We start from the raw sequence: 54,611 nt of genomic DNA, 5'->3' as shown, positions 1-54,611 counted from the left end.
CGGGCAGAAGCCGTCCGTGACGGCAACCTGCCCGCTACACTCCCACCGCTCGACGTTTCCCCAGGTCAAGCCACAAAGTACTGCTGGAGTACTAGTACTCCAGCCGGACTTCGGTATTTGGGCTGGTCAGCGGCCTGGTGGCGGGGAGTTTAGCCGGGGCGTCACAGGCGTGCGAGGGCTTTGGCCATCTGGTGCCGACGAACAGGTAGCCGCGTCGCATGTAGTGGCAGTGGCGGGCGCGCGCCTGGTGGCGTCGTCTCCACCGTGACCAGTTCACGGCGTGGTCGCGGTGTTCTCGGGGTGGGGGGCCAGCTGCCAGGAGACGGCGGATCTCGGCTGGTGTGAGGTCCACGAGGTCGGGCGTGTCGTCGTCCCGGCCCCCTTTTCGCGTTCCAGAGCGGCCATGGCCGCGAGGAAGGCGTGGGCGAGCAGGGCGAGGGTGATGTGCCGGTACCAGCTGGTGTAGCGGCGGACCTCGTACTCGTCGAGGCCGCATTCGTTCTTGGCGCTCTGGAAGCACTCCTCGATCTTCCAGCGGCATCCGGCGATCCGGGCGAGGTCCGCGAGAGTGGCGTCGAGCGGGGTGCTGGCCAGGAAGTAGGCGATGTCGTCGGGGTTGGAGATGCTGCGGCGGGCGAGTATCCACCGTCGCCGGGTGGGCTCGTCGCCGTCGCGTTCCTGGACGACGGGCAGGAGGGCGCCGGCCCAGTCGTAGACGCGTTCGCCCTTCGCTCCGGGGCCGGCGGACAGGCGTTGCCAGGCTTGCGGCGGTGCCTCGCGGCGGAAGCGGTCCTCAATGCGAGGTCCGTGGACCTGCTGGGACTTGGGCACGGCCACGACGTAGTGGAGGTGGAGGTCTTCGATGAAGCGGCGGAAGCGGCTGTCCTGTCCGTAGGCGGCGTCTGCGGTGACCCAGTTGAAGCGGAGCGGGGAGTCATGGGCCCGGCGGATCATGTCGCGGGCGAGGTCTCCCTTGGTGGCGAAGACGCGGTGGTCAGGAACGTGCGCGGCCCGGCAACGGTCCACACGGTCGGTCCAGGACCTGGGCAGGTAGAGCTCGCGGTCGACCAGGGCGTGTCCCCGGCCGGTGGCATAGGCGGCGAACAGTCGGGTAGGACCGCCGCATTGCTGCGGCGGTCCCCCCTCAGAACCGGCCGTGCGGGCTTTCCCCGCAGCTCGGCTCAAGCAAGTCCCTGGAGCTCGCAGGCGTGCAGTGCCGCAGGATCCTTGCCGGCGGCGAGCCGTCATCGACCTTCGCCGCAACGGTCTGGATGCACTCGCCACCCCCGGCCGTGCCAGCCGGGTTCAACCCGCCCGCGGAAGCGGGCAGGCCGACAGACTCGTATGTCGAGGCGAACGGCACCTCGTCACAGTTCACCTTGTCCGGTGTCGGGACGGGGATCTGCGGACGGAACTCCGGGTGCAGGAAGGTCTTCGAATGAGGCACGAATCCCTTGGTCGGAACGTACCCGTCCGCCCGGTTGCCGCCGTAGTAGCCGCAGGCCCGGTTACGGATCTTCTTCTTCGTCCACGTGGAGTCCACACGGCCGTTGTCCGCGTCGGGGCGGTAGTGGAGCGGCTTGGCGATGGTCCCCAGGCTCTGGACCCCGGACTTGTTCTGCACCATCCACAGGTGGGCCGCAGCGGCCGGGTAGCGGGCAGCATCCATCTGGTACTCAGGAACGTACTGCGTCAGCACACATCCCGGCACGCCGTAGGAATCGACCTTGTCGCAGCGCACATCGATGCCGGGTGAGCGGGCATCGCCACCGTCAGTGTCTTGGTCCTTGCCCTCGAGCGGCTCGTACTCGCTCTCTGGGTTGAAGATGAACCAGACCGGCAGCTCCCTGGACAGGCTGGCGTCGGCGGGGCCGACGCCGTTGGTGGAGCCGTCCCACTCGTGCGTGGCGGTACCGGTGGCCATGTGGGAGTCGACAGGCGTGCCGTCGCCGCCGCCCTTCCAGCTGAGGTCGCCGTAGAAGTCGAAGTTCTTCACGTCTCGGCCGTCAGAGGCACCTTCGCAGGCACTGCTATAGCACATCGAATCGATGTGGGCGATGGGGTTGCCGTCGCCGAACAGCACGGATCTGTCATGCCCGGGGAAGTCGTTGTAGACCGGGTTCATCTGGATCCATGTCTTGATCGTTCCGTCGTGTGGGTCGGTCTTGACCTGGAAGGCGATCTCGAACTTGGCGTGGTGTTCTTCGGTCTTGATGCCGTTGAGGTAGTACTCCTTCGCGTAGTTCAGGTCGTAGAAGACGCAGGCTTCGTTACGGGTGATCAGAGACTTCTGGGCCTCCCCGAACAGCGACGGCTGGCACCAGGAGCCGGTGACGATCGGATCAGGGTAGGACGAGGCCCGCGTCTTGTTCTGCTCGGCAAGTTCCCTCGCGGCCTTACGGGTTCCTTCCAGCGACCGCTCGTCCTTCGGCGTGATGGTGACCGTCTCACCGCCCTTGCTCACGGTGCGCGACGAGCTGCCCTGCTTCTAGTCGGCAATATGCTGTGGGGCGTTGACGTATGCCGCGACGTCGGAGCTCAGGTCCGGTTGCGGCAGCTTGATGTCGATCTTCTGGGCGCGGTTGTAGTCCCGGTTCCCGGCGGTGAACCCGTAGTCCTTGATCGGGCCCACGTTGCCCGCCCGGTCCACGGTGCGCGTCTGCGTCACGTGGTTGCCGTCGGTGGCCGGGGTCGCGGCGTAGGAGGCTTCGGGCGCTACGGCCCTGGTCGGTGTGGTGGTGCGTACCGATGCCCAGCCGTAGTTCTCAGCGTCGTCCTCGTACGGGTCGAAGCGGTACTGCACCTCGTATGGAGACGCATCGCCGGTCGTGACGTCGAAGCGGCCCTCACCGTCACCGTGACCGGAGTCCTCTGCCTGATCGGTGCGGTGGCCGCCGTCGTCGGCATCAAGAGCCGAGCTGAGGAGGCGGAGGACGGCAAGGAGGATGTGGTGATCGCCGCTGCTCACTGAGCACCGGCGCATGCGTGAGAGCGGCGCCTGCCGAGGGTGCGTCCGGCCCCCGGCAGGCGCCGCTCTGTAGCGGTGGATGGTGTTCTCCTCCTCTTCGCCGGGCTTGTTACTTCGCCGCGGCTTCCGACGCGCCGCCCCGCTCGGTGGCGGAGGGCTCGGCCGGGGACTGAGCGGGGGAGCGGTGAGGGCGGACGCCGATCATGCCGACGGCGGTAAGGACCGCGGCCAGGGCGGCCGCGATGCCACAGATGAGGAAGGCGGTGCTGAAGCCGCTGCCCAGCGCGTCGAGGGCGAGGTCGTGCGCCGCCGATCCCGGAACGCCGGGCGGCAGGCTGTTCACGGCGATGGGTCCCCCCTCCGCGGCGATCGCGCGCGCGGCTCCCAACTGGTCCGCCGGCAGGTCCGCGACGTTCAGTTTCGACGTGAACGCCGTTCCCGCGTTGCTGAGGGCGACCGCGGTGACGACGACCGGGCCGAGCGCGAAGCCCAGATCGCGAAGCATGTTGGTCGTGGCGCTCGCCATGCCCGCCAGTCGCGGGGGCACGCTGTCCAGCGCCACGGCCGTCACTGAACTCACGCACAGGGCGAAGCCGACGCCGATCAGCAGTGCGGGCACGACGAGCGCGGTCAGGTCGGGGTCGGTGACATCGAGCCGGGTGCACAGGAGGCAGCCGACGGCCATCAGGACGAAGCCCGAGGTCAGCAGCCAGGTCGGGGCGACCCGGTGCAACAGCCGGGAGACGACCGGTATGAGGACGAACGCGGGCCCTTGCAGCAGCAGGAACGGGACGGCGACGCGAAGCGGGTCCTGGTGCTGCACCGGTCCGAGCCACATGGCCGTCGCGAAGCATGCGCCGAGAAAGGCAAGCATGCCGATGACCGCGACGACGGACGCCACCGTGAAGGCCCGGTTCCGGAACAGGGTCAGGTCGAAGATCGGGGACTTGGCACCCAGCTCGACCACCACGAAACCGGTGAGGAAGCAGAGTCCGAGGAGGAAGGACAGGATGACGGGAAGGGTTGTCCAGCCCGACTCGGGCCCCTCCACGGCGGCGTACAGCACCAGGACCAGACCGACGGCGAAGGCGATCTGACCGGGTATGTCGAGCTCTCGGCCCTCAGGTGATTTGGACTCCGAGGTCAGCGCAAGGGTGAGCACCACGCTCACGGCGGCGAGCACCACGAGCACCCAGAAGGAGCCGCGCCAGGAGCCGACCTTGGCGAACGCCCCGCCGAGGAAGGGCGAGACGGCCGCGCCGGCGGAGAGGAACCCGCTCCACAGGGCGACGGCGTGGGCCCGTTCCCGGGCGTTGCGGGTGACCGACGCGAGCATGGTGAGCGAGCCGGGGAACAGGGCGCCGGCGCCGAGACCGTTGAGCGCGGCACCGACCCAGAGGACCTGCACGTTGGGCGCGACCGCGGCCACGGTGCTGCCGGTGGCAACGAGGCCAGCTCCCACGGTGATCAGCTTCTTGCGGCCGAACAGGTCGCCGAGCACGCCGAAGGTGAATTCGAAGCAGACCACCGCGATCATGAAAGCCGCGGTGATCCAGGTCAGTTGGGAGCCGTGGGTGTTCAGGTCCTGCTGGAAGAGTCCGAGGAGGGATGCCGGCAGTGCGTTGGCGACCTGCGCCACGAACACCGCACAGCAGGTGGCAGCCAGCGTCCCCGCGTAGCCCGGCTTCCGGGCCGCCCCCGCGGTGGGGCCGTGGGACGTCGCCGTCCCGTTGTTGAGCGTCATTGCTTCTCCCTGGCTGGGAAGGTGAAGTGCCCCGCCGTCGGGCGGGACTGGCTTCGGCCGACTGCCGAAGCCAGGAGAGGGTGAGCGTTGCGGTCGCTCACCGTTCTCGCCGGGACCCTGGACCCGGGTACGCCGACGGGCTTCTCGTCGAGCGCTGCGGGTCTGTCCTGTAGGGACAGGTGTGGCGAGCCGCTGCCGTACTCGAGGTGGAGGGGGGAGGGCACAGTAAGACAGGCGCGGTGCCCTGGAGAATGGCATCTCGCTTTACGTCACGTCAATGAAATGTTCGTCGTTTAAGTGAAATTTCCTCGGCGTAAGGGTCGGACTGCCTCGGCGGGGCGACACCCTTTGCGGGCGGCGGTGCGGGCAGGACTCAGTGCGCCGCGGCCAGGTCCGCCTCCAGCGCGCGTGCCGCGACGCTGAGTGTGGCGATCAGCGACCGGAGACCGTGGGGGTCGTAGCGCACGCTGGGCATCGACACCGACAATCCCGCCTGTGCCGTCCCGTCCCGGTCGCGCACCGGCACCCCTACGGCGACGAGTCCGCGCTCGGAGCGCTCCTGGTTCACGGCGAATCCGTTGCGGCCGATGAGCTCCAGCTCGCTCCGCAGCTGCGCGATGTTCTTCCTGCGTGCCCACCGACGGGCCGGTGTGGAGCTGCTGACCGACCAGATGGTCATCGACTACGAGCACACCGACGGCGGCGCCCGGATCCTCCTGGAGAACGGGCGGACCGAGGAGGCGCCGGTGATCATCGCCGCCGACGGCCTGCACTCGGTGGCCCGGCGCAAACTCGTCGGCGACGACGTCGTCAGCTCCGACTACGTCGCCTATCGCGCGGCCGTCCCGATCGACAAGGTGCGCGACAACGGCACCGCGGAGAAGGACGTCACCGTGTACGTCGGCCCGCGCTGCCACTTCGTGCAGTACGCCCTGCGCGGCGGCGAGATGTTCAACCAGGTCGCCGTGTTCGAGTCGCCGAAGGCGCTGGCAGGGAAGGGCGACTGGGGCACGCCGGACGAGCTGGACACGGCCTTCGCGGCCACCTGCGACACCGTGCGCAAGGGCATCCCGCTGATGTGGCGGGACCGCTGGTGGCAGATGCTCGACCGGGACCCGATCGAGACGTGGGTGCACGGCCGGATCGCCCTGCTCGGCGACGCCGCTCACCCTCCGCTGCAGTACATGGCGCAGGGCGCGATCATGGCGATCGAGGACGGCTGGGTCTTCGCCCAGCACGTCGCCCGCCAGTCCATCGGGAACCCCGGAGTTCCGGACTGGGACGCCCTACTCGCCTCCTACGAGGCCGTCCGCGTCGAGCACTGTCGCCGGGTGCAGTCCACCGCCCGTGCGTGGGGCGACCTGTGGCACCTGGGCGGCGAGAAGCGGCTGCAGCGCAACGCGATCATGCGCCGGCGGGACGCCCACGACTACGGCTTCACCGACTGGGTGTACGGTCCCACCGCGCTGGCCCCGGACGAGGAACCCGCGATGTTCACCCCGATCCCGCTGTCCTCCGCCCGGCTCGAGGAGATGGGCGTCGAGGGTGCGCTCGCACAGACGGATGTCGAGGACGCGGACGCCCCCGCGTTCGTGGGAGGCATCGCCAAGTGACCGACGCCTTTCCGTGCACGGCGGCACAGGCACCGTTCGGCCGGCTCAGCGGCGCGCTGGGCCGGCGTCCGCCCCGATGATCTGGGCGCCACCGCGCTGAGGGGCGTACTGGCCAAGGCTTCGGACCTCGACCCGGCCGCGGTCGACGACGCGGTGTGGGGGCAGCGCCAACAGCGCCGGCGATCCACGGCACCGGGAATCGCGCGAACGGTGACATGTCGGCTTACAGTGCGTCAGGGTTGAGTGCAACGCGTATTGCGTGAAGCCGGTATGTGCGCTCGACGTACAGTGGCGCGTTAGGATCCAGTCATGGCGAACCTTCGTGAGGCGCAGAAGCAGATGACGCGCCGTCTGCTGCTGGAGTCAGGACTCGAGCTGTTCAAGACGAAGGGGTACGCCGCCACCACGGTCGACGACATCGCGACTGCGGCGGGCACCACGCGAGTGACCTTCTACGCCTACTTTTCTTCCCGCAGTGAACTGATGAAGGCACTCATCGACGAGCAGCTCAACGAGACGTTGCAGCGTGTCGGCTCCCCTGAGCACGGCTCGACGGCGCAGGACCTCGTCGCCACCGTCGTCGACGGGACGCCGGAGGCGATCATGGCGTGGCTTCGGCGAACCGCCGACAGCTGGCCGGCCATCCGGCCCATCATCCGGGCCGGCCGCGACGCCGCGGTGGTCGATCCAGAACTCACCGACCTGGTCGAGCGATGGTTGGAGGAGGCCATCAGCGACATCGAGGACGGACTGACGACGGCTGGGCGCCTCGAGCCCCATCAACGCCACTTTCGGGGCGTTCTTGCGATGGCTCAGCTCGATTTCGTCGCCCAGAACTGGGATCGTGCCGACTGGAAGCTGACGCGTGACCAGATGCTCGATGAGCTCGGCGCCAGTTGGGTACAGCTACTGACCTGACCACGCCCGCGGGACTGGGCGTGCGAGGGAGGGCGGGGCCGCGCTGTTCAAGCGGTTCGGGAACATCGACGCGCGGTCGATGCGCCACGATTCTCGGGACACCAATGAGATCGTCCGCGCGATCGAACTTATCGCTCCCGGCTTTGAAGGAGCCAGGCCATGCGCGTCGTGATCGGCGTCGCTGCGCCCAGCGACTCAGCCATCTCGAGCACCGCGACGAAGAGCTCTGCGACTTCCTTTTCAAAGATCATTCGAGTGGTGGATCATGGTGTGATGCTACGTCGGCATGAACTCACGGACCAGGAACGGGAGTTACTGGCTCCCCTCGTACCCCGGGCCGTGACCGGAAGACCTCGGGTTGACGACCTTCAGGTCATCAACGGAATGGTCTACAAGATCCGCACCGGCATCACCTGGCGTGACCTGCCCGAACGCTAAGGCCGTGGAAAACGGTCTACACCCGCTTCCGCCGATCCGCCCTGGAGGGCGTCTTCACCCACGCCCTCCAGCAAGTCCAGGCCCAGGCCGATGCGGCCGGTGACGTCGATTGGCTGGTCCAGATCGACTCCACTGTCGTCCGCGCACACCAGCACGCCGCCGCCGGCCGACAAGGGGGCCCGCGGATTCCGCGCCTACCTGCGACGACGCGGCATCGGCCACACCATCCTGGACGAGTTCAGGCCCCACCTCCACCAGCGGTGGAACGAAGGCTGCCGCTCCAGCTCCCAGCTGCTGCAAGAGAACCGAACCTTGGGCTACCAGGGCAGCATCCAGACCATCCAGCGATACCTTCGCCCGTTCAAGTCCTCCACCATCCCACCGCCAGCGCCCCGTCCAGCTCCGAGGCCACGCCGCATCGTCCGCTGGATCATGACCGACCCTGGACACCTCCAACCGAAGGACGCCACCGACCTCAAGGAGATCCGCACCGCCTGCCCGGAACTGGACGCCGTCACCACGTCCGCGACTTCGCCGCCATGATGCGCGACCTGCGTGGGGACCAGCTCCCCCCGTGGATGGACCGAGTCCTCAGCGACGACCTGTCCTCCCTGCACTCGCTCGTGTCCGGCCTGCGCCGCGACCAGGACGCCGTCACCGCCGGCCTGTCCACACCCTGGAGTTCCGGCCAGGTCGAGGGTCAGGTGACGAGAGTGAAGCTCCTCAACCGCCAGGGCTACGGCCGCGCGAACCTCGACCTCCTCCGCAAACGCGTACTCCTCACGGCCTGACCCACCCGATCACAAGATCAGCGACAGAGCCGAATATCGCGATCGTCCACAGTCACATGCGCACGTACTGCTCGGTGTCCTCGGCGAAGTCCTTCAGCGCTTGGTCGGTCAGTGTCGGGCGGGTCTGCGCAATAGCCTGGAGGTAGTCCTCTGTGCTGGGCGGTGTGCCTTTCCCGTGGGTGACTTCGCGTTCGAAGGCGGTCTGCGCTCCCTTGCGTGCCGCGAACTCGATGTCGGCCGGTGTGAACATCTCGCTGGCTTCCGCCAGGCGTTGCAGGTCGACATCGGCCGCGGCGGGGCCGACATAGCGCTGCCAGACCGCCGTCCGGGCCACCGGATCCGGAGGGCCGACGGGGATGACGTAGTCGAAGCGGCCCGGCCGTAGGAACGCGGGGTCGAGGGAGCGGACGGAGTTCGTGGCGCAGATCAGGAGCCGGTCATCGTGGTCGCGGAAGCCGGGTATCAGCTTGAGGAGTTCGTTGGTGACTCCGTGAGCGGGGTCGACGGCCGTGCCGGACCGGACGGAGGCGATCTCCTCGACCTCGTCGATGAAGAGGATCACCGTCTCCAGCTCGGCCAAATCGGTGAACGCCTCGCGCAGCGAGGTCGCTAGTCCTCCCTCCCCCGATGATGCGAGCCGGGAGGGGAAGAGTTCCACGAAGGGCCACTCCAGCCGGGAGGCGACCCCTTTGGCGAAACTGGTCTTGCCAGTGCCCGGCGGCCCGAAGAGGATGACCGCTTTCGGCGGCATCACTCCGTACTGCTCGGCGAGCGTGGGCCGGGCCAGCGGCAGCACGATCCGCCGCTCGATGGTCTCCTTCACCCGCTCCATTCCCGCGAGGCTGTCCCACAGGCCCGCAGGCACCATCCTTCCCCCGAGTTCCGCAAGGAGCCCGGCGTCGCTCGCGCCGAGGTGCTCGACCTTCTCGTAGAAGACGAGCCCGCCGCGGGACCGGTAGCCGGAGTGCTCCAAAGCAACGGATCCGGTCGCCCCCGGTGTGAGGAGCGCACCGATCCGGCGGACCCCCTGTGACCGCAGGCGCCGCTCGATCTCGGCGATCAAGGCGCTTCCGATCCCGCGGTTACGCCACCCCACGCCCAGGGCCACCAGGGTGATCCAGCCCCGTCCGCCGTGAGCCTGCGCCACGGCGATGCCCACCAGCTCGTCACCGACCACCGCCACGACGGCCGGCCCGCCTGCCCTGGCCGCGGTCACGACCTCCGATACGGGGAAAACGGCAGGTGCCTCGTCCGCCTGCTGATTCTGGTCCCAGATCTGGATGGCGCGGTCCAGATCGTCGTCGTGGAAATCCCGCAATCGCCACGTCGGCATCGTCCCCACCTTCCTGAGGAGGTCACCGCCGCTGTCCCGGGGCATGGCGGTCCTCCCGGCACCGGATCCTTGCTTCATTCTCCGCGCCATCGTCACGCAGGCGCACGTCGAACGATCTGCCGATGACGGCAGGGCCGTCAGATGCGACTCTCCCCGGGCTGCATCGGGCCCGTGGCCCGCTTCCTTGCCCTCGCCCGGCTCCCGGCCGCGCGTGCTGGAGGAGCGGGACGAGCTCGCGTGTCAGAAAGCCGGCGGAAGGCCGCTGGATGTACGCGCGGGCGGCGGCGAGGTTCTCGGTGAACTGCGCGTCAGCGGTGTCCCACACCATGCCGAGCTCTTCCAGCTCATCCGCCCGGGTGCTGGACATGGTCCCGGCCCGGTACGCCCTTTTCTGGTCGGACAGCCACCGGCCCAGTGGGTAGGCGCCCTTCCTGGTGTTCGTAGGGGACGTCCAGCGCCCTCCCGCTCGAAGTACCGTCGGGCGGTGTCGTAGCTGCGGGCCCAGTCCTGGCGTTCGGTGTCGAGGATCTGGAACTTGACCCACTTCGCGACCATCATCGGATCCCTGGGGGCCGCGAACCGGAGCAGCAGCCGAGACTCCTCCTCACCATCCTCCGGCTCCGGACCGATGTACTGCGACGGATCAACGACTTGCTTCTGGTTCTCTTGCGGAATAGCGAGCATTTCCACCGCACGCTCATCATGCGCCCGCAGCCCCCAAGAACCTTCACCAAGGGGCGATACGAAGGGGAAGTGAACATGTCTTCCGGCCGCTCACTCCGCGCCAGAAACACGGGCACAATCAGCGTCGCAACCTTGCCCTGCCCGGGTTTCTGACGCAGCGCCCGGCCAATAGCCTGCACGATATCCACGGCCGACCCCTTCGGGTCCAAAAGCGCCACCGCCCGGATATCAACGCCCCCACCCGGGCAGGGCTGATGCGTTCTCAGTGAGTGATCTTGAGGAGTGCGGTGGCGTGATCCGGGCGTGACCGGTAGTGGTCGGCTGCGGCGGCGATGTTGTTCCAGCCGGCCTGGCGCATCAGACCAATGGCAAGGTTGCGTAGCGTGGCCATGAGGCGGGGTGCGGTGCCGGTGCGGATCCGGGAGGCGCCTTCGCCGTAGGTCACGTCGCGCACGTGGTGCAGGGCTTCCACTGAAGTTCCCCCAAGGCCGAGTAGCTACTTGCCCCTGAAAAAGGGTTCGGGCTGGTGGCGGGGCCGTCGCTGAGGTGCGGTGACACGGCGTCCGTGGGCATTGGACCGTACTTCACCGGCTGAGGACGGCCATCCGCTGGAGGTTGTAGGCGAAGACCCCGAGCCCGGCCCAGGTCTGGGCACCGGTCAGGCGACGGAGACGGGTGCGGCGGAAACCGAAGTTGCGCTTGAGGTGGCTGATGCGGGCATCGATGCCGACTCTCCAGTTGCGCATGCGCCGGAAGGACCGGGTGCGTTCGTATTCGCGGCGAGCCTTGCCCGGTTTCCCCGCGCGCTGCAGGCCGATGTGCTTCACGCCGAGTTCGGCCAGGGCCACGTCGTTGGCCGCGGTGCCGAAGCCCCGGTCGGCGACGACTGTGCCAGGCGTGTGGCCGGTCAGCGTGGTCACCCGCTCGACTGCGGGCACCAACTGCGGCGCGTCGGCAGGGATCCCGCAGTGGAGCAGGTGATCGACGACGAAGCCGCGTTCGTCCTCGGCCACCAGCGCGGTGTAGCCGAACTGGGTCGGACGCTGAGGCTTGCCCTTGCGGATCGGCCGGGCATCGGGGTCAGCCAGGGAGACCATCCGGTCCGGGATCGAGCGGATGCCTGCCAGCCGCTGCGCGGTCTCCTCCAGCAGTCGGCGGGTGCCCGCCACGGTCTCAGCCAACTCGGCCACCACTCGCGCGAGGCGTCCCGAAGGCCGCTCGCGCAGTGCCCGGCGGGCATTGCGCTCCACCGCGGCCACTTCCCTCACGGTGGCCCGGGCCACCGCGGCGATCTCGCCGGTGAGCCGGTCAATCTCGCCCATGGCCTGGCCGGTCCGGCGCCGTAGTGTGCGTGAGATCTCCTTCAGACGGCGTCCTGCCGATCGGCTGCGATCACGGAACCGGGTGCGTTTGGCGGCGCCCGCGGCTTTGATCCGCCGCACCAGCCGGAACACCGTCGGCGCGCCGCGGGCCAGCGAGGACGTCTACCGAGGGAGGCGGCGAGGTCGTGGGCGAGCGCGTCGTCGAGATCTCCCGCCCGGCGGTGCTTCGGCCGCTGCGCCAGGGTGGCAAGCGGACATGGCCTACCGATCGGCCGCCGCAGCGGCCCGTAGATCCTCGGCCGTCAGTAGCGACAGAAGCTCGATGTTCTGGACTGCGAGAGCATCGGCGCCTCCTTGCTCCCGGTCGATCACGCACAGAGCTTCGCCCACCTGGGCGCCCAGGCCCCGCAGGTCCGCGGTCGACAGCACGATCTGACCGCCGCTGGTGACCACGTCTTCGACGATCGACACCCGGCGGCCCTCGACCTCGGCGAGACGGCAAGTGCCATACGGTTTGGCCCGCTTGCGCACGAACGCGCAGGGCAGCCCCGTGTGCCGACCGAGCGCAGTCACCACGGGGATGCCGCCCATCTCCAGGCCGGCCAGCACCTCCGTGCCGGACGGCACCAGCAGGGCCATTTGCCGGGCAATCTCGTCCAGCAGAACCGGATCTGCCTCGAACCGGTACTTATCGAAGTACTCCGTGGCCGTGCGTCCAGACCGGAGTGTGAACTGGCCGGTCAGGTGAGAGGCTGTATGGATACGGAGAGCAACATCGGAATCCGTCACAGGCAACCATTCTCCCAGGCTCCCCGCCCAGTCAGGACACCGTCTCCCTGCACTGGGGCATTACAAGATCGCCCGGACAGGTTATCGACAGGTCAACATCGGTGAGCCTGACCTCGTCGCTCATGGCGATACCGAGCAGCGGCAGCTGAGCCATGCGCGACACCTCACCATGTGCGCTCGCCAGTCTCAATCGCCGTGCGGAACCGGGCTTGTGGCACTCGGGCGAGCCTGCCGCCAGGTTGCTAGGAGCTCGGGGTCCGCGGGGTGACGATGCCCGTGCCGGGAGCGGACAGTTCCCGGTGTTGTGGCCACCAGGCAGGGAGCAAGTCATGCATGCACGGCGAAGGACGGTCCTCACGGCAGGCGCGGCGGGCGCCGTGGGGCTGGTGACCGCTTGCGGCTCGTCCGGGGACGGGGACGGGGACAGGAGTACGGCCGCGGCACCGGAGACCTCCCGGGCCGCGAAGCCGAGCACCAGGGCAGGTGCGGCGAGCGCCGATGGTTCCGTGCCGGGAGGCGAGGTTCTCGGCAAGGCTTCAGACATTCCGGTCGGCGGCGGCAAGGTCTTCGAGGAGCAGGAGGTCGTGGTGACCCAGCCCAAGGAGGGCGAGTTCAAGGGTTTCTCCGCCGTCTGCACACATAAGGGGTGCATCGTCGTCGCGGTCAGCGATGGCACCATCAACTGCCCCTGCCACGGCAGTCGGTACAGCATCGCGGACGCGGCGGTCGTGGCCGGCCCCGCGCCGCAGCCGCTGGCTGTCGAACGGATCACCGTCACCGGTGGCACCATTCGGCTCGGATGACGGGTCTTGGGACTGACGAGCTCGCATGTCTCCGTATCGCGTACTGCTTCGTTGATGCTGCCCGATATCACGATGAGTGACGCCCGCAGAGGTCCGTGCAGTGGTCTGTCTCAGTAGAGCCATCGGTCGAGAAGCTCCGGCCAGATGAATCACGCGCAGCCGGCGAAGGCTGCTGGATCGATCTTCCTCCTGCAACACGCTCTAGTCGAGCACCACGCTGTCGTCTTGGAGAGACGGCTGCCGGGTACGGCTGTCAATGCTGAGGTGTCCGCGCGTGTGCCCGTTTCGGGTCCACGCCGTTGCCCGCTTCGGCGCTGAGGGTGGTGCGTATCGCGCTCAACCCGGTGGATCAGCGGCTTTTTGAGTGTCGCCGCAGGCCCGACCGCCAAAAGGTTGTGCGTGTTAACCACCCGCTAACTCGCCAGGCCCTTGGCGCTGGCCGCCGGGTTCATAGCGTCGTGGACGAGGCGGCATTCCGGTCGGCTCCTTCGCGAGCGCAGAGGTGTTCTCCATGCGTCGTACGTTGTCAGCCCTGGTGTCTGGCCTCGTGGTCGTCACCGGGGCAGTGGCCTGCTCTTCCTCACCCGGATCCTCCGGCTCGTCGTCCTCCGGGTCTTCGACCACCGCCGCGCCCCCCAAAGAGGTGAATCCGGCCGGCGACATCCCCGACGACCAGGTGTTCGTGGCCTGGTCACCGTCCGGCGGCGGATACATGGTGAAAATTCCCGAGGGCTGGTCCCGCCAGCAGGCTGGCAAGGCCACCGTGTTCAGTGACAAGTTCAACAGCGTCCGGATCGACCGGGGGTCGGTCAACACCGCGCCCACCGTCGCCTCCGTACGCTCGGTCGACCTCCCGGCTATCCAGCAAAGAGCCAAGAACGTCACGGCGGGCAAGGTCAGCACCGTGCAGCGCAACGGTGGCAAGGCCGTGCTCGCCCTGTATCAGGCGGATTCGGCCACCGACCCCGTGACTGGCAAGAGCGTGCGCCAGGACGTGGAGCGGTATGCCTTCTGGAAGAACGGCACCCAGGTCGTGATCACTCTGTCCGGCGCCGTCGGCGCCGACAACGTGGATCCGTGGCGCATCGTGACGGACTCCTTCCGGTGGACGCCATGACTACGCCGCTCACCGCCGACTCGCTGTACCGGTTTTTCCGCACGGGCGAGGAGGAGACCTTCGCGCTCCAAGGAGTGGGACTGTCCGTGGAGCGCGGCGAGATTGTCGCCGTGACTGGTCCTTCCGGTTCCGGCAAGACGACCTTGTTGAGCTGTCTGGCCGGGCTCGACGAACCCGATGGAGGTACCGTCCGCATAGCCGACGAGCGCATGTCTCACCGCAGTGAACAGCTGCGCAGCCGACTGCGGGCCCGGCACATCGGCGTACTGTTCCAGTCCGGCAATCTGCTGGACCACCTTACGGTCGACGACAACATCCGGCTCGTGCAGCGGTTCTCGGCGACGCCAGACCGGCCCACCGCGCACGACCTGTTGCGGGACGTCGGGATCACCTCACGGGCGGGCGCGCTGCCAAGGCAGCTGTCCGGCGGTGAAGCTGCCCGGGCCGGGCTGGCCGTGGCTCTGGCCAACCGCCCCGCGGTTCTGCTGGCGGACGAGCCGACCGGCGAGATCGACGGGGAGACTGAGCGCCGCATCCTGGCTCTGCTGCGGGAACGGGCGCGGGCCGGGACCGCGATGGTGCTGGTCACCCACTCCCGGGCGGTGGCCGCCGTCGCCGACCGGGTGCTGAGACTGCGTGACGGGAGGTGGGTGCGGTGACCGGCACCCACAGCGCACCGGCCGGAGTGTCAGCCGAGGCCGGTGTACCGCTGGTGCAGTGCCTGGATGCGGCCCGTACCTACGGGACGGGTCCCAGTGCCGTGGTGGCCGTGCACGGGGCGAACTGCGCGGTTCACGCCGGTGCGAGGATCGCCGTGGTCGGCCCCTCGGGCTCCGGCAAGTCCACCCTGATCCACCTGATGGCCGCCCTTGACCGGCCCACCGCGGGCCGCGTCATCCACCCCGGACTTGCCCTCGGCAACCGGACCAACGCCACCTGGAACGGCGATACTCGGGCCGGCGGCGCCGGGAAGCGTCAGTCCGGGAAAGACTCGGACATTCTGCCCGCCCGCGAGATCGGCGTCGTCTTCCAGGGCCCGAGCCTTCTGCCCCCGCTCACCGCGGTGGAGAACGTCGCCCTGCCCCTGCTCATCGACGGCGTCGGCGGGACCGAGGCCACCGAGCGGGCATTTGAGGCCCTGTACGGACTGGGTCTCGGCCCGCTCGCCATGAAACTCCCCGACGAGATGTCAGCGGGCCAGGCCCAACGTGTCGCCGTCGCACGGATGCTGGCTCGCGGCCCCCGGCTGATCCTCGCTGACGAGCCGACCGGCCGGCTTGACCGGGAGACCGCCCGCCAGGTCCTGAACGCACTGCTCGACGCCGCCGAATCGCTGGGCGCTGCCGTTCTCGTCGCCACCCATGACGCCCGGATCGCCGGCGCTCTCGAAGAGCGTTGGTACATGGCCGACGGTCGGCTCATATCACCTGAACAACCTTCCCGTGAACGTGAGTTGCGATGATCAAAATCTGGCTCTCCGGTCTGCTAAGAACCCGCAGCGGACGTCTGACGGGAACCGCGCTCGGCGTGATGGTGGCCGTCGCCCTGCTCGCTGTGCTCGGCGGCTTCCTGTCCACCACCCGCACCACCATGACCTCGCAGTCGGTGCGTTCTGTGGCCGTGGACTGGCAGGTGCAGGTGGCCACAGGCGCACAGCCGCAGAACGTCTTGGCCGCCATCCGGGACCTGCCCGGCACCAGGGCTGCTCTGCCGGTCGACTATGCACAGGCCGACGGGCTGACCGCGCACACCGGTGGTACGACGCAGAACACCGGGACGGGCATGGTCCTCGGTCTTCCCACCGGTTACGCCTCCGCGTTCCCCGGCGAGGTACGGCTGCTGGCCGGCCGGGCGCAGGGCGTGCTCCTCGCCCAGCAGACGGCCGCCAATCTGCACGCGGCCCCCGGGGACACGATCCGCATACAGCGGGCGGGCGGGCTGCCGTCGGTAGCGGTACGGGTGTCCGGTGTCGTTGACCTGCCGCTGGCGGACTCGCTGTTCCAGAAGGTCGGTGCCCCGTCCCAGTCGCAGCCGTCCGCACCGCCGGACAACGTCGTGCTGATGCCCGCGCGGAGCTGGCACACTGCCTTCGGTCCGCTCGCCTCCGCCCGGCCGGACCTTGTGAAGACGCAGATCCATACCCTGCGTAGCCACGCCCTGCCCGCCGACCCGGCTGCGGCGTACACGACCGCGACCGGCAGCGCCCACAACGCTGAAGTCCGGCTCGCCGGCACTGGTCTGGTCGGCGACAACCTCGGCTCGGTCCTGGACGCGGCCCGGTCCGACGCCCTCTACGCCCAGTTGCTCTTCCTCTTCCTCGGGGTACCCGGCGCGGTCCTGGCCGCGTCCCTGGCCTGGGCGGTCGCTCAGTCGGGGGCAGGCCGCCGCCGCAAGGAACAGGCGCTGCTTCGGACCCGCGGGGCGACTGTCGGCCGGCTGGTGGGTCTGGCGGGCGTGGAGGCCGGTGTCGTCGCCGTACTGGGTGCGGCCGGTGGTCTGGCACTGGCCGTGCTGGTGGACCGGCTTGCGTTCCATGGCGGCGGCATTCCCGCGGCCTGGGCGCTGGCCGCCTCGGGCGTCGGGTTTCTCGTCGCGGCGGCGACGGTGCTGCTGCCTGCCCGGTTCGATGCCCGCCGCGCCACGGTTGCCTCGGGCCGTACCGCCGTCGCCCGCAGGTCCGTTCCGCGCGCCGCGTGGTGGGTGCTGGGCGGCTCGCTGCTCGCCGGTTCGCTCGCGGTGTTCCGTGCGACAAGCGGAACAAACTACGCCCTGGTCCTGGCGCCGGAGGGCACGCCGACCCTTTCGGTCGACTACTGGGCGTTTGCTGGTCCCGCACTGCTGTGGGCCGGGGGCACCGTGCTGGCGTGGCTGCTGGTGGACCTGACTCTGCGCCGGGGCCGGCCGGTGCTCGCATGGCTATTCCGACCGGTGGCGGGCTCCCTGTCCGGCACGGTCACCGCGGCCCTGTCACGGCAGCGCGGCACCGTGGTCCGCTCCGTGGTGCTGCTGGCGTTGGCCTGTGCGTTCGCTGTGTCGACCGGGGTCTTCAACTCCACCTACCAGCAACAGGCCAAGGTTGATGCCGTGCTGACCAACGGGGCCGATGTCACCGTGACCCGGCCGGTGCTCACGGCGTCGGACACGGCGAAGCTGGCGGCCGTGCCGGGGGTGCGGCATGTGGAGCCGCTTCAGCACCGGTTCGCCTATGTGGGCGCGGATCTGCAGGACCTCTACGGGGTGCGGCCCACGAGCATCGTGGGGGCGGGCCGGCTCCAGAACGGCTACTTCTCCGGTGGTACGGCCCGGTCGCTGATGGACCGCCTCAGTGCGCGCCCGGACGGGCTGTTGGTCAGCGCCGAGACCGCGCACGACTTCGTGCTGCACCCGGGAGACCAGGTGCGGCTACGGCTGACCGATGCCCGGACGGGGCAGTTGCGTACGGTTCCGTTCCGCTTCGAGGGCGTCGTCAAGGAGTTCCCGACCGCTCCGAAGGACAGCTTCCTGGTCGCGAACGCCTCGTACATCGCGCGTATGACGGGCAGCGATGCCGCCGGAACGCTGCTGGTTGACACCGGGGGCACCGGCCAGCGCCAGGCCGCCGCGAAGGCGAAGCGAGTGCTGGGCCCGAGCGCCCACGTCACAGACCTGCCCTCGTCGCAGACGGTGGTCGGCTCCAGCCTGACCGCAGTCGATCTCGCCGGCCTCACCCGGGTCGAGCTGGGCTTCGCCCTGGTAATCGGCGCGGCGGCGGGCGGTCTCGTCCTCGCGCTCGGCCTGGCCGAGCGCCGTCGCACCCTTGCCCTGGCCTCCGTGCTGGGTGCCCGGGGGCGCAGACTGGCCGGGTTCGTGTGGAGCGAGGCGGCATTGGTCGCGGTGGCGGGTGGCGCCTGCGGTGCTGTGCTCGGGTGGGCGCTGTCGCAGATGCTGGTGAAGGTTCTCTCCGGGGTCTTCGACCCGCCCCCGGACCATGTGGCCGTGCCGTGGGCCTACCTCGCCTCACTCGCCGGTGTCACAGTGGCCGCCCTGGCCGCGGCGGCCTGGGCGGCGGCACGGCACGCGAAGCGGCCTCCGCTGACGGAGCTGCGGGAACTGTGACCGGGATGGGGCCCAGGCCGGTTCGGATCAGAGCGACGGCGGGGCCGCCAGCAGCCAGGTGAAGCGGGGACGGGGCCGGGGCCGGGAGACGAAGAGTCTGCCGCCCTCGGCCTCGGCCAGTGAACGAGCCAGGGCGAGGCCGATCCCGTGCCGCCCCGCATCGTCCCCGTCCCGACGGGCGAACACATCGCCCCCGGGTTCCGCCCCGCGCTCCGGCAGTCCCTCTCCCTCGTCCTCGACCTCGACGGCGACCACCCCGGCGGTCTCCTTCACCCGTACGGTCACCGTTCCCCCGCCGTGCGTCGCCGCGTTGGAGAGCAGCACGTCGAGGATCTGCCGGGCGGCCCGCTGCGAACCGAGCGCCTCGGGCAGCGATTCGGCTACCTCGATCTCCAGCCGCCGTCCCCGGGCGGCGAGTGGACCGTGCCAGCTCTCCTCGGCCCGGTCGAGCAGCGCCGCAATGTCGAGCGGTGCGCCTTCGGGTACATCCCTGGCGAGGGTCAGCAAGTCATCGAGGGTGATTTCCATCCGGTCGAGCTGACGCAGCGCCGAGTGGGCGGCCGCCCGCCGGTCCGCCTGAGGTCCGGCCCCGAGGGACAGCTCCAGTTCCAGTCGTACGCCGGTCAGCGCGGTGCGCAGTTGGTGCGAGGCATCCGCGCTGAAGGCCCTTTCCCGCCGCAGGAGTTCACCGATCCGAGTGGCAGCGCGAGCCAGGGCGTGGCCGACGGCGTCAGGTTCGGCGAGGCCTGACGGGTTTGCCCTGGCCGTCAGGTCGCCGCCCTCCATCTCCGCAGCAACATGCGCCAGTTCCTCCAGCGGGCGGGCCAGCCGCCTGCTGGAGCGGACGGCGAGGAGCGCACTCACCCCCACCGCGGCCGCGCCGAGTGCCAGCATCCCGGCCCAGGTCAGCGCGGCCCTTCGGAGCGGCTGGGCGGACGGGGAGCTGACCCGGACGACCGCCCGAACCTGCTCGGAGCCGCCCGCCGGCACAGCCGCAACCAGGCTGCCGCCGATCCGCCGGGTGTCGGCACGGCCCGTTGCAGCCTTCTGCACGGGGGCATCGCCGCTCGGCGGACCGGCCCCGAGCACGCGGCGTGCATCTGGCCCGTACACGGCGATGTGGGTGCCGCTTTCGCTCCGGGGCAGCTCGACGGGGTCACGATCCGTACCGGTGAGCCGGCTCGGCAGGCTGAGCGCGACCTGCGCGGCCAGCTGCTGCAACTCCTGCTCCTCGTCCTGCTGGTAGAGCCGCAGGGCGGCGACACCGAGCGGCAGAGCGAACAGCAGCACCGCGCAGGCGACGGCGAGCACAGTCGCCTTCAGGATGCTCCGACGCACAGCAGCCCCTTCCTAGACCGTGCCTGGGCGGCCCTCGGGCCCCGACGGCGCCTCAGGGTTCTCCAGCCGGTACCCGAACTGCCTCAGCGTCGTGATACGTACCAGCGAGCCCAGTTTCCGGCGCAGCGCAGCGACATGGACGTCGAGTGTTTTCGTGGGACCGAACCAGTTCTCGTCCCACACCTCGCTCATCAGGACCTCTCGGCTCACCGCTTCCCCCGGGCGCGCGGCGAGCCGTACGAGCAGGTCAAATTCGCGCGGCCGGAGCGCCACCTCGCCCTTTGCCGTGAGGCAGCGCCGGGCCGCTCGGTCGATCACGAGGGAGCCGATCCGGATTTCCGGCGCCGCACCCGGCGTGTGGGGCGCGGCCCGGCGCAGATGCGCGGTGACACGCGCCTGGAGTTCAGCGAGCCGGAACGGCTTGGTCAGGTAGTCGTCGGCACCGCACTCCAGGGCCTGGATGACATCCATCTCACCGGTCCGGGCGGTCAGCACGACCAGGACCGCGTCCGGCGCCTGATCCCGTAGCGTGCGGCAGAGGACGAAGCCGTCGATGTCCGGCAGCCCCAAGTCGACGAGGACCAGATCGGCGGGTGCCTCCTCGATGCACTTGAGCGCTGCGGCGCCGTCACCACACCACCGGCTGTCGTGACCCAGCACCCGAAGCGCCGACGCAAGCCCGCCGCCGATCGTCGGATCGTCCTCGATGACCACGATGCGTGCCACCGGATCACGCTACCGCGACCGGTACAGATGGGTTTATACGCACACGCTGTTCGCTCCTGGACACCCCTCGATGATCGCTCCCGCCACCTGAACACAACCTGAACACCGCCGTCCGCCGTACCGTGCACACCGGGGCACGCGCACGAACCGGTCCATACTGGGCTGATGACCGCTGCCCGCATTCTCGTCGTCGAGGACGACCCCGGCCTGCGCGATGTCCTGGCCCGAGGCCTGCGCGACGAGGACTTCGATGTCGTGACCGCCGCCGATGGCGCCTCGGCCCTCAAAGCCGCCGACAGGACCGTCCACGCGGTCGTCCTCGACATCGGGCTGCCGGACTCGGACGGGCGCGACGTGTGCCAGGCAATGCGCGGAGCGGGCATCGCCGTACCGGTGATCTTCCTAACCGCACACGGCAACCTCACCGACCGGCTCTCGGGCTTCGCTTCCGGCGGCGACGACTATCTTGTCAAGCCCTTCCACCTGAGCGAGCTGGCCGCCCGCGTACGCGCGGTGCCGCACCGCACCGGCCACACCCACGCCCTCGCCGACAGCGCCGACACGGTACGGCTGGACCCTGTACGCCACAGAGTGACTGTGCAGGACTGGCCCATCGCGCTCACGCCCACCGAGTTCCGGCTGCTGGCCCGACTGATGGCCGCCCCCGGAGAGGTGGTGCGGCGCCGCGCGCTGCTGCGGGCCGCCTGGCCGGAGGGCGCCCATGTCAGCGACAACACCCTGGACCAGTACCTGACCCGGCCGCGGCGCAAGCTGCGCGAGGCGGACAGCCCGCAAATCATCAGCACGGTCCGCGGCGTCGGCTACCGCTTCGGATGAAGGCCGACCGTACTACCTTGGCTACCCGACGCCCCCACACCCTGCGCGGACGCCTCGCCCTGATGGTCCTCGCCACCAGCGCGCTGTGGATTGCAGTCCTGACCACTGTGTTCAACTTGGCCCTGGACCAGCGGCTGCACGAACAGGCTGCCGACGTCCTGCGCACCCGGGCCGAGGCAGTGGCGGCCACGGTGGACGTACGCCCCGACGGCCAACTCGTCGTCCGCGAGCCCACCGAGGACAGCGCCCTGGACGCCGGGGTGTGGATCTTCCAGGGCGACCGGGTCATCGAGAAGCCTCCGGCTGCACCGGCCGCCCTCGACGCGCAGGCGCAACAGCTGGCGGACAGCCGCGAGGCGTTCACTGACGCCCGAGGCCCCGATTCCTGGCGGCTGTACTCCTTCCCCCTCGACTCCCCGGCCGTCCGAGGCCACGTACCCACGCAGGCCGGCACCGTGGTCAGCGCCCTGAGCCTCGATCCGTACCGCAACACTGCCGAGACCGCGCTGGTCGGCTCCATCGCACTGGCTGTGCTGCTGCTGGCGACGTTCTACCTGCTCACCCGTCTCGCCGTGCGGCGGGCGCTACGTCCCGTCGCCGCAATGAGCGAACAGGCCACACGGTGGAGCGCGGCGGGCGCACCCGAACGCTTCGGCTCCGAGGGCAGGCCCACCGAACTCGCCGCATTCGCCACCAGCCTCGACGCACTCCTCGACCGACTGGCCGCGGTGCTGCGCCACGAACAGCAGCAGGCTGCCGAGCTCTCCCACGAGCTGCGTACCCCGCTGTCCAGGATCACCGCCGAGACAGACTGGCTTACCGCCCGGCCGCGCAGCGAGCAGGAAACGGCTGATTCGCTGGAGGCCATAGCGGATGCCGCTGCGAGGATGCAGCAGATCTGCGACTCACTGCTCTCCGAGGTCAGGACCCGCAACGCACAGACGCCCGGACGCTGCCGCTTCCCGGAACTCGGCCACCACCTAGCCCGGCTCAGCGCCGCACAGGACCCCGGCGGGGCCCCCGTGGTGACAGTTGTGACGGACCGAACCCTCGCCGGCGGTACGGGCCCGGGCATCGACATCGGCGTCTCGCAGGAGGTCGCCGAACGCATCCTGATACCACTGCTGGACAACGCCCGCCGCTACGCAGTCCGGTCGATCACCCTCGGCTGCATCCAGCGCGCCGGCGCGGTCACGATGTACGTCGCCGACGACGGACCCGGCGTACCCGAGGCGTTTGCCGCCTCGCTCTTCGAACCGGGCCGCCGCGCCAACCCCCGGGACGGGCACGACGGCGCGGGCCTGGGCTTGGCCCTGGCCCGCCGCATGGCCCGCGCCGCGGGCGGCGATATCACGCTGGACACCGCAGCGCCCGGCGCCCGCTTCGAGGTCACCCTTCCTGCGGGCTGACTGCAACCTCCTCCGTCACATCGCGCCGGGTTCGGGTGAGGAAGACGACGAGCCCGAGGATGACCACCAGGAACAGTGCACTGGTCCCCACCGTGCCCAGCCCCAGCCCGCCGTCCGCCACCGGTTGAGACAGATAGTCGCCCAGCGAGGCGCCGAGCGGCCGGGTCAGGACGTATGCGATCCAGAACGACCACACAGCGTTGAAGTCCAGGGTGCGGTGCGCGAGGGCCACGGCGGCGATCAGAGCCGCGAACAACACTGCGGAGAGCCAGTAGCCCAGGTTCAGCTTCTCAGCGGTGAGGTCCCCCGCCGCCGTGCCCAGCGCGAACGTGAACAGGATCGCCAGCCAGTAGAACGCTTCCCGGCGCGTGCTCCGGATGGAGTGGATCGACAGGGTCCGCTCACTCGCGTACCAAGCGATGAAGGTGACGGCGAGGGCCACACCGAAGACCGCCGTCGTGGTCTCCAGCGGAACTCCGAGATTGTCGGTGAGATTGTCACTGATCAGCGTGCCGACCACGCTGATCAGGACCACGGACAGCCAGTACAGGCCCGGCACGTAGACGCGCGCCCTGAACTGGAAGATCAGCGTCACCACCAGCAGCGCGCTCATCAGGTACGAGGTGTTGGTCAGCCCCATGCCCAGGTTGTCGTTGAGTAGATCTGCCGCGGTCTCTCCGACGGTGGTGCACAGCACCTTGATCACCCAGAAGTAGAGCGTCACTTCCGGGACCTTGTTCAGCATCTGCCGCTGCCCGGAGTGCCTACCGGACGCATACGTGTTGGTTGTCATGGAACGGCACGCTGTCAGGGCCGGCCTGAACTTTTCCTGACCGCTCCGAAGGATTCCTTGACGGAGATGTCGGGATTGGCGCGGCGGGACCGGTAGAGGTCGACGTGGGTGCCCAGGTAGCGCAGTGTGTCGTCGATGGCCTTGCGCATGTGGCGATCACAGGTCGACGACCGGACGGGAAGCACCGACCGGCGCCTCCGGATTAGCCAAGACCACGCTGCTGGGCGCCCCTATCGGCCACCTCTCGCAGACCGCCGCGGTCACCCTCGACATCCTTGAGCAGTAGCCCCGTGCCCGGTCCGCCGGAGTGATGGTGGTGGGGGCTACTCGGCTGCCGGCGCCGCGGCCGCCTTCGGGGGCTGGGGTGCCGGTCGGGTGCGTTCGGGGGCGAGGAAGAAGGCCATGACGGGGAGCAGGTACAGGACCCAGACGATCACCTGCAGGAGGGTCGGGTCGGGTTGGAAGTTGAAGACGCCCTTGAGGAGGGTGCCGTACCAGGAGTCCGGGGGGATGGTGGTGCTGATGTCGAAGGCGAGGTGGTTCAGGCCGGGCAGGAAGTTGGCTTCCTGGAGGTCGTGGACGCCGTAGGCGAGGACGCCGGCTGCGACGATGACGAGCATGGCGCCCGTCCAGCGGAAGAACTTGGCCAGGTTGATGCGCAGGGCGCCCTTGTAGAAGAGCCAGCCCAGTACTACGGAGGTGGCAAGTCCCAGGAGGGCGCCGATGAGGGGGCGGATGCCGTCGCCTGTGGCCTGTACCGCGGTCCAGATGAACAGGGAGGTCTCCAGGCCCTCGCGACCGACGGCGAAGAACGAGGTCACCACCAGCGCGCCGGTGCCGACGGCCAGGGCGGCGTCGAGTTTGTCCTGGAGTTCGCTCTTGAGGTGGCGGGCGGTGCGCCGCATCCAGAAGACCATCCAGGTGACCAGAGCGACGGACAGGATGGACAGGGTGCCGCCGAGGGTTTCTTTGGCCCGGAAGGTGAGAGTGGAGGAGCCGAACTGCAGCAGAGCGCCGAAGGCGAGGCTGAGGGCGACGGCAAGGGCTACGCCCGCCCACAGGGGCGGAAGTTGGCGGCGGTTGCCGGTCTTGACGAGGTAGGCGATGAGGATGCAGACGACGAGGCTGGCCTCCAGGCCCTCGCGCAGTCCGATCAGGAAGTTGCCGAACATGAGTGACTGTCTCCTTCGGGCTACTTGACGACCGCGACGGCGAGCTTGGACAGCGGTTCGGCCAGCGCATTCACGTCGTCGGAGAGTTCCTTGCGCTGCGGTTCGGTGACCTTGTCGTAGGAGGTGTACTCGTATCCGCTGCTGCCGGTGCGGTACTTGTCCAGCAGTGTGGTCACGGTGCCGGCGCCGACCAGCAGGTGACGGGGTTTCGCGGACATGGGGGTGCCTCGTTTCACGCGGGGGTCGCAAGTGCCGGGCAAGGGTGCCCGGCCGCCGCGGAGTCTACTTACATGTAGACGGTTAAGAAAGGCTGCCCTTACCTTGTGATGGGCGGTGGGTGCAGGAGGCAGGAGGCGCCGCGAAGGGTGAGGGCCTGGTCGGCGTGTCAGTCGGCGGGGTGCTCGCCCTGGGCGATCTCGACGCCGCGGTGCAAAATGATGGCCCCGGCCAGCGAAGAAGTGGCGGCTGTGGTGCACAGCAGGGCCATGGCCAGCAGTGCGGGGGCGATCCGCCGGGCGGGGCCTGGGTGAGCAGGGCCTTGACCCGGGCGGGGACAGGCCCGGTGACGGCGCCGGCGGCGAGCAAGGACAGTCCGGCCCGCTCGCGGCTCCGGGTAGCGGCCAGTGCCGCGCGCCCGACCGCCTGTGCGGTGAGTGTCCGGTCGCCGGAGGCACGGGCGGCGGCCTCGTCCGCGGCGCGTTCGGCGGCGAACGACACCTGGGGGACGACGGCGGCCAGCGCCGGGTGGACCCATCGATCCGCTCGTGCGGTGCGCCTCGTCCACGACCACCAGGTCGAAGACGTCCATGGGAAGCCCGTACGCGCCCTCGTGCGCCTCGGCCAGCACGGGCAGCGAAGCACAAAAGGTGGCGTAGACGGTCGCCGGCCCTCGGCCGTGCCACAGTGCCACCAGGCGCGGTTCACGGCGCGGGAAGCAGTCGGCGATGTGGGCGGGCGTCGACCGGCGGTCGGCGCCCGCCTGACGAATGGCGTCAGCGGCGCCAGATGACGGCAGAGGTGTTGTTCGCGTCGAGGACCACGTCGCCGCTCCAGGTCAGGAACGACTGCTGGGGGCGGTAGTCCTGGCCGAGGAAGAAGCCCCGGTTGATGCCGGTGACGTGCACAGTGGCGCCGGTGTCGGTGCCGACGACCACACGGTGGGCGCTCACCTCGGCGACGTCGTCGGCCTTGGTGCCGGCGGGCAGCTCGACCGTCGTGGCCGCCGGGAGGTCACGACTGATCGACCAGGTCGGATCGACGTGATTCGACAGGTAGATGGTCTGGCCGGAGACGAGGCGCACACTGAGGGAGACTCCGACCCAGGACGAACCCGTGTTGGCGGGCTGCGTGGTCTTCTTGACCACCGCGTACAGGTAGTTGCGCTGGTTGCTCATTTCCGGTGTGAACGGCGTGGACGCCGAGGGGGCCTCGACCTTGTGCTCGCGGAGCATCTCCTTGGCCATGATCTCGTAGGTCCAAGGGTTGGTGTCCATGAGGTACTCGCGAGGCTGGTCGGCCGGCAGCGTCTGCAGCGTCGACAGGAAGAAGCGCATCGGGTCGTCGACGACGTCGCACATGTTGTTGTTCGACGTGCAGGTCTCCAGCAAGGCGTGGTCGCCTTCGTACTTGCCGCTGAAGTGCAGCGTCTGGTGGCTGGGGGCTTGGTAGGTGTCGCTGCCCGCAACCCGGTTGCCGTGCTCGTCGACCTCGACCGAGTAGATCCATTCGATGTCGGTCGTACGACCCCAACGCGCCATCAGCGCAGGGGTGTTCGTCCCGCCGTCCTCGTTGCTCCACACCACCGAGTAGGTGAGGATCTGGTGGCCTGGAGTGGCTGCCGGGGCGACCTCGTGCCACGCGATGAGCGGCGTGTCAGTGGTCGCGTTCTGGTACGGGCTGCCGAGGTCGGCGAGGTTGCGCCCGTAGACGACGGGGGCATACCGCAGCACCAGGTACTCCGGGCTGTCCGGCGCGTACGTCGTGACTTGCAGTGAGTTCACGAGGGCAGAGGTGGCGGCCGTCGGAGAGCCCTCGTCGGAGAAGTGCATGCGCAGCATGTGTGGGCCTGCGCTGAGGTGACCCAGCGCAAGCTGCCGGTGAAGGGACTGCTCGCCGGAGACGACAAGGTCGGTGGCGTAGTGGCCGTCGACCGAGATCGACACGACCGCCGATTCGGCACCAGCCACGGCCCAGTCCGTGCCCGGCGCCGCAGCGTTCAGGTCGATGACGGCCTCGCCGGTCCTCGGCACGACGACCGGCACCCGCACGTCCGGGTGGTCCCGGCGGACCTCGATGTGCCTCGAGGGGGAACTCCCGCCTGGCAGCGTCTCTGCCGTGGCCGGCGCAGCCAGTCCCGCCACGGCCATGACTGCGGCAATCTGCGCGGTCACCAGTTGGACAAGTCTCATCAATTTCCCTTGATCGCAGGTACTTTCTCGCGAGCCGACAGAGTGGATCGACGTAGACATGCGACGCACGCCCGCGAGCAACACTGACCAGCGACAGGTCTAGTGGCCGAAATTGACTGGCCGATGACGATCTGGGAGCAATCCACTGAACAGCCCGACCAGTTCCCCCTTGGTTTGTGAAGTGGCGAGGCCGCGAAGGCCCGTGATGTGCGCGCGTGATCTCTTCTGTGTGGCCCCTGGACACGGCAGCCTTGCCCTCGAGCTGGATGTACTGCCCCGCCCGCGTCACGCCCACTCGATGCCGAGGTTAGCGAGGGCGGTGAGCTGGTCTTCGGTGAGCTGGTCGCGGCGGCCTTTCTGGTTGCTGCGGAAGACGCCCAGCCGCACCGATGTGCCGTCTGGGAGTTCTTCGACGTGGCCTCTTCCGACCACGGCTTTCCCCTCGCGTTGGATGTACTGCGTGAGGGCTGCCACGCCCCGTTGGAAGGCTTCTGTACCGCGTGCTGCGCCCTTTCCTGCCCCCTGTCTTCGCGTTGGTTCGCGCCGATGCCCTCTGGGGCTGTGCACCAGGTTTCACACCCAACTCACCACGGCGTCGTTGCTGCTCGGGGTTCAGCCGTGCCCAGTCCCGGGTCTGGCTCGCGGTCCAGCGTCCGATGTCGTCGCCGCGGTGGGTGACGCCGGGCTGGATGTCGTCGATGCCGGCACCGCTCTCGAGGAGGGCGGTCAGGCCGGTGTAGTGGCGTTGCCAATCGACGGTCCACCCCAACTGTCCCGGGTTCCAGTCCGGATCGATCGCGACTAGCTGCTCAGCACGCCAGGCCGCACGGCGGACTCGGAGGGGGCACCGTCGAGGCGCGCCGCTTGGTGCTGTTGTCGCGGGCGCTCCAGATCCGCGTGAACGGGGAGGCCAACGGTAGCTGTCGATATGGGGGTGCTGCTGGCTGGTTACTTGTCGGGGCGGGCGCCGTGTGCATAGTGAGGTCGGCACCCGACCGTGGGGAGGTGGGTGCGGAGGGGGGAGCGTGGACAGGTATGCCCACAATGAGTTGACGGTCGTCATCGAAGCGGTGTGCGCCGTGGCCATCAACGCGTCCGTGGTGTTCGGCGTGCGCGGCGTTCCTAGGATCGATGCCGGCGCTGGGTGGCTTCTCGTTTTCTTCATTGCGCTCGACGGTGTGTTCGGGGTGCTCGCCTGTACCCGGTTGAAGTGGCTGGGTGGCGAGAAGCGGGACTTCGAGAGTGCGGTTCCCCTGGCGAACCCCGACACGGTGTTGCCTACGCGGGGCGAGTCTTTCCGCCGCAGCTTCGACTGGGGTTTCTTCGCCTTCCTGGTGGTGCCGTGCCTGGTCCTTGCCCTGGTGTGGGAGCCTCTGGTGGCCCTCTGGCCGCTGGTGTTGGTGCCGGATCGGCTCGCCAAGGGGGCATACGCGACTTACTGGGAGCGGCGCCACGGCGTATTGCTGTGGCGGGGGCAAGTTCCGGATCAGCCCTGGGGAAGGGCCAGTACCTCTATTCATCCGTACGGCAGCCCATGTCCTAGCGGTATTGATCACGAGCATTATTGACACGAGGGTCTTGATCAAAGGCGAAGACCTCCGGTGTGGTGGAGCTGTCTAGTGCCGAATCAGGCAACGTTCGCCCTGTTGGTGATCCGGCGGGGGTCGGGATCGGTGGTGTGACGTTCCTGGATCTTGGGGAGAAAAAACCGGAGCCCTCAAGGGCGGAACCTGTCAGTATCCCCGCATGGAGATCCGTCGGATCACTCAGATCGAGGCCGTCAAGGCGGCCGGGCACCTGTTCGATGATTCCCCTCGGCAGGGGGCGACTGAGCGTTTCCTGGCGGACGAGCGCCACCACCTGCTGATCGCCTACGTCGACAACGTCCCGGCAGGCATGGTCACCGGTGTCGAGATGACGCATCCGGACAAGGGGACCGAGATGTTCCTGTACGAGCTTGGCGTGGACGAGTCGTTCCGCGGGCATGGCGTCGGCCGGACTCTGGTGTCGGCGCTTGCGGACCTGGCGCGCGAACGCGACTGCTACGGCATGTGGGGGATCACGGACGAGGACAACGCGGCGGCACTGGCGACGTACAGACGCGCCGGAGGCATACCGGAAGAGGAGCAAGTGGTGCTCGTCTGGACATTCGATCGGACGTAGATCCACAGGTCGGACCCGCTAGCCGCATCAGGCAGTTGGGACGCGCGGCCCGGGTCCTGCACCCGGCGCGCTTCCCCGCCAAACTGTCTGGGTGGCAGAACGAGTACGCGTCCGTGGGTTCGACGATGACGAGGGCAGACGACTGTTGCGGATCATCCGCCGCGGCTCCAGCTCGGTGGTGACCTGGCGACGCGCACGGATGGTGTTGCTGTCCGCCCAGGGCATGGCCGTAACGAAGATCGCCGAGATGACCTTCACCAGCGCGCACCGGGTCCGGGACGTGATCCACAACTTCAACACCGACGGCTTCGACTCCCTCTACCCGAAGTACCGGGGCGGCCGCCCGAAGACCTTCACCCTGCCCGCGCGACGCGAGATCAAGAAGATCGCCAAGTCCAAGCCGCCGAGCACGGCCTGCCGTTCCCGACCTGGAGCCTGACCAAGTTGGCAGACTTTCTGGTTGCCGAGGGGGTGGTCGACGACATCAGCCACGAGGGCCTGCGCATCCTGCTCCGCGAGGCAGGCGTCTCCTTTCTTTCAACGCATAAAGACCTGGAAGACCTCCCGCGACCCGGACTACGTGGCCAAGAAGGCGCGCGTCGAGCACCTGTACGCGATCGCCGACGGCGAGGTCATGTCCGAGGAAGACGAGCCGGAAGTCGTTTTCTGCCTGGACGAGTTCGGCCCGCTGAACCTCCAGCCGCACCCGGGCCGCCAGTGGGCCGAACGCGGTGGCAAGGGCAAGGACCCCGACCGCGAGCCCAGGCCCAGACGGCGGGCGACCTACACCTGCCCGCACGGGGTCCGGCACCTGTTCGCCGCCTACGACCTGGCCAAGGACAAGCTCTACGGACACATCAAGCCGATCAAGAAGCGGACGTAGTTCCTGGAGTTCTGCCGCTACCTGCGCACCCTCTACCCGGCCGAGATTCGCATCGCGATCGTCTGCGACAGCTTCTCTCCGCACCTGACGACGAAGAAGTGCCAAACTCGCCCAGACCTGGACCATCGCCCGCGACGACCCGCCTGCAGGCATCGGGGATCTCGGCACCTTCGTCCTCACCCACGCCGACCTTCTGTTCACAGAGAAGGCCAACGTCTTCGAGCTCGCGCTCTTCACCGCCGATGGTGCCAAGGAGGACCTGCTGCAGGGCTGGGCCGCCGACCGGCACCGGGTGGGTCGTGTGCGGACGGTGGTGGCGAACGGCTCGTCGGCGGTCGGGCTACCGCCCGCTCACGGCGAATGGTCGGGTGGCCGCGCGGGCCGATCCCTGGCCCGGCCGGTGCAGTGCGCGTAGCCGGCGTCAGAGATCCGTTGCGACGTCGAACAGCAGCGCCCGAAGCCATTCGATGAAGTACTGATCAGCCAGTCGGGGGTTCCAGACCATGTCGATCCCCAGCCCGGGAAGCGGGAACGGGAACTCCTCGATCCGCAGGTCGGCGAGCGTCCTCATGGCGGCGGCCACTTGGTAGCGAAGGAGAGCGACGCCGCCCGCGCGTGCGACCAGGAACGGTACCAGCAGAAAGTCGGAGATCAACTGGCCGACGCGGTAGGTGACACCCTTTTCCTCGAGCACCGAATACGGGAAGACTCGCCGATCGGTGTCGACGACGATGTGCCGCTGTGTGGTCAGGAGGTCGAGCGGGCTTGCTTCCGGTGGCGTGTCCGGTGAGGCCACCACCACACAGCGGTCGTTGTACAGTCGCTCGCGCGGGTACGGCGAGAAGTGCCCCTCGGAGAGCAGCACCACGTCGACGCCCTTGTCGGTGAAGGTGGCCTCGGTCGGCACCGTGATCGTACGCAGACGCAACGTGGCGTGCGGAGCACGCTCGGCAATGAGCCGCGTCAGTTGAGGGCCGACGACGAACGCTGTGCTGTTCGTCATGGCGATGGTGATGACGCGCCGATCCGTGGCGGGGTCGAAGCAGGGCAAGTTCACGACGTGTGCCGTCTGTTGCAGGGCACTACGTAGCGGCGCGATCAGCTCCAGCGCGCGCGGGGTCAGCGTGATGCCTGTCCCTTGTCGGACGACGAGGTCGTCACCCAGCAGACGCCGCATTCTTGTGAGGGCGTGACTCATCGCCGGTTGTGACAGACCGACTCGCTCCGCCGCCTTGGTCACCGAACACTCCTCGAGGAGTGCGAGGAGGGGCACCAACAGATTGAGGTTGACCGATGCCAGTCGATCCAACCCCGAACCCGTGGTGCCCTCTTCGTCGTCGCCCATGGAGCAGACCTTATGCGGCCGCCCGGGTCATACGACGCAGCCGGGGGATCGGGATCCGGTAGTTGAGCGCCGCGGCCACACCGGTTCCGCCATCGTGCGACCAGCGCATCAACGCCGGTCCACCACCGGGCCCTCCGTCGACGTACGCCGGTTCCCCTTCCAGCGGTAGACAGCCCACCGCCTTGAGGCGCAGTCCGAACTGCTCGGTCCAGAAGTACGGCTGAAACTGGAGCGGCGGCGCATCGTCGCCGCGAACAAGTGCTCTTGCGGCGACCTTCGCCTGCTCGATCGCGCTACTCCAGAGGGGGAGGCGGCGCAGGCCGTACGGAGTAGGGAAGGCTGCGAGGTCTCCGACGGCCGCGACGTCGGGGCGGACAAGCCCACGCGAGTCGACCGGGATGGCGCCCTTCGCCGCAAGTCCTGTGCGCGCGAGCCACTCCGTGTTGGGGACGTCGCCGACGGCGGTGATGAGAGTCTCCGCCTCGAGGACCGCGCCATCGTCAAGTACGACCCGAGCGCTGCCCTCACGCCGTTCGAGCCGTGCCGATCCGGTCTCGACGATGGTGAGACCTAGGTCCAGCGCAGCCTTGACGAAGACGCCGGCGAGGTACGCACCGAGCTGGACAATCAGTGGCACCCCTTGGGAGACGAGGGTGACCTGACAGCCGGCGGCCAAGCACCCCGAGGCGATCTCCATTCCGAGCGGGCCTCCGCCGACCACGATGACCGACGGCCGACCCGCCAGCCGGCTACGCAGGGACAGCGCGTCATCGAGTCCACGCAAGGTGAGCTCCTCGGGAAGGTCGGACAACCGTCGCGCCCGGGAGCCAGTGGCAAGGACGACGCGGTCGTACGGCACAGCCGTACCGTCGTCGAGAGTGACGAGCCGACGATCGAGGTGGAGTCCGGTCGCACGTACGCCCAGAAGTTCCGTCGCCCCGTGGCCGGTCGGCGGCAGCTCGTGCGACGACATGTCATCGCCGTCGAGCAGGAGCGCCTTCGACAGAGCCGGGCGGCTGTACGCCGGGTGCGGTTCGTCGCCGACGATGGTCAGCTCGCCATCGAAGCCGGCCTCCCGGAGCGTATCGGCCGCGGTGAGCCCGGCAATCCCGTTGCCGACAACAACGACGCGGTCCATCGTGCCTGCGCTCATGCGATCCTCAGCGCTGCGACAGGACACACTCGGACAGCGGCGTTCGCCAGGGCGGCGTCGGCTTCGTCGACCTGCTCGCGGTCGAGCACGAGCTCGCCATCGTCGTCGAGGTGCATGAGTTGTGGGGCAGTCTCTTCACACAGGCCGTGGCCCTCACAGCGGGGGCGGTCAAGAACGATCTTCATGCGGGAACCACTTCCAGGACGGGGAGCTCCTCGATGCTCCGGGTGATGTTGCTGGGAACACGGACCTCGGGTCCGAGGACGAGGCGCTTTACGCGCCGGGAAAGCGCTTCGATCACAGCGTGAGCCTCCAGGCGGGCGAGTCCTTGGCCCGCGCAGCCGTGAGGGCCGTAGCCGAACGAGAGATGGTCGATCGGATTGCGTTCAACGAGGAAGGCATTCGGGTTCTCGTAGCGCCGGGCGTCGCGGTTGCCGGCGCCGAACAGGATCGCGATCTGCGCACCTGCTGGGATGACGGCCCCGTCGATGTCGACGTCCTTGGTGGCGCGGCGGCCCCAGGCGTGGACGGGAGCCCAGAAGCGCAGCACCTCGTTGAATGCCGCCGGCACCAGCGAGGGGTCCTTGCGGATCAGGTCGAGCTGCTCGGGGTGCGAGCCGAAGAGGGCGACGATGTTGCCGATCGCCGCCACGGTGGTGTCGACGCCGGCACCGAGGTACTGGTGGATGATGTGGCCGGCCGTGTTCGGCGGAATGGTGCCACGCGCCTCGGCGTCAAAGATGCCGCGACCCACGGACCCTTCCGTCAGGTCAGTGGCCCTGACCTGGGAGCACCAGCTGTAGAGCTCGCCGGCGATCGGGAAGCTCTCGGCCGTGCGCTGGTTCAGCGGACCGAGGACCTGCATGGCGGCCTGCCCCCAGCGCAACATGTTGTCGCGCACGTGGCCCGTGAAACCGATCAGGTCCGCTACGACCTCCAGCGGGAATGCTCGAGCGAGGGCGTCGATCGCCTCGAAGGTGCCCTTCTCGACAAGCTCTGCGACGAGAGCGTCCGCCTTCACCTCGATTCGCCCCTTCACGCCACGCAGCGCACGCGGCGAGAGGTTCTCGGTGAGCGTGGCGCGCAGTTGGGTGTGCATCGGCGGATCGGACGCGAGCGAGGTACCGGTGAGCGCCTCGTTGGCCATCGGGTTGAACCCGATCGAGGCCGAGGAGAACGACTCCCAGTCCGCGAGTGCGCCACGGATGGCGTCGTACCGCGTCAGCACATGGACATCATTCTTCCGGAGGTGGACGACGGAGCCCTGTTCCCGCAGTTCGGCGTAAACGGGGTAGGGATCGCGCACGACCTCGTCGGCGAAAAGGTCGATGTCGGAGGTAGGTGGTGTGGTCATGCCCTCAGTGAAGTGGTCGGCCTCACATCCAACAAATGAATGATTTACATGCAGCAATATGCATGGCATTCATGCTCGTCGCCCCTTCTGCGACGGCGGACCCATCCGGGTCCGGGCAGAAGGTTCCGCGACGACCTCGAGGAGATGCTCCCGAGGCCGTGCCCATCACGGTCGACGACGAGGTCGCCGCCTCGATCGACTTCGTCGCGCCGGACCTACGCCGCACGCACCTGGCATCGGCCCTTCAGGCGGCGCTCAGGGCGTCGCGGGGAGTCTTCGCCAGCCCGGCCTGAGCGGCCGCCGATCGGTCGATCCCGGATGATCGCCTCACTCTCCGTGCATTGTTTTTTCTTGATGTTCATTTCATTGACGTCATGTAAATCGAATGGCTACTGTGACCGCAGCCACTGGGTGCTGTGCACCCCACCCCGAACATGTGAGGGCAGGCATGAGCGTCAAGAGCAACACCGTGAACACCGTCCTGGGCCCGGTGCCGACCGAGGAACTGGGCGTCGTCTCGGTCCACGAGGCGCTGCTGTCGGTGGTCCCGGGCGCGGAGTACGCCTTCGACATCACCATGGACCGCGCGGAGATCTTCGAGACCCTCGCCGCGAAGCTGAAGGACTTCCGCGCCCACGGCGGCGGCACGATCGTCGACAGCACCGGCATGTTCCACGGCCGGGATGTCCGGCTGTACGAGACCCTCTCCCGCACGACCGGCGTGCACATCGTCGCCTCGACTGGTCAGGGCCCGGAGGAACTGCTCGGCGGCTACTTCCTCACGCCGCAGACCAACCCGCCGACCCCGTGGCCGGCCGAGAAGTTCGCCGACCTCTTCACCAAGGAGGTTGCCGAGGGCATGGTGGTCCCCCGCGTGGAGCGACGAGGCGCCGCCGGCCTGGTAGCCACCGGCGCGACCGTCGAGGGCATGACCGCGACCGACGAGAGTCTGTTCCGCGGTGCGGCCCGGACTGCCCTGAGCACCGGTGTCGCGGTCTCCATCCGCTACGGGAGCGACGCCGTCCAGGATCTCGAAGTCGTCCTGGACGAGAATCTGCCGGCCGACCGCGTCGTCGTCGGCGGACTCGACCGCAACGACGCCGTCGCCACGGGCGCGCCTCTGGAGATCACCCGCCGCGGCGCCTACGTCGCACTCGACCACGTCGGTGTGCAGGACGAGGCTCACATCGCCGATGCCGAGCGCGCCGCCCTGGTCGTCGGCCTCGTGCAGGCCGGCTTCGGCAACCGGATCCTGCTCTCGAGCAACGCAACCGGGGTGGCAAAAGGCCACCCCGGCAACGACCTGCCGTACAGCTACGTCCTGACCACCTTCGTCCCGCTCCTGAAGGCACAGGGTCTCAGCGACGAGGACACACGGCGGATTCTCGTGGAAAACCCGCGCGACCTGCTGTCGATGCGCTGAGTGCGCCGGCGCGAACGACCATCAAGTCTCTTTCTTCAAAGGTGAGTGTTGTGTCGAGAGTGAACACCGTCCTGGGGCCGATCCCGGCCGAGGAGCTGGGTCCCGTGGCCATCCATGAGCACATTGGCTACGGCATGCCCGGCTCCGAGCTGGACATGAAGTGGTGGAAGACCCCCGAGCAGCGATACGAGGAGACCGTCCCGAAGCTTCGCAGGTTCCACGAACACGGCGGCGGCACCTTCGTCGACGTGACCGGGATCTGCAACGGGCGTGACGTCGACTACTACAAGTCGCTGTCTGCCAAGACCGGCGTCCACATCGTCGCCTGCACCGGCTTCGTCGGCGGCGACACCGCCCTGCGGCACTTCGCCCGGGCCGGCGTGGACTACCTGACCCAGCAGTTCGTCCACGAGATCACCGTCGGCATCGGCAACACCGGCAGCCTCGCCGGTGTCATCAAGGTCGGGGTGAGCCGCGGCGGCCGTATGACGGACTTGGACAAGCGCGTCTACCGCGCCGCGGCCCGCGCCTCGCTCACCACAGGAGTGCCGATCCTGACCCACCTCGCGATCGACGCCGAGAACGCGATCGCGATCTTCAACGAAGAGGGCCTTCCCCTGGACCGCGTCCTGTTCGGGCACGTCGACGACGGTGTGAACGCCGACAAGACGCGCGACACCTGGATCGCGGAGCAGGGCGGTCGCATCGGCTTCGACACCTTCGGCTACGAGACCGAGCTGCCGGACCCACCGTTCTGGGCCCGCCCCCGCAAGGAGCGGCTGGACCACTTCCTCCGGTTCATCGGCGACGGCCGGCTGAAGCAGGTCCTCGCCTCCGCCGACGCCAACTGCAGCCCGCTGGGCTGGCCGGGCGTGAAGGGACACACCGTCAACTACATCTTCGAGGACCTCATCCCGGACCTCCGCGCTGCCGGTCTCGACGAGGCCGCCATCAAGACGATCTTCGTCGACAACCCGGCCGACTTCCTGACCATCCAGAAGTAGAGAGAACCATCATGCAGCTCTCAGACCTGAAGAACCTGAAGATCGCCATCGTCGGAGCGGGCTACGGCGGCGCGGCGGCGGCCAAGGCCCTGAGCCTGCTCGGTGCCGACGTCACCGTCTACGAGCAGGCGAACCAGATCCGTGAGGTCGGCGCCGGCATCGGTCTGCGTCCTTCCACCATGAACCGGTTCCGCCAGTGGGGAGTCTTCGATGCGATCGCGAAGGTGAGCTCGCCGAGTGACTGCTTCGAAATCCTTACAGCCACCGGCGAGCCGATGATGAAGGAGGCGTGGCCGGGGATCCACGACTTCGCTGAGGAGACCAAGACCCACCTGATCCACCGTGGTGACTTCATCGACGCTCTCCTGGGCGTGCTCCCCGAGGGCATGGTGCACCTCGGTCACAAGCTGGAGACCATCCGGAAGAAGGGCGACGGCTCCGTCCTCACCTTCGCCAACGGCGAGACCGTCGAGGCCGACCTGGTCGTCGGTGCCGACGGCATCAAGTCGGTGGTGCGCCGGCAACTGTTCAGCGACAAGGGCCCGGTCTTCTCGGGTGAGCACGCCTACCGCGCGGTCATCTCAGCCGACGACGCCTACGGGATGGTCGTCGACGACAACCTGCGGATGTACATCGGCAGCGGCACGAAGATCTACCTGCTTCCGCTGCGCCACCGCAACCAGGTGTCGTTCGACATCACCGCCCTGTGCGCGGACGACACCTGGGCACCGAAGGTCACGAAGGACGACCTCCTGGCGACGGTGAACGGCTTCGACGAGCGCCTCGTGAACATCACGCGCGACCTCGACATGGACACCGTGAACATCCGCGCGGTCTACGACATCGACCCGGTCGACACGTGGCACTCGGACTCCGTAGTCCTCGTGGGCGATGCGGCTCATTCGATGCTGCACCACCAGGGCCAGGGCGCGAACTCGGCCATCGAGGACGCCGGCGCGCTCGCCGACGCCCTGCGGCAGTCGGACTCCCTGAAGGAGGGGCTGGTCCTGTACCAGGCCACCCGCAAACCGGTGACCGACAAGCTGCAGCAGATCTCGCGTCAGGGGTGGACCGAGGACGAGATCAATGACGTCTTCCCCGGGCAGAAGCCCGCGGCTGCCGCGACGAAGGAGTGACGCCATGCCACTGCATCCTGAGATTGCCAAGGTTCTCGCCGGCCTGCCGACCCCGCCCGAGGGTCCGCTCGACCAGGTCTCCATGCGCGCCGCGGACGAGGCGCACGTCGCTCCCCTCGAGGAGCGTCTGCCGCTCCACGCGGTCGAGGACGTGACCGCGCAGACAGCGTCGGGCGAGGTACCGGTGCGGATCTACACGCCGGTCGAGGCCGACCGTTACGGCGTGCTGGTCTACTTCCACGGCGGCGCGTTCTTCCTCGGCAGCGTGGAGACGCACGACCACGTCGCGCGCGCGCTGGCAAAGGAGACCGGGCTCAAGGTCATATCCGTCGGCTACCGCCTGGCGCCCGAGGCCGCCTTCCCGGCCGGTCTTGACGACTGTTACGCGGTCGTGCGCTGGGCCGCCGAGGAGGGGGAGAGCCAGGCCTGGGACGGCACGACGCTCGCCATCGCCGGCGACAGCTCCGGCGGCAACTTCGTCGCCGCGGTCGCGGCCAAGGCCCACGACGACGGCTTCCACCACATCACGCACCAGGTCCTCTACTACCCCTCGCTCGACCTGGACTTCGACGTCGACCGCTATGCATCGCTGCGGGAGAACGCGGTGGGCTACGGCCTGGAGACAGCAGGGCTGAAGCCCTTCAACGCCTTCTACATCGACAGTGGCGCAGATCCTGCGGACCCGGTCGTCTCGCCGATCAAGCGGGTGGACCTCACCGGGCTGCCGCCGGCCCTCATCGTCACCGCGGAGCACGACCCACTGCGCGACGAGGGCGAGCTCTACGGCCGACGGCTGCGGGAGGCCGGCGTGGAGGCGACGGTGAGCCGGTACGAGGGCGCGGGCCATGGATTCGTCCAGCACTTCTCCTGGATCCCTGAGTACCACAGGGCCTTCGTGGAGACGCGCGACTTCCTCAGTCGGCGCTGACCCGGCCGACCCGCGTACGAGTTCAGAAAGAAAGCCATGACGCACGCAGTCAACGTTCATCCCTTGGTCTCACCGTGGGGTCGATTCGGTCTCTACAGCTTCTTCATCGACGCACCGGAGCCGGCCATCGTCGACACCGGAATCGCCTCCTCGCCCGCCGAAGGGATGGTTCCCGCGCTCGAGGCGATCGGGCGCCGCATCGAGGACGTGCGCTGGATCCTGCTGACCCACGGTCACATCGACCACGTCGGCGGGGCACACGCCCTGTGGGAGCTCACCGACAGGCGCGCACAGGTGGTGATCCACGAGGCCGACGCACCGATGCTCCGCTCGCGGCGGGCCCACGTGGAGGAGTACCTCGCGGGACGGGGCCAGTACCTGGGCGACCCCGAGGGAGGGGCGAAGGTGGCGGCCGCCGCGCATGCCGTCATTTCCGGCGAGATGGAGCCCTCCATGCTCGTCAGGGGCGGCGAGACCATCTCCCTCGGCGGCGACGTCACCGTCTCGGTGCACTCGATCCCGGGCCACACGCCCGGATCGGTCGCCTACGTCATCGACGGCCAGCGCTCGGTGTTCGTCGGCGACGCCGTGCAGGTCCACGGGGCCGCCAACGGCTTCCCCGGCTACACGGACCCGGTCGCCTACCGCACCAGCCTGGAGTACGTGTGTGACGAGATCCGTCCGCAGCACCTGTACCTCGGGCACCCGTACCGCCGCACTGACGGCACACCGTACGGTGTCGAGCTCGACACCGCGCAGGCCCAGGAGGCCATCGCCCAGAGCCTCGCCATCGAGGGCCGTGTCACCGAGGCAGCCTGCGGCTGCCTGCAGTCCGGCCTGCAGGAGACGGATTCGCCGTACTCCCCGTTCGCCCCCGTTGCCGGGGAGCTCGGCTACATCGGCAACCCCGCGCTCGAGCCATCGCCGTTCTTCACGTCGATGCACGGTTACCGCACCCACCTCGACCAGAACTTGTGACACAGGAGCTTCGCACTCATGACTGACTTTCAGACGATCCGGGCGGGCGAGCAGACGATCGCCGTCCGCAAGGATCTCCGGGTGCCGATGCGGGACGGCGTCGAACTCGCCGTGGACGCATACCAGGGCCAGGACGACAAGCCGCGACCGGCTCTGATCGCGATGAGCGCCTACGGCAAGGAGCTGCAGGCCCTCGCCCTCACCACGCCGCCGCAGCGCCGGCCCAGCCCGATGTGGGACGGCTGCATCGAGGCCGGTGATATCGCGCGCGTCGTCAAGGAGGACTACGTCCACGTCATCGGTGACATGCGTGGAACCGGTGATTCCGACGGCGTCATGATCGGCAACTACAACTTCGGCGGCGTTTCCCAGGGGCAGGACCTGTACGACCTCGTCGAGTGGGTCGCCGCGCAGCCGTGGTGTGACGGCAACGTCGGCATGATCGGCATCTCGTACTTCGGCTCCATGCAGGTGCTCGCCGCCGCCGAGCGGCCACCGCACCTCAAGGCGATCTTCGTCAGCGGCGGCCACTACGATTTCTACGAGACCACCTACCACGGTGGCATCATGTGGTTCATGCCGCGCGCCGCCCGCGAGGGCCGCGGCGGGGACTCCGGCATCGCGCACACCCACGTCAAGTCCCGTATGCAGGAGGTCTACTCCTCCGAGGAGCTGAAGAAGCTCGTCGATGAGCGGTTGCAGGACCCGGACGTGGCGGCCTGGCCCAACCTCGTACACGTGCTCAAGTACCCGAAGAACCGCGAGTTCTGGTTCGACATCGTGATGAACCACCTCGACGGGGAGTGGTACGAGGAGCGCAATCCCATCACGCTGGCCGAGAACATCGATATCCCGGTCTACCTGCAGATCGACCAGGGACGCGGCTGGACCGTGGACGGCCACATCGAGCTGTTCGACGTCCTGAAGGGTCCCAAGAAGCTGGACATCGGCTCGTACCCGCCGATGCAGTCGCGCCCCTGGGTCGAAGAGCACGACAAGATGTTCCGCTGGTACGAGTACTGGCTCAAGGGCATCGACAACGGCATCATGGACGAGCCGGCCGTGAGCGTCTTCGTGGAGGGCTCGCGCAAGGTGGTCACCGCGGCGCAGTGGCCGCCGAAGGAGATCGAGCACAAGCCGCTCTACCTGCGCCCGCGGCACAAGCTCTCCTTCGAACCCGAGCCCATGGGCGCCGAATACGCCGCCCCCGACGGCTTCTACCAGGCGCCGCTCACCGTCACCGACACGGTGGAGATGCTGAGCTGGAGCACCGGGCCGTTCGAGCAGCCCACCGAGCTGATCGGCACCGGCGCGGCGCACCTGTTCGCGGAGATCGACCAGGTGGACACCAACTTCATCCTGCGCCTGTGGGACGAGACTCCCGGCGGTGCCCGGCAGCTGATCACGAGCGGCTACCTCAAGGCCTCCCACCGCGAGCTCGACGAGAAACGCACCACCGAGGGGAACCCCTACCACCCGCACACCCGCACGGTGCCGGTGGAGCCCGGGAAGATCGAGGAGTACGTGCTGCGGCTCTACCCGTTCGCAGCCACCTTCCAGCCCGGTCACCGCCTGGTGGTGGAGTTGTCGAACGACGAGCCGCTGGCCGACGCGCACAACGCGCTGCTGCCGCCGGATGCCTTCCACCTGCCGGTGGGCCGCCCCGTCACCCACAAGATCTACCGCGACGCCGCGCACCCCTCCCGGCTCGTGCTGCCGTTCACGACGGTCACGGCGACGGACGCGACACGGTCAGGCTCTGCGCGCAACCACGAAGGAGAACCGCTCAGCCGCTCCTGATGCGGCCATCACGACGCCTGCCGGGGGACCGCCGTGCCCCGGTGGCCGGCCCCGCCCCTTCACTTGAGAGGTACCAGGCTCTGCCGGTATCCCGAAAGGCCGCAGTATTGAACTGGCGCCCGGAGAAGCGGCGAAACTTGGTACTCCAGCTGCAGATCGTGATCTTGTGAGTGCCTGGCCTGGCGCAAGGCTTCGCGGCGTTAACTGTTCTTGCAGGCCCTGGCTTTGAACTCCGCGACGGGGACGGTGACTGAGGATTCGTCGCCGTTGCCCGAGGCGTCGTCGTAGCGGACCGTTCCCGGGGTGAGCCGGTCCCGGTCGGTCAGAGTGAAGGAGACGCTACTCGATGACCACGAGCTGTCCTTGGTCCAGCCGTAGAGGGTATAGGTGGTCTTGGCGGTCAGCGGTTTGGGAGATCTGGTCGCGGTCCAGCCAGCGGAAGGAGAATCGAGGGTCCAGGTGGCGAGACCGGCCGTGAGGGGTCGGTTGGCGGCCCATGAACCGACCGTCACCTCACTGTCGACGTCGGTGCTGTCCACGTAGAGGGTCGCACCATCGATCTGATGCCCGCAGACCATCATGACGCCGAGCAGATGGCCGTCGCCGGTCACGGAGATGCCGGCGACGGCATCGACGGGCACCGTGCACCCTGAGGTTGCGGCCAGGGCCACGCCGGCCGCGAAAGCACCGACGAAGCGCCGGAACACGCGCCTTGAAACGGTCGACTGCACAGAACCCCCCTGCTCGGGGATCGCTCTTTAATAACCCCTGTACGCCGGATGGTAGGGACGACCCGCGCCGAGCCGCAGCGCCGCCACCCACCCGTTGCGCCCTCGTTGTGGTCTTGTAGCCGATTGGCTGCGTCAACCCAAGAGACGGTGACGTTGCCCGGAACCTTCTACGCAACCTTCGGTGGCATGCGCTCAACCCTCGCTGTCGCAGACAGTGGGGCCTGGTCCGGGAACGGGCACCGTTGATCATCGTGACGTGTGTGGAGTAATGATGAGACGGTGGCCGCAGGTCACAACATAGATCCCACTCGTTGGCGGCAGGCGTTCGAAGTGGCCATGGGTCGCATCGCGGGACGGTTCGCCTGGGTCGAAGCGCGGTGCCGGGCAGGCCGGTTGGTGCTGGTGCTGCTGTCGGACCTGCCGCGCAAGAACTGCTGGACGATCGCAGAGTGGGCTGGGGAGGCGAGTCCGCACGGCATGCAGCATCTGCTGTGCCGGGCCTCCCGGGATGCCGACGCCGTCCGTGACGATGTTCGCGAGTACGTCGTCGAGCACCTGTACGACCGGCAGGCGGTGATGGTCGTGGATGAGACAGACGATGTGAAGAAGGGTGTCCACACCGTCGGGGTTCGGCGTCAGTACACCGGGACAGCCTACAGGCGCCACCGACGGCGTAAGTGCCGTTACGTTGGTTGTTCCTGATGCGGACGGAATCAAGAGGAAACATTCGTATTAAGCCCTGAACGCCTGTCTGCCGTCGACCGAGCCGCTTACGCGCTAACTGATGTGGAAGGAAAGATTCTACTCACGCAGCCCACCGCTACGCGATGCGCCTGAGGAACTGCCGTCACTTACTACCGTCAACGCCCCCGCAGCGGGGGCGTTCTGGCTGGTGGGCGCGGACGGTTTCGAACCGCCGACATCTGCTTTGTAAGTGCGATCGCACCTCGGCACTGCCTGGGAGTAACACGGCCACGCTGGCCACGTCGGACCGCCTGGTCTGACCTCGAACTCCCTTGTAAGTCCACCGAGTTGGTGCATCCATACTTGCGCTGCCGATGGCGCTCTGGCAGCATGCCTCGGGATCACGGGGTGCAAGATCAACAACTTCTACATCCAGCGGATCGGCTTCCACCAAGTCGCCGACTCTGGTTTCGTGCATTTTCCTGCAATTAGTTCAGCGCGTTGTCCGGGATGCTTGACCTGCTTCACTCAACGGGGGATGAGATGGGACGATTTCTGCTGTCCGGATCAGCCGATCGGTCGGCTTTCCGATGAAGCGGGATCACCGCGAAGCCGTGGTACTTGTCGATCCCATCATGACCGGGGAAGCATTCAAGGACACTTGCCGGTCGCTGGGATTTGCCGTCGTCTCCATCTATTCTGTTTCGGCAGAAGTCCTGGCGGAAGTCGCCCCCGCACATCGCGACAAAGACGATCTGAGTCTGTACGTTCATTCGCCCGAAGACCTGCCGGCCGACTTCGGCTGGCCCGTCAGAGCCGTCGTGCCCGCCACCGAGCCCGGCGTCTTCCTCGCCGACACCCTTGCCGACCGGCTTGGCCTGTCCGGAAACGATCCTGCGCGGGCCAAGGCTAGGCGGAGCAAGGTCGAGATGCGGCGCCTTGCCGCGGCCGGCGGATTGCGGATCCCCGCGTTCCGGATCGTCTCCGGCGTCGCCGGCCTGGCGGCTGCGGCCGAAGCCATCGGCTATCCGGTCATCGTCAAGCCTTCGACCGGGGCGGCCTCCAGGGACGTTCGTCTCGTCGCGGATCCCGCACAGCTGCCCTCGACCGTGGCCGGGCTGAGCAAGCTCGATCTGTTCGGCGCCGATGTCGAGCAGTGGCTGGTCGAGCGCTATGTGCGGGGCCGTGAGCTTGCCGTCAACATGTTCTCGCTCGACGGCGAGCATCGCGTCATCGACATCTGGGAGTACCGGCAGCCCGGCACCGTGGACTACGACCAGCCCTACTGGGATCTCGTCCAGATCAGCGACACCGACCCGGCGTTCTCCGGGGCGGTCCAGTTCGCCGAAGAGGTGCTGGACTGCTTCGGCGTTCGGATCGGCCCCAGCCACATCGAAGTCAAGTGCGCGGACGACGGCATTCATCTGATCGAAATCGGGAGTCGCCTCCCGGGCGCCTCCATCGCGGAGCACTGGGAACTGAACAGTTCGTTCAAGCCCTATGCGGACACCTTGTCGGTCCTCCTCGGGAACCCGCAGGAAACCCGCGCATCCTTCACCCCGGACGGACGCGTCGAGTTCGATTCCATGCTGGCGATCTGCTGCATCAGGAACGACGACCGCCCGGGAATCCTCGGGGCGATTCACGGACTGACGCAGGCGGCGGAGGTACCGGGTGTCCAGGTAGTTCACGCACCCCGTCGGCCGGGTGACTTCATCCCGATGACGCAAGACCTCAACACGGTGGTTGCGAAGTTCCTGATATCAGGATCCACCGAAGCAGACGTACTGAAAACACTTCAAGCCGTTCGTTCGACCATCAGTGTGGAGATCATTTAACAATGAAGCTGCTGCCCGGTAAGACCCTGATCAAGTTCGACGAGCAGTTCCCCGTCTACAACTGGCTCTACCCGATGAAGGGCCAGGAGCTGGACGTCACCTCGCACGAGAAGATCTTCCCGGGACTGGATGTCGGCCGGATCCGCGACAGGGCTCTGTACTTCCACATCCCGTTCTGCGAGACCATCTGCTCCTTCTGCACACTGAACCGAGGTCTCGGCACGACCGGCGACGAGGCGATCGAGCTCTACGTCCAGGCGCTGATCAAGGAAATCCAGATCAAGGCCCGGTACGAGTCGGTCACGTGCCGCCCGATCAAGGCCATCTTCTTCGGCGGAGGAACGCCGACCACGCTGACCGCGGCGCAGATCCGCCGCATCGGGAAGGCCATTCACGATCACTTCGACATGTCCCAGATCGAAGAGTTCACCTTCGAGATGGAGGTGAAGAGCATCGACGAGGAGAAGGTCGTGGCGATGCGGGAGATCGGAGTGAACAAGGCCCGCTTCGGCATGCAGACGTTCGACCCGGTCTACCGGGAGCTCTTCAACATCACCGCGACGCTGGACCAGACGTACGAAGCCGCCGCCCTGCTCCGCAAGTACTTCGACTACACCAGCTTCGACATCATCTACGGCATGCACGGCCAGACCATCGAGCAGTTCAGCAAGGAAATACAGTCGGCCGTCGACATGGGCACCGAAACGATCGAGTTCTACCCGATCACCAACGTCGTGACGCAGGCCTCGCTGCACCATGGATATGTGCGGAACAACCTCAAGCCGCTCAGCTTCATGAACAAGATGGCGATGTCCATCTATCTCAACCAGTACATCCGCGCCTGCGGCTTCCAGCAGCACAACGGCAACGGGTTCTACCGGATCCCCGAAGGTCGGCAGCCCGACCCGACCTTCACCTCGCGGGCGTACACCAACCTCTACAACAGCTTCTTCTGGTCCCACAGCGACGACGACCTCATCGGTTTCGGCAACTCCGCCGTTTCGCAGACCGGCGCCTACACGATCTCGAACGACGAGAACCGGGCCACCTACACCAAGAACCTCCTGGAGACCGGCGACTTCAGGATGAACCTGATCCGGGCCGACGACATCCCCTACGAGAAGTCCCTGGTCTTCCGACTCCCGTTCTTCGGCTACGTACCCAAGAGCCGCCTCGAATGGGACCGCATTCCGCAGGAGTTCAAGGACAAGCTGGGGAACCTCATCGCCGAGGGTCTCATCGTCGAGGACACGGACGAATACCGCATCACCGAGCTCGGCTGGTACTGGTACGTCAACATGATGTACTACATGTCCCCCGATTCGGACCAGAAGATCCTGGACGACTTCGTTGCGCTGAAGGACCGCGTGCGGGGCATCACGGACGGCGAGCGCCGTATGGTCCCCCTCCCCATCGTCTGACGCACAAGCATCACATTGCCGGCAACGAAGACCAGGGGATACACGTGAAACCCGCACAGGAGTCCGCTCCCGAGGACAGCAATGCCAAGAAACATCGGGAAGCGAATCATCTACTCATCGCAGGCAGTCTGCTCAACGCGATTGCCTTCTTCTCGGCCTCACCGTTTCTGACCCTGTACCTCAAGGACCACAGCCAGCTCAGCCTGGCGGTGATCGGCGGGGTCGTCGGAAGCATCGCGCTGATCAGCGCCATCGGCGGCATCGTCGGCGGCGTCATGGTGGACCGCCTCGGCGCCGTGATCTGCATCAGGGCGGGCCTGGCCATCTACATCGTCATCTACCTCCTGCTCGCCCTGGTGGAGGCGACGGCCGTGATCGTCGCCCTGATCATGCTGCTGGGCTTCGGGCGGCTGCTCATCGAGCCGGCGATGAAGAAGTTGATGTCCCTCGCCGGAGGGGACGACGGCAGCATCTTCCGCTTCCGGTACATGACCCTGTGCATCGGCGCCATCGTGGGGCCGGCCGTCGGCGGCCTTCTCTATCTGGGCGGTTCGGTCTACCTCTTCGTGTGCCCTGCCGCGCTGTTCGCCGCGTACTTGCTGCTCCTGGCGGTCCGGGGTTCGACCCTCATCGCACTGGAGCCGGAGGCGGCCGCCACCGGCGAGGGTGAGGCCAAGCAGTCCTACGCCGACCTCTTCCGCGGCCTCGTCCGCGACCGCCGACTCATGGCCGCCATCGGTGCCGGCATGGTGATCTTCCTGGTGTTCTCCCAGATCGACTCGATCATCCCCCTGTTCATCAGGGCGGAGAACGAGGACCGGGCGGTGGCCATCATCGCCTCGCTCCTCATGGTCAACGCCGTCCTCGGCATCCTCGTGCAGGCGCCCATCGCATGGCTCGGGAAGAGGCTGTCCGAGCGGTCCCTCGTCGTGATGGGCTGCGTCGCCTTCGCCGCGGGGCTCATCCTGTTCCTGGGCATGCAGGTGAGCCCGGTGTTCCTCTACGTGGGCATCGTGCTCTGGACCCTGGGCGAGGCGATCCTGCTGCCCATGCCCGACATCGCCATCCACAAGATGGCGGAGGACGGGCAGAAGGGCACCTACTTCGGGCTGGCGGAGCTGCGCTACGTCGGATTCTTCGTCGGCCCCGTCATCGGTGGTGGTCTGCTGGCGATCGGCGCCACGATCTACTTCGTCACCATGGCGGTAGCGATCTTCGGGTGTGTTCCCCTGCTCGTACGGAACATCGCCCGCCGCGCACCGGTAGCGGAGGTCGTGCCGTGATCGTGGTAATGAATCGCGTTCCCGCCGGCCTCACACCGCTGAGCGAATGGCTCGCCGAAGTCGCGGACGACGTTGCGCTCGTCACGAGCCCGCAGGCGGCCGACGGCTACCGGGACGCGTTCCCAACGCTGATCGAGGTCGACGACTACCCGAACAGCGACGGCGTGGACGAAGCGCTCGACCGGCTGTGCCGGTCCAACGACGTCACGCGTATCGTGCACGTGACCGAGGAGGACATCCTCCGGGCCGCCCGGGCCCGGGACCGGCACGGCGTCCCCGGCCAGTCGCTGGACCAGGCCCTGCCGTTCCGCGACAAGCTGGTCATGAAGCAGCGCGTGGCCGCCGCCGGCCTGCGCACTCCCGGGTTCCGCGCCCCGCGGGACCTCGACGACGCCCGATCCTTCGCCGCCGAACACGGCTGGCCCATCGTGATCAAACCACGCCTCGGCTTCGCCTCCTCCGGCGTGAAGGTCGTACGGACCGCGGACCGGCTCACGGAGGAGATCGCCCGGCGGGAGCTCTCCGACGTACTGCTGGAGGAGTACATACCCGGGCCGGTGTACCACATCGACGGTGAGGCGGAGGCCGGCGTGGCCCGGTACATCTGTCCGTCGCGGTACATCAACAACTGTCTCTCGTTCCACGACAGTGTTCCGCTGGGCAGCGTCCAGCTGGACGCGGACGATCCGATGACCGCCCGCCTGAACCCCTTCACTCGCGACGCGCTGTCCGCCCTGCCGGCCTGCGAGCGGTCTCCCTTCCACCTGGAGGTCATGCTCCGCGAGGACGACGGGCAGCTCTACTTCTGCGAGATCGCCTCCCGGCTGGGCGGCGCGCACGTTCCGCAGGCACTGACCTACCGGACCGGCGTCAACCCGGCTCAGGCGACCATCCGTTTCCAGGCCGGTCTGCCGCTGCCCGGAACCGAATCCATACAGCTCGCCGACGAGTTGTACGGATGGGTGCTTGTCCCACCCAGGAGTGGAACTCTGCTGGCAATCGACAATCCGGATCTCCCGGATTGGGTTCGGGAGTTCCACATACGCGCCGAAACACCCCAGGAGTTCACGGGCGCCTCGGCGAGTATCGATGCCATATTGAGTTTTGTTGCACAAGGTGAAACCTCTGAGATCCTCGAACGGCGACTCACTGAGTTCACGCATGTGGCTCAACGCTTCACGAAATGGATGTGATGTCGGTGGCCTACGAATTCGTCGGAACCCATGTCTTTGCGGATATCTATGACGTGCCGGCAGAGCATATCAACGACAACGAGTTGATCCTGCAGGCGCTGCGGACCGGAATCTCTGATTCGGGCGCCACCATCTGCAGCGTGCAGACCAAGGAATTCGAACCGAGTGGATTCACTGCCGTCTTCCTCCTCTCCGAGTCACACGTCGCGGTACACACCTACCCCGACACGCAGTCCCTCTTCATCGACACCTTCACCTGCGGCACGACTTGCAAGCCCGAGAAGGTCGTGGAGGTGCTCGTGGACAGCCTCCAGGCCGGCAATTACCGCATGAGCGTGATTCAGCGGGGCATGCCGTCCTCCACCAGATTCCCGGCGGAACTGCCGGGCAGCGGCTCGCAGCAGGAGGACAGCATTGACCGGGGCGCGGGTCGGGCGTTGGCAGGGATCTGATCCACGGGGGAGGACGAGACAATGAATACGAAGCTGATGCTTCCGGCACAACCGCCGGCAGCGCTGCCACCGGGAGCCATAGAGGTCACCCCGGTCGGCAAGCATCACGAAAGGATCGGTGACGATCTGGCCGTGGTGCTCGAGTGGGTGCGCGACTACGTCGGACAACCATCACCGGAGTTGGGCAGAATCGGCCCCGTTTGCCCGTTTGTCCTTCCCGCACTCCAGAACGGCGCCATGCGCCTGCGGTTTCACTACGGAGTCGACTGCACCGACAAGGACCAGACGAGATCCCTGCTCATCGACGAGCTGAGCAGCTTCGCGGCGACCAGCGCGTCCCCTGGACGCTCCGGTAACTCGCTCGCCAGCGTACTCATCGTTCTTCCCGACGCCGGCCCGAAAGGCTGGAGTTTGATCGATGACCTGTACCTCGAGCTGAAGGCCGCGGCCGTCGCCATGGGTCTGATGATCGGCCAGTTCCACCCGGACTGTGACGAGCGCGCCGTCCACAACGAATCCTTCCGGGTCTCCAAAGCTCCTGTCTGTGTGATCGCCGTGCGTCACATGGCACTCCACGACGTCCTGTTCCTTCGTCAGAAGCGCAGTGATTTCGAAGCCTATTGGACACGATTTAGCGAACATTACGTGGGCGACCGGGTCCGCGACGAACTCTTGCGGCGCCTCTATGTGAAGGCCACCGAAGAATTCATTCCCGCCGAACGTAGAGGTGATGTCGGGTGATCGGTACGTCGTCCGCTCCGCTGCAGATGCGAGAGATGCTCTACGGAGCGCTCCTGTCGCGTGCCCTCTGCACCGCGGCGATCATGGGTGTCCCGGACGCGCTCGCCGACGGCCCGCGGAGTGCCGACGAGCTCGCCGCCGAACTCGACGCCGTACCGGACGCTCTCGGCCAGTTGCTCCGTACGCTCTCCGCCTTCGAGGTCTTCGAGCGGCTGCCCGACGGCGCGTACGCCCTGACCCCGCTCGGCGCCACCCTCCGCACGGACGCTCCCGGGACCGCGCGCCCCACCGCCCTGCTGGTGGACGGCGTGATGGGGGCGTCGTGGGCGGCTCTCCGTACCACCCTGCGCACGGGGCGGCCTGGCTTCGAGGACGTGCACGGCATGTCGCTCTTCGACTATCTGGACCAACACCCCGCGGTTCGGGAGACCTTCGACCACTCGCAGGCCGCGGATCTCCAGCTGTCCCTGGAGCACATCCGGGCGGCGGTCGGCCCGGCCGGCGGCACGATCGTGGACGTCGGCGGGGGCGACGGGACCCTCCTCGCGTATCTGCTGACCAACTCGCCCGACGCGCGGGGCGTACTGATGGACACGCAGGCGACGACTGTCCGGGCCAAGGGTGTGCTGGCCGCCGCCGGGCTGGAGGAGCGGGCACAGGTAGTCGCCGGGGACTTCTTCGAGGTTGTGCCCGACGACGGAGACCTCTATCTGCTCCGGGAGATCCTGCACGACTGGGACGACTCCCAGTGCGTGGGCATACTCGGCGCCTGCCGGAAGGCGATGAAAGCGGACACCCGGCTGGTGATCATCGAGCGCATCGCGGCCGACGACGACAACGCCGCCGGGACATCCAGGATGACCGCGCTCATGGACCTGTACATGCTGTCGGTCCTCCGGGGACAGGAACGGTCCCTCGGCGATTTCGATCGTCTGCTCTCCGCGTCGGGTTTCGTACGCACCTCGATCAGCCGTATGCCCGGCCAGGTGGTCGCCATCGAGGCCGCCCCGGACCCCGGCCACTGCCCCGGCTGACCGTTCGCCGTTCGCCCCTCCCGAACCTTCCAGGAGCCAGGTATTTCCGATGTCTGAAGAATCGGTTCTTCAAGACCAGCGAATCAGCCGATGGCATATGGACCAGCCGCCGCTGCGCACCGCCGACGAAGCTGCCGAGTACATCGAGGACTTGGGATTCTGCCTGCTCTTCGGTGACAAGGCCGCCAGCCTTCCCTCACTGCGCGAAGCGGGCAGGGACGACGAGGCGAAGCTTCTCCCGGCCGGCTGGGGCGAGGATCTGGAGCTGGTGTGGACGTGGAAGGACATGCTGCCCACGGAACAGCGGGCCTGGTGCGGCCGGTTCCTGGGCGGACGTCAGTCGCTCCTCTCCCCGCGCATGACGGACCTGCTCTATCCCCATGCCGGTGAGCCGGACGATTTCCAGGACGTGGCGCTGTCTCCCGAGGGGAAAAGGGTGGCGGAGCACCTGCTGCTCGAAGGGCCGACGTCCATGCGGGTCGTCCGGGAAGCGTTCGGCCTCGACAGCAAGGGGGCGCAGAAGATCCTGACGGAACTCGGCCGAGAGCTTCTGATCACGAACTTCGGCACCCGGCAGGACGGTCCGGGCTGGCCCAGTTGCGTCATCGAGCTCACCAGCCGGGTGTTCTTCGACAGTCCCGGGGCCAGGAAGGGCCCCAGTCGTAAGGACGCAGCCCTGGTCTTCCTCGACACCATGGTCGAGGCAACGCCACGCGAGCTCGCCCGCACCTTCCGCTGGACGGCCAAGGACACCTCCGCGCTCCTCGACGGCCTGGTCCGCGGCGGGCAGGTCGAATCCGAGGACCGCTACTACCGCCTGTCCGCCGATGCTCCGGGACCGAGGCCATGACCGATCTCGTTCTCACCGGCGGGCGGCTGTACGGATGGGACGCCGCCGACACGATCGCCCTGCGCGACGACCGCATGCTCGCGGTCGGCTCCGCCTCGGAGGTACGGGCCCAGGCGGACCCCGGCTCCCGGGTGATCGGCGTCGAGGGCAGGCTCGTCATGCCCGGCTTCCAGGACGCTCACGTCCATCCCCTGGCGGCCGGGTTGCTCGAGTCGTGGTGCGACGTCAGCGGTGCCGTCGACGCGGCCGACGCCCTCGACCGCATCGATGCCTACGCGCGCAAGCACCCGGATCGTGACTGGATCGTCGGCGGAGGCGTCACCTTGGCCTTCTTCCCCGGCACCACGTCGGCCGCCGCGCTGCTCGACGCCGTCGTGCCCGACCGGCCCGTGTATCTCATGGGCGGGGATCTCCACGACGTCTGGGTCAATCACGCCGCGCTGCGGCGCGCCGGCATCGACGCGCACACACCCGATCCGCCGTTCGGGACGATCGTCAGGGATCACGACGGCCGGCCCACGGGCCTCCTGCACGAGGCGGCGGCCGGCCTCGTCGGCCGGTACATACCCGCGCCGGAGCAGGGGGCACTGGAGGACGCCCTGCTCACCGCCCAGCGGTACCTGCACCGGCACGGCCTCACGGCCTGGCAGGACGCGCTGGTCGGCCCGTATCTCGGCCTGCCCGACCCGCTCCCGGCGTATCTCGCGCTCGCCGGCCGCGGTGAGCTGACGGGCTCGGTGTCGCTCGCGCTGTGGTGGGACCCCGGCCGCGGCCTCGAGCAGCTGGACGAGCTGCGCGAACGGCGGGAACAGGCCCGAGCTGTCGGGCTCCGCGCCGACCACGTGAAGATCATGCAGGACGGTATCTGCGAGAACCGCTGGGCGTCGCTCCTCTCGCCGTACCTCGACAGTTCCCTCGCCCCGCCCGGCAAGCTGACGCCCGCGCAGCTGCGGGAAGCCGTCGGCGGGCTCACCCGGGCGGGTTTCTCCGTACATTTCCACGCCGTCGGGGACCGGGCGGTGCGCGAGTGCCTCGACGCCGTCCAGGCGGCCGGGCCCTCGCCGCGGCACCGGCACCACATCGCCCACGTACAGCTCGTATCGGACAGCGACCTGCCGCGGTTCGCCGAGCTCGACGTCACCGCGAACGTGCAGCCGCTCTGGGCGGCGGACATCCCGCAGATGCGCACGACGTACGAGCCGATGCTCGGCACCCGCCGCGTGGACGGGCAGTATCCGTTCGGCGGCCTCGTGAACTCCGGTGCCCGGCTGGCCGCCGGCAGCGACTGGCCCGTCAGCAGCCCGAACCCGCTCTGGGGCGCCTACGTCGCGGTCACCCGGCTGCCCGCCCTGCCGAGCGCGCCGTGGCTCGACCCGGACTACCGCCCCGACCCGCTCAACCCCGACGAGCGCATCAGCCTGCGGGAGATCCTCCGGGCGTTCACCACCGGCACCGGCCATCTGCACCGGCACCCGGCGAGCCTCGCCCCCGGGAACCCCGCGGACGTCGTGGTCCTGGATCGCGACGTCCTGCGGGAAGGACCCGACGCGCTGTGCGACGCGCGGGTGGACCTCACCGTCGCGCGCGGCAGGTGCGTGTACGACCGGCTTCAGGTCCTGGAACCGCAGGCACCACACGGCGGCGGCCGGTCACTCGACGCAGTGACCGAAGCCGGCCGTTTCTGAACCGGAACACCCGAGAACGCCACCGAGTGACAGGACGCGCCCGTCCGCGTGCGGCGCGTCCACCTGAGCCATGGCAGTTGTCCCAACCAAAGGAGAAGGCAAGCATCGTGTCCACACAACTGACGATCGCGAAGACCTCCACATCGGGCCAGAGCACGCGCATCGAGGGGTGGGAGAGCGGGGTGATCACCCCGGAAGCGGTCTGGAAGGGAGTCATCGGCGCCGTACGCGCAGTCCTGGGCGGCGACGACAAGCGTGAGCTGATAAAGATCACCGTGGGTGACGAAGTGCTCGTCGATCACGCCCTGATGCCGAACCCGGACGGCAGCGAGTCGCCCGACGAGTGGCTGAGCAGGATGCAGCAGAAGTTCGGCGCCGAGACCCCCGTCCTGCTCTACGCGCGGGAACTGCCCTCACACGACCGGGAGTTGTACGAGCTGCTGCTGTCGGCCATGGGCCGGCCGGTGTTCGAGAAGTACGGTCTGGTGCGCGGGAACATCGACATCGAGGTGTTCCTCGGTGAGTACAAGGCCACACCCGGCGGCATCCACCGGGAGCAGTGCGGCAACAGCCACTTCGTCCTCCAGGGACGCAAGTACATGCATTTCTGGCACGGCGAGGAGTGGATCCCGGACTCCGTCGACTGGCGGGCGGCGGAAGGCATGAGCGCCATCGACCCGGAGGAGTACCTGCCGTCCCTGGCGGTGCCGTCGGTGGTCGACCGCGGTACGTCGCTGCTCGCCGGCGCCGGTGAGTTCTTCACCTGGGACCCGGGCACCTGGCACGTCGCGGAGACGGTCGGTCCGGCGTTCGCGTTCAACATCGCGCGGTACACCAAGTCCTTCGTACCGGGCGAAGGGTCGTACCCCCTCGTCGCGGCGGCGGACGGGCAGGTGAGCACCCGGTGGCTGTCCGGCTACCAGGACTTCCTCGGCGGGGCCGACCAGGCATCCGCTCTGGCGAGCGCGTCCGCGTACGGCATGGCGGGGGCCGAGCCGCGTCATGACGGGTCGGTCGACGTGGGCCGGGTGGCGGTCGACAGCAACGCGCCCCGCCTGTGGTGCGAGACTCCGGACGGCGTGCTGATCGCCGTCCACGGGCAGAGCCGGGCCTTCTCCGCGGCCGTGCTCCCGTGGCTCTTGAGCCTCGCTGATCTCCCCTTCGGCGCCGAGGTCGCCACCCCCGCCGGCGAGGAGGCGGTCGCTCTCGCCCGGTTCCTGGTGACGAACGGCGC

The 54,611-nt window shown here is 67.9% G+C and carries 51 protein-coding genes and 5 pseudogenes (1 of these 56 cut by a window edge); 32 read left to right on the top strand and 24 right to left on the bottom strand.

The annotated features are described in order from the left end of the window. Positions 1 to 273 precede the first annotated feature (273 nt). The 5 genes and pseudogenes from ACWCP8_RS30385 to ACWCP8_RS30365 form a co-directional block, all read right to left on the bottom strand. A pseudogene (locus ACWCP8_RS30385) lies at positions 274 to 1,176 on the bottom strand (IS701 family transposase); the annotation flags it as partial. Then, positions 1,145 to 2,464 (bottom strand): hypothetical protein, encoded by a 1,320-nt coding sequence (locus ACWCP8_RS30380; protein WP_451119345.1) that lies wholly within the window; start codon positions 2,462 to 2,464, stop codon positions 1,145 to 1,147. The gene ACWCP8_RS30380 and the pseudogene ACWCP8_RS30385, both read right to left, overlap by 32 nt. A gap of 24 nt (positions 2,465 to 2,488) precedes the next feature. Beyond that, complete coding sequence (locus tag ACWCP8_RS30375) at positions 2,489 to 2,968, bottom strand: hypothetical protein (protein WP_451119343.1); 480 nt, start codon at positions 2,966 to 2,968, stop codon at positions 2,489 to 2,491. A 109-nt stretch (positions 2,969 to 3,077) separates the two neighbouring features. Next, positions 3,078 to 4,712 (bottom strand): MFS transporter, encoded by a 1,635-nt coding sequence (locus tag ACWCP8_RS30370; RefSeq protein ID WP_451119342.1) that lies wholly within the window; start codon positions 4,710 to 4,712, stop codon positions 3,078 to 3,080. Between the two features lie 373 nt (positions 4,713 to 5,085). Further along, complete coding sequence (locus tag ACWCP8_RS30365) at positions 5,086 to 5,280, bottom strand: IclR family transcriptional regulator domain-containing protein (RefSeq protein ID WP_352269789.1); 195 nt, start codon at positions 5,278 to 5,280, stop codon at positions 5,086 to 5,088. Between the two features lie 19 nt (positions 5,281 to 5,299). On the opposite strand from ACWCP8_RS30365, the gene ACWCP8_RS30360 reads away from it, so the two are divergent. The 4 genes from ACWCP8_RS30360 (at position 5,300) to ACWCP8_RS30345 (ending at position 8,472) form a co-directional block, all read left to right on the top strand. Continuing rightward, positions 5,300 to 6,325, top strand: a complete 1,026-nt coding sequence (locus tag ACWCP8_RS30360; RefSeq protein ID WP_451119339.1) for an FAD-dependent monooxygenase — start codon at positions 5,300 to 5,302, stop codon at positions 6,323 to 6,325. A gap of 309 nt (positions 6,326 to 6,634) precedes the next feature. Beyond that, the gene (locus ACWCP8_RS30355) at positions 6,635 to 7,243 is read left to right on the top strand and encodes a TetR/AcrR family transcriptional regulator (RefSeq protein WP_352269786.1); all 609 of its coding nucleotides are present in this window, start codon (positions 6,635 to 6,637) and stop codon (positions 7,241 to 7,243) included. 159 nt (positions 7,244 to 7,402) lie between these two features. After that, positions 7,403 to 7,681: a transposase gene (locus ACWCP8_RS30350; RefSeq protein ID WP_451119337.1), complete on the top strand. Its 279-nt coding sequence runs from the start codon at positions 7,403 to 7,405 to the stop codon at positions 7,679 to 7,681. Between the two features lie 539 nt (positions 7,682 to 8,220). Continuing rightward, the gene (locus tag ACWCP8_RS30345) at positions 8,221 to 8,472 is read left to right on the top strand and encodes a transposase (protein ID WP_451119335.1); all 252 of its coding nucleotides are present in this window, start codon (positions 8,221 to 8,223) and stop codon (positions 8,470 to 8,472) included. Between the two features lie 52 nt (positions 8,473 to 8,524). On the opposite strand, the gene ACWCP8_RS30340 is transcribed toward ACWCP8_RS30345, so the two are convergent. From ACWCP8_RS30340 to ACWCP8_RS30315, 6 genes and pseudogenes are all read right to left on the bottom strand, one after another. Then, complete coding sequence (locus ACWCP8_RS30340; protein ID WP_451119333.1) at positions 8,525 to 9,805, bottom strand: ATP-binding protein; 1,281 nt, start codon at positions 9,803 to 9,805, stop codon at positions 8,525 to 8,527. A 22-nt stretch (positions 9,806 to 9,827) separates the two neighbouring features. After that, positions 9,828 to 10,349: a helicase associated domain-containing protein gene (locus ACWCP8_RS30335; RefSeq protein WP_451119331.1), complete on the bottom strand. Its 522-nt coding sequence runs from the start codon at positions 10,347 to 10,349 to the stop codon at positions 9,828 to 9,830. Positions 10,350 to 10,751: 402 nt separating this feature from the next. Next, on the bottom strand, positions 10,752 to 10,943 hold the full coding sequence (locus ACWCP8_RS30330) for a hypothetical protein (RefSeq protein WP_451119329.1): 192 nt from the start codon (positions 10,941 to 10,943) through the stop codon (positions 10,752 to 10,754). 130 nt (positions 10,944 to 11,073) lie between these two features. After that, a pseudogene (locus ACWCP8_RS30325) lies at positions 11,074 to 11,940 on the bottom strand (transposase); the annotation flags it as partial. Between the two features lie 132 nt (positions 11,941 to 12,072). Further along, entirely contained in the window at positions 12,073 to 12,600 is a 528-nt protein-coding gene (locus ACWCP8_RS30320) for an orotate phosphoribosyltransferase (protein ID WP_451119327.1), read from the bottom strand. Between the two features lie 31 nt (positions 12,601 to 12,631). Beyond that, positions 12,632 to 12,754, bottom strand: coding sequence for a hypothetical protein (locus ACWCP8_RS30315; protein WP_352269776.1), 123 nt, complete (start codon positions 12,752 to 12,754; stop codon positions 12,632 to 12,634). 175 nt (positions 12,755 to 12,929) lie between these two features. On the opposite strand from ACWCP8_RS30315, the gene ACWCP8_RS30310 reads away from it, so the two are divergent. From ACWCP8_RS30310 to ACWCP8_RS30290, 5 genes are all read left to right on the top strand, one after another. After that, complete coding sequence (locus ACWCP8_RS30310) at positions 12,930 to 13,403, top strand: Rieske (2Fe-2S) protein (protein WP_352269774.1); 474 nt, start codon at positions 12,930 to 12,932, stop codon at positions 13,401 to 13,403. A gap of 511 nt (positions 13,404 to 13,914) precedes the next feature. Further along, positions 13,915 to 14,520 carry a hypothetical protein gene (locus ACWCP8_RS30305; RefSeq protein ID WP_352269773.1) on the top strand — a complete coding sequence of 202 codons (606 nt, stop codon included), beginning with the start codon at positions 13,915 to 13,917 and terminating at the stop codon, positions 14,518 to 14,520. Beyond that, entirely contained in the window at positions 14,517 to 15,179 is a 663-nt protein-coding gene (locus ACWCP8_RS30300; protein WP_352269772.1) for an ABC transporter ATP-binding protein, read from the top strand. The genes ACWCP8_RS30305 and ACWCP8_RS30300 overlap by 4 nt, the downstream gene beginning before the upstream one ends. Continuing rightward, positions 15,176 to 15,982, top strand: a complete 807-nt coding sequence (locus tag ACWCP8_RS30295) for an ABC transporter ATP-binding protein (protein ID WP_451119324.1) — start codon at positions 15,176 to 15,178, stop codon at positions 15,980 to 15,982. The genes ACWCP8_RS30300 and ACWCP8_RS30295 overlap by 4 nt, the downstream gene beginning before the upstream one ends. Then, positions 15,979 to 18,615, top strand: coding sequence for an FtsX-like permease family protein (locus ACWCP8_RS30290; RefSeq protein WP_451119322.1), 2,637 nt, complete (start codon positions 15,979 to 15,981; stop codon positions 18,613 to 18,615). The genes ACWCP8_RS30295 and ACWCP8_RS30290 overlap by 4 nt, the downstream gene beginning before the upstream one ends. Before the next feature lie 27 nt (positions 18,616 to 18,642). Here ACWCP8_RS30290 and ACWCP8_RS30285 read toward each other — a convergent pair whose 3' ends face one another. Next, a complete protein-coding gene (locus ACWCP8_RS30285) occupies positions 18,643 to 19,953 on the bottom strand; it encodes an ATP-binding protein (protein WP_451119321.1) in 1,311 nt (436 codons plus the stop codon). A 12-nt stretch (positions 19,954 to 19,965) separates the two neighbouring features. Next, positions 19,966 to 20,679 (bottom strand): response regulator transcription factor, encoded by a 714-nt coding sequence (locus tag ACWCP8_RS30280; protein WP_451119319.1) that lies wholly within the window; start codon positions 20,677 to 20,679, stop codon positions 19,966 to 19,968. Positions 20,680 to 20,844: 165 nt separating this feature from the next. Here ACWCP8_RS30280 and ACWCP8_RS30275 point away from each other — a divergent pair, with 165 nt between their 5' ends. Further along, positions 20,845 to 21,516: a response regulator transcription factor gene (locus ACWCP8_RS30275; RefSeq protein ID WP_451119317.1), complete on the top strand. Its 672-nt coding sequence runs from the start codon at positions 20,845 to 20,847 to the stop codon at positions 21,514 to 21,516. 17 nt (positions 21,517 to 21,533) lie between these two features. Continuing rightward, entirely contained in the window at positions 21,534 to 22,925 is a 1,392-nt protein-coding gene (locus ACWCP8_RS30270; RefSeq protein WP_451119315.1) for an ATP-binding protein, read from the top strand. Here the strand turns inward: ACWCP8_RS30270 and ACWCP8_RS30265 are convergent. The 6 genes and pseudogenes from ACWCP8_RS30265 to ACWCP8_RS30240 all read right to left on the bottom strand — a co-directional run bounded on the left by ACWCP8_RS30265 (position 22,906) and on the right by ACWCP8_RS30240 (position 27,865). Next, entirely contained in the window at positions 22,906 to 23,718 is an 813-nt protein-coding gene (locus ACWCP8_RS30265) for a COG4705 family protein (protein ID WP_382843572.1), read from the bottom strand. The genes ACWCP8_RS30270 and ACWCP8_RS30265 overlap by 20 nt on opposite strands. A gap of 14 nt (positions 23,719 to 23,732) precedes the next feature. Further along, positions 23,733 to 23,867 (bottom strand): hypothetical protein, encoded by a 135-nt coding sequence (locus ACWCP8_RS30260; protein ID WP_352269760.1) that lies wholly within the window; start codon positions 23,865 to 23,867, stop codon positions 23,733 to 23,735. Positions 23,868 to 24,041: 174 nt separating this feature from the next. Continuing rightward, positions 24,042 to 24,890, bottom strand: a complete 849-nt coding sequence (gene efeU / locus ACWCP8_RS30255) for an iron uptake transporter permease EfeU (protein ID WP_451119312.1) — start codon at positions 24,888 to 24,890, stop codon at positions 24,042 to 24,044. 20 nt (positions 24,891 to 24,910) lie between these two features. After that, a pseudogene (locus tag ACWCP8_RS30250) lies at positions 24,911 to 25,066 on the bottom strand (iron uptake system protein EfeO); the annotation flags it as partial. An 816-nt stretch (positions 25,067 to 25,882) separates the two neighbouring features. Continuing rightward, positions 25,883 to 27,298: a hypothetical protein gene (locus ACWCP8_RS30245; RefSeq protein ID WP_451119310.1), complete on the bottom strand. Its 1,416-nt coding sequence runs from the start codon at positions 27,296 to 27,298 to the stop codon at positions 25,883 to 25,885. Between the two features lie 285 nt (positions 27,299 to 27,583). Beyond that, positions 27,584 to 27,865 (bottom strand): Helicase associated domain protein, encoded by a 282-nt coding sequence (locus ACWCP8_RS30240; RefSeq protein WP_451119308.1) that lies wholly within the window; start codon positions 27,863 to 27,865, stop codon positions 27,584 to 27,586. A gap of 458 nt (positions 27,866 to 28,323) precedes the next feature. On the opposite strand from ACWCP8_RS30240, the gene ACWCP8_RS30235 reads away from it, so the two are divergent. The 3 genes and pseudogenes from ACWCP8_RS30235 to ACWCP8_RS30225 form a co-directional block, all read left to right on the top strand. Continuing rightward, the gene (locus ACWCP8_RS30235; RefSeq protein ID WP_451119306.1) at positions 28,324 to 28,866 is read left to right on the top strand and encodes a hypothetical protein; all 543 of its coding nucleotides are present in this window, start codon (positions 28,324 to 28,326) and stop codon (positions 28,864 to 28,866) included. 178 nt (positions 28,867 to 29,044) lie between these two features. Further along, a complete protein-coding gene (locus ACWCP8_RS30230) occupies positions 29,045 to 29,461 on the top strand; it encodes a GNAT family N-acetyltransferase (protein WP_451119304.1) in 417 nt (138 codons plus the stop codon). Between the two features lie 91 nt (positions 29,462 to 29,552). Then, a pseudogene (locus tag ACWCP8_RS30225) lies at positions 29,553 to 30,449 on the top strand (IS630 family transposase); the annotation flags it as partial. Positions 30,450 to 30,765: 316 nt separating this feature from the next. Here ACWCP8_RS30225 and ACWCP8_RS30220 read toward each other — a convergent pair. Genes ACWCP8_RS30220 through ACWCP8_RS30205 form a run of 4 tightly spaced genes read right to left on the bottom strand, consistent with a single transcriptional unit; the run spans position 30,766 to position 34,196 of the window. Beyond that, positions 30,766 to 31,689 carry a LysR family transcriptional regulator gene (locus ACWCP8_RS30220; RefSeq protein WP_451119302.1) on the bottom strand — a complete coding sequence of 308 codons (924 nt, stop codon included), beginning with the start codon at positions 31,687 to 31,689 and terminating at the stop codon, positions 30,766 to 30,768. Positions 31,690 to 31,699: 10 nt separating this feature from the next. Continuing rightward, entirely contained in the window at positions 31,700 to 32,842 is a 1,143-nt protein-coding gene (locus ACWCP8_RS30215; protein WP_451119300.1) for an NAD(P)/FAD-dependent oxidoreductase, read from the bottom strand. Further along, complete coding sequence (locus ACWCP8_RS30210) at positions 32,839 to 33,027, bottom strand: ferredoxin (protein WP_352269749.1); 189 nt, start codon at positions 33,025 to 33,027, stop codon at positions 32,839 to 32,841. The genes ACWCP8_RS30215 and ACWCP8_RS30210 overlap by 4 nt, the downstream gene beginning before the upstream one ends. Continuing rightward, positions 33,024 to 34,196 carry a cytochrome P450 gene (locus ACWCP8_RS30205; RefSeq protein ID WP_451119298.1) on the bottom strand — a complete coding sequence of 391 codons (1,173 nt, stop codon included), beginning with the start codon at positions 34,194 to 34,196 and terminating at the stop codon, positions 33,024 to 33,026. The genes ACWCP8_RS30210 and ACWCP8_RS30205 overlap by 4 nt, the downstream gene beginning before the upstream one ends. A 158-nt stretch (positions 34,197 to 34,354) precedes the next feature. Here ACWCP8_RS30205 and ACWCP8_RS30200 point away from each other — a divergent pair, with 158 nt between their 5' ends. The 7 genes from ACWCP8_RS30200 to ACWCP8_RS30170 all read left to right on the top strand — a co-directional run bounded on the left by ACWCP8_RS30200 (position 34,355) and on the right by ACWCP8_RS30170 (position 41,465). After that, entirely contained in the window at positions 34,355 to 34,489 is a 135-nt protein-coding gene (locus ACWCP8_RS30200; protein ID WP_451119296.1) for a hypothetical protein, read from the top strand. 155 nt (positions 34,490 to 34,644) lie between these two features. Then, positions 34,645 to 35,619: a phosphotriesterase family protein gene (locus ACWCP8_RS30195; protein WP_451119294.1), complete on the top strand. Its 975-nt coding sequence runs from the start codon at positions 34,645 to 34,647 to the stop codon at positions 35,617 to 35,619. A 50-nt stretch (positions 35,620 to 35,669) separates the two neighbouring features. Further along, entirely contained in the window at positions 35,670 to 36,623 is a 954-nt protein-coding gene (locus tag ACWCP8_RS30190; protein ID WP_451119292.1) for a phosphotriesterase family protein, read from the top strand. A gap of 11 nt (positions 36,624 to 36,634) precedes the next feature. After that, the gene (locus tag ACWCP8_RS30185; protein WP_451119290.1) at positions 36,635 to 37,759 is read left to right on the top strand and encodes an FAD-dependent monooxygenase; all 1,125 of its coding nucleotides are present in this window, start codon (positions 36,635 to 36,637) and stop codon (positions 37,757 to 37,759) included. Positions 37,760 to 37,763: 4 nt separating this feature from the next. Continuing rightward, positions 37,764 to 38,687, top strand: coding sequence for an alpha/beta hydrolase (locus ACWCP8_RS30180; RefSeq protein WP_451119288.1), 924 nt, complete (start codon positions 37,764 to 37,766; stop codon positions 38,685 to 38,687). A gap of 36 nt (positions 38,688 to 38,723) precedes the next feature. Beyond that, a complete protein-coding gene (locus ACWCP8_RS30175; RefSeq protein ID WP_451119286.1) occupies positions 38,724 to 39,665 on the top strand; it encodes an MBL fold metallo-hydrolase in 942 nt (313 codons plus the stop codon). An 18-nt stretch (positions 39,666 to 39,683) separates the two neighbouring features. Then, positions 39,684 to 41,465 (top strand): CocE/NonD family hydrolase, encoded by a 1,782-nt coding sequence (locus tag ACWCP8_RS30170; protein WP_451119284.1) that lies wholly within the window; start codon positions 39,684 to 39,686, stop codon positions 41,463 to 41,465. A 200-nt stretch (positions 41,466 to 41,665) separates the two neighbouring features. On the opposite strand, the gene ACWCP8_RS30165 is transcribed toward ACWCP8_RS30170, so the two are convergent. Continuing rightward, positions 41,666 to 42,106, bottom strand: a complete 441-nt coding sequence (locus ACWCP8_RS30165) for a hypothetical protein (protein ID WP_451119282.1) — start codon at positions 42,104 to 42,106, stop codon at positions 41,666 to 41,668. A 426-nt stretch (positions 42,107 to 42,532) separates the two neighbouring features. On the opposite strand from ACWCP8_RS30165, the pseudogene ACWCP8_RS30160 reads away from it, so the two are divergent. The 11 genes and pseudogenes from ACWCP8_RS30160 to ACWCP8_RS30110 all read left to right on the top strand — a co-directional run. After that, positions 42,533 to 42,856: pseudogene (locus ACWCP8_RS30160) on the top strand (transposase); the annotation flags it as partial. A gap of 659 nt (positions 42,857 to 43,515) precedes the next feature. Further along, complete coding sequence (locus ACWCP8_RS30155) at positions 43,516 to 44,718, top strand: ATP-grasp domain-containing protein (protein WP_451119280.1); 1,203 nt, start codon at positions 43,516 to 43,518, stop codon at positions 44,716 to 44,718. Positions 44,719 to 44,720: 2 nt separating this feature from the next. Further along, positions 44,721 to 46,139 (top strand): coproporphyrinogen-III oxidase family protein, encoded by a 1,419-nt coding sequence (locus tag ACWCP8_RS30150; protein WP_451119278.1) that lies wholly within the window; start codon positions 44,721 to 44,723, stop codon positions 46,137 to 46,139. A gap of 44 nt (positions 46,140 to 46,183) precedes the next feature. Next, on the top strand, positions 46,184 to 47,422 hold the full coding sequence (locus tag ACWCP8_RS30145; RefSeq protein WP_451119276.1) for an MFS transporter: 1,239 nt from the start codon (positions 46,184 to 46,186) through the stop codon (positions 47,420 to 47,422). Between the two features lie 8 nt (positions 47,423 to 47,430). Beyond that, positions 47,431 to 48,615, top strand: coding sequence for an ATP-grasp domain-containing protein (locus ACWCP8_RS30140; RefSeq protein WP_451119274.1), 1,185 nt, complete (start codon positions 47,431 to 47,433; stop codon positions 48,613 to 48,615). Beyond that, complete coding sequence (speD, locus tag ACWCP8_RS30135) at positions 48,606 to 49,067, top strand: adenosylmethionine decarboxylase (RefSeq protein ID WP_356004165.1); 462 nt, start codon at positions 48,606 to 48,608, stop codon at positions 49,065 to 49,067. Before ACWCP8_RS30140 ends, speD begins: the two co-directional genes overlap by 10 nt. 21 nt (positions 49,068 to 49,088) lie before the next feature. After that, complete coding sequence (locus ACWCP8_RS30130; RefSeq protein ID WP_451119272.1) at positions 49,089 to 49,808, top strand: DUF6875 domain-containing protein; 720 nt, start codon at positions 49,089 to 49,091, stop codon at positions 49,806 to 49,808. After that, positions 49,805 to 50,842 (top strand): methyltransferase, encoded by a 1,038-nt coding sequence (locus tag ACWCP8_RS30125; RefSeq protein ID WP_451119270.1) that lies wholly within the window; start codon positions 49,805 to 49,807, stop codon positions 50,840 to 50,842. The genes ACWCP8_RS30130 and ACWCP8_RS30125 overlap by 4 nt, the downstream gene beginning before the upstream one ends. 49 nt (positions 50,843 to 50,891) lie before the next feature. Then, positions 50,892 to 51,692: an AlkZ-related protein gene (locus tag ACWCP8_RS30120; RefSeq protein WP_451119268.1), complete on the top strand. Its 801-nt coding sequence runs from the start codon at positions 50,892 to 50,894 to the stop codon at positions 51,690 to 51,692. After that, positions 51,689 to 53,377, top strand: a complete 1,689-nt coding sequence (locus ACWCP8_RS30115) for an amidohydrolase (RefSeq protein ID WP_451119266.1) — start codon at positions 51,689 to 51,691, stop codon at positions 53,375 to 53,377. The genes ACWCP8_RS30120 and ACWCP8_RS30115 overlap by 4 nt, the downstream gene beginning before the upstream one ends. A gap of 107 nt (positions 53,378 to 53,484) precedes the next feature. Then, positions 53,485 to 54,611: the 5' portion of a hypothetical protein gene (locus tag ACWCP8_RS30110; protein WP_451119264.1), read on the top strand. It continues 16 nt past the right edge of the window; the window shows 1,127 of its 1,143 coding nt (coding positions 1–1,127); the start codon lies at positions 53,485 to 53,487; its stop codon lies off the right edge, out of view.

The sequence above is a fragment of the Streptomyces sp. NPDC002206 genome (genome assembly GCF_053593595.1).
Note: the sequence above shows the minus strand (reverse complement) of the source record. Positions and strands in the feature narration are given on the sequence as shown.

Bases quoted from the DNA above. Each gene is read 5' to 3' on its own strand.
- ACWCP8_RS30195 (WP_451119294.1), top strand. From the start codon at position 34,645: ATGAGCGTCAAGAGCAACACCGTGAACACCGTCCTGGGCCCGGTGCCG.
- ACWCP8_RS30180 (WP_451119288.1), top strand. From the start codon at position 37,764: ATGCCACTGCATCCTGAGATTGCCAAGGTTCTCGCCGGCCTGCCGACC.
- ACWCP8_RS30360 (WP_451119339.1), top strand. From the start codon at position 5,300: ATGAGCTCCAGCTCGCTCCGCAGCTGCGCGATGTTCTTCCTGCGTGCC.
- ACWCP8_RS30305 (WP_352269773.1), top strand. From the start codon at position 13,915: ATGCGTCGTACGTTGTCAGCCCTGGTGTCTGGCCTCGTGGTCGTCACC.
- ACWCP8_RS30355 (WP_352269786.1), top strand. From the start codon at position 6,635: ATGGCGAACCTTCGTGAGGCGCAGAAGCAGATGACGCGCCGTCTGCTG.
- ACWCP8_RS30220 (WP_451119302.1), bottom strand. From the start codon at position 31,689: ATGGGCGACGACGAAGAGGGCACCACGGGTTCGGGGTTGGATCGACTG.
- ACWCP8_RS30310 (WP_352269774.1), top strand. From the start codon at position 12,930: ATGCATGCACGGCGAAGGACGGTCCTCACGGCAGGCGCGGCGGGCGCC.
- ACWCP8_RS30245 (WP_451119310.1), bottom strand. From the start codon at position 27,298: ATGAGACTTGTCCAACTGGTGACCGCGCAGATTGCCGCAGTCATGGCC.
- ACWCP8_RS30260 (WP_352269760.1), bottom strand. From the start codon at position 23,867: ATGCGCAAGGCCATCGACGACACACTGCGCTACCTGGGCACCCACGTC.
- ACWCP8_RS30185 (WP_451119290.1), top strand. From the start codon at position 36,635: ATGCAGCTCTCAGACCTGAAGAACCTGAAGATCGCCATCGTCGGAGCG.
- ACWCP8_RS30170 (WP_451119284.1), top strand. From the start codon at position 39,684: ATGACTGACTTTCAGACGATCCGGGCGGGCGAGCAGACGATCGCCGTC.
- ACWCP8_RS30215 (WP_451119300.1), bottom strand. From the start codon at position 32,842: ATGAGCGCAGGCACGATGGACCGCGTCGTTGTTGTCGGCAACGGGATT.
- efeU (WP_451119312.1), bottom strand. From the start codon at position 24,890: ATGTTCGGCAACTTCCTGATCGGACTGCGCGAGGGCCTGGAGGCCAGC.
- ACWCP8_RS30120 (WP_451119268.1), top strand. From the start codon at position 50,892: ATGTCTGAAGAATCGGTTCTTCAAGACCAGCGAATCAGCCGATGGCAT.
- ACWCP8_RS30140 (WP_451119274.1), top strand. From the start codon at position 47,431: ATGAATCGCGTTCCCGCCGGCCTCACACCGCTGAGCGAATGGCTCGCC.
- ACWCP8_RS30130 (WP_451119272.1), top strand. From the start codon at position 49,089: ATGAATACGAAGCTGATGCTTCCGGCACAACCGCCGGCAGCGCTGCCA.
- ACWCP8_RS30340 (WP_451119333.1), bottom strand. From the start codon at position 9,805: ATGCCGACGTGGCGATTGCGGGATTTCCACGACGACGATCTGGACCGC.
- ACWCP8_RS30290 (WP_451119322.1), top strand. From the start codon at position 15,979: ATGATCAAAATCTGGCTCTCCGGTCTGCTAAGAACCCGCAGCGGACGT.
- ACWCP8_RS30300 (WP_352269772.1), top strand. From the start codon at position 14,517: ATGACTACGCCGCTCACCGCCGACTCGCTGTACCGGTTTTTCCGCACG.
- speD (WP_356004165.1), top strand. From the start codon at position 48,606: ATGGATGTGATGTCGGTGGCCTACGAATTCGTCGGAACCCATGTCTTT.
- ACWCP8_RS30370 (WP_451119342.1), bottom strand. From the start codon at position 4,712: ATGACGCTCAACAACGGGACGGCGACGTCCCACGGCCCCACCGCGGGG.
- ACWCP8_RS30155 (WP_451119280.1), top strand. From the start codon at position 43,516: ATGACCGGGGAAGCATTCAAGGACACTTGCCGGTCGCTGGGATTTGCC.
- ACWCP8_RS30205 (WP_451119298.1), bottom strand. From the start codon at position 34,196: ATGACCACACCACCTACCTCCGACATCGACCTTTTCGCCGACGAGGTC.
- ACWCP8_RS30210 (WP_352269749.1), bottom strand. From the start codon at position 33,027: ATGAAGATCGTTCTTGACCGCCCCCGCTGTGAGGGCCACGGCCTGTGT.
- ACWCP8_RS30350 (WP_451119337.1), top strand. From the start codon at position 7,403: ATGCGCGTCGTGATCGGCGTCGCTGCGCCCAGCGACTCAGCCATCTCG.
- ACWCP8_RS30175 (WP_451119286.1), top strand. From the start codon at position 38,724: ATGACGCACGCAGTCAACGTTCATCCCTTGGTCTCACCGTGGGGTCGA.
- ACWCP8_RS30265 (WP_382843572.1), bottom strand. From the start codon at position 23,718: ATGACAACCAACACGTATGCGTCCGGTAGGCACTCCGGGCAGCGGCAG.
- ACWCP8_RS30315 (WP_352269776.1), bottom strand. From the start codon at position 12,754: ATGGCTCAGCTGCCGCTGCTCGGTATCGCCATGAGCGACGAGGTCAGG.
- ACWCP8_RS30345 (WP_451119335.1), top strand. From the start codon at position 8,221: ATGATGCGCGACCTGCGTGGGGACCAGCTCCCCCCGTGGATGGACCGA.
- ACWCP8_RS30115 (WP_451119266.1), top strand. From the start codon at position 51,689: ATGACCGATCTCGTTCTCACCGGCGGGCGGCTGTACGGATGGGACGCC.
- ACWCP8_RS30150 (WP_451119278.1), top strand. From the start codon at position 44,721: ATGAAGCTGCTGCCCGGTAAGACCCTGATCAAGTTCGACGAGCAGTTC.
- ACWCP8_RS30275 (WP_451119317.1), top strand. From the start codon at position 20,845: ATGACCGCTGCCCGCATTCTCGTCGTCGAGGACGACCCCGGCCTGCGC.
- ACWCP8_RS30230 (WP_451119304.1), top strand. From the start codon at position 29,045: ATGGAGATCCGTCGGATCACTCAGATCGAGGCCGTCAAGGCGGCCGGG.